General features: G+C 46.1%; 40 protein-coding genes and 1 pseudogene (2 of these 41 cut by a window edge). 23 read left to right on the top strand and 18 right to left on the bottom strand.

The features are described 5' to 3' along the window. Together QT998_RS01960 and QT998_RS01955 are read left to right on the top strand one after the other, a co-directional pair. Positions 1 to 340: the final stretch of a C39 family peptidase gene (locus QT998_RS01960; protein ID WP_333113325.1), read on the top strand. The gene continues 2,315 nt to the left of window position 1, outside the view; the window shows 340 of its 2,655 coding nt (coding positions 2,316-2,655); the start codon falls outside the window, past its left edge; it ends in the stop codon at positions 338 to 340. Positions 341 to 980: 640 nt separating this feature from the next. Continuing rightward, entirely contained in the window at positions 981 to 5,432 is a 4,452-nt protein-coding gene (locus QT998_RS01955) for a DUF4347 domain-containing protein (protein WP_333113328.1), read from the top strand. Between the two features lie 228 nt (positions 5,433 to 5,660). Here the strand turns inward: QT998_RS01955 and QT998_RS01950 are convergent, their stop codons facing one another. The 4 genes from QT998_RS01950 to QT998_RS01935 all read right to left on the bottom strand — a co-directional run bounded on the left by QT998_RS01950 (position 5,661) and on the right by QT998_RS01935 (position 8,419). Next, positions 5,661 to 6,563, bottom strand: a complete 903-nt coding sequence (locus QT998_RS01950; RefSeq protein WP_333113331.1) for an XDD3 family exosortase-dependent surface protein — start codon at positions 6,561 to 6,563, stop codon at positions 5,661 to 5,663. 583 nt (positions 6,564 to 7,146) lie between these two features. Further along, positions 7,147 to 7,584, bottom strand: a complete 438-nt coding sequence (locus QT998_RS01945) for a secondary thiamine-phosphate synthase enzyme YjbQ (RefSeq protein ID WP_333087755.1) — start codon at positions 7,582 to 7,584, stop codon at positions 7,147 to 7,149. A 455-nt stretch (positions 7,585 to 8,039) separates the two neighbouring features. Then, positions 8,040 to 8,168, bottom strand: a complete 129-nt coding sequence (locus QT998_RS01940) for a hypothetical protein (protein ID WP_333087752.1) — start codon at positions 8,166 to 8,168, stop codon at positions 8,040 to 8,042. Between the two features lie 35 nt (positions 8,169 to 8,203). Then, positions 8,204 to 8,419, bottom strand: a complete 216-nt coding sequence (locus tag QT998_RS01935) for a hypothetical protein (RefSeq protein ID WP_194011692.1) — start codon at positions 8,417 to 8,419, stop codon at positions 8,204 to 8,206. A 611-nt stretch (positions 8,420 to 9,030) separates the two neighbouring features. Here QT998_RS01935 and QT998_RS01930 point away from each other — a divergent pair. The 11 genes and pseudogenes from QT998_RS01930 to QT998_RS01880 form a co-directional block, all read left to right on the top strand. After that, positions 9,031 to 10,557: pseudogene (locus QT998_RS01930) on the top strand (ferredoxin--nitrite reductase); the annotation flags it as partial. 33 nt (positions 10,558 to 10,590) lie between these two features. Next, complete coding sequence (locus QT998_RS01925) at positions 10,591 to 10,902, top strand: 2Fe-2S iron-sulfur cluster-binding protein (protein WP_333087891.1); 312 nt, start codon at positions 10,591 to 10,593, stop codon at positions 10,900 to 10,902. 59 nt (positions 10,903 to 10,961) lie between these two features. Continuing rightward, positions 10,962 to 12,284, top strand: coding sequence for a CmpA/NrtA family ABC transporter substrate-binding protein (locus QT998_RS01920; RefSeq protein ID WP_333087750.1), 1,323 nt, complete (start codon positions 10,962 to 10,964; stop codon positions 12,282 to 12,284). 151 nt (positions 12,285 to 12,435) lie between these two features. Beyond that, the gene (gene ntrB / locus QT998_RS01915; RefSeq protein WP_194070878.1) at positions 12,436 to 13,305 is read left to right on the top strand and encodes a nitrate ABC transporter permease; all 870 of its coding nucleotides are present in this window, start codon (positions 12,436 to 12,438) and stop codon (positions 13,303 to 13,305) included. A 161-nt stretch (positions 13,306 to 13,466) separates the two neighbouring features. After that, entirely contained in the window at positions 13,467 to 15,491 is a 2,025-nt protein-coding gene (locus QT998_RS01910) for an ABC transporter ATP-binding/substrate-binding protein (protein ID WP_333087749.1), read from the top strand. A gap of 103 nt (positions 15,492 to 15,594) precedes the next feature. Continuing rightward, on the top strand, positions 15,595 to 17,322 hold the full coding sequence (locus tag QT998_RS01905; RefSeq protein WP_333113339.1) for a nitrate ABC transporter ATP-binding protein: 1,728 nt from the start codon (positions 15,595 to 15,597) through the stop codon (positions 17,320 to 17,322). A gap of 419 nt (positions 17,323 to 17,741) precedes the next feature. Beyond that, positions 17,742 to 19,949, top strand: coding sequence for a molybdopterin oxidoreductase family protein (locus QT998_RS01900; protein WP_333087744.1), 2,208 nt, complete (start codon positions 17,742 to 17,744; stop codon positions 19,947 to 19,949). Positions 19,950 to 20,401: 452 nt separating this feature from the next. Next, entirely contained in the window at positions 20,402 to 20,707 is a 306-nt protein-coding gene (locus QT998_RS01895; protein ID WP_194012852.1) for an RNA recognition motif domain-containing protein, read from the top strand. Positions 20,708 to 21,260: 553 nt separating this feature from the next. Beyond that, complete coding sequence (locus QT998_RS01890; RefSeq protein ID WP_333113342.1) at positions 21,261 to 22,997, top strand: pentapeptide repeat-containing protein; 1,737 nt, start codon at positions 21,261 to 21,263, stop codon at positions 22,995 to 22,997. Positions 22,998 to 23,289: 292 nt separating this feature from the next. Next, positions 23,290 to 23,811 carry a hypothetical protein gene (locus QT998_RS01885; RefSeq protein WP_333087739.1) on the top strand — a complete coding sequence of 174 codons (522 nt, stop codon included), beginning with the start codon at positions 23,290 to 23,292 and terminating at the stop codon, positions 23,809 to 23,811. A gap of 143 nt (positions 23,812 to 23,954) precedes the next feature. Continuing rightward, entirely contained in the window at positions 23,955 to 24,299 is a 345-nt protein-coding gene (locus tag QT998_RS01880) for an NAD(P)H-quinone oxidoreductase subunit M (protein ID WP_333113344.1), read from the top strand. A gap of 187 nt (positions 24,300 to 24,486) precedes the next feature. On the opposite strand, the gene QT998_RS01875 is transcribed toward QT998_RS01880, so the two are convergent. Next, positions 24,487 to 24,789: a hypothetical protein gene (locus QT998_RS01875; protein WP_194011901.1), complete on the bottom strand. Its 303-nt coding sequence runs from the start codon at positions 24,787 to 24,789 to the stop codon at positions 24,487 to 24,489. Between the two features lie 753 nt (positions 24,790 to 25,542). Here QT998_RS01875 and QT998_RS01870 point away from each other — a divergent pair. Then, the gene (locus tag QT998_RS01870; RefSeq protein ID WP_333087738.1) at positions 25,543 to 27,846 is read left to right on the top strand and encodes a PP2C family protein-serine/threonine phosphatase; all 2,304 of its coding nucleotides are present in this window, start codon (positions 25,543 to 25,545) and stop codon (positions 27,844 to 27,846) included. 307 nt (positions 27,847 to 28,153) lie between these two features. Here QT998_RS01870 and QT998_RS01865 read toward each other — a convergent pair whose 3' ends face one another. Continuing rightward, positions 28,154 to 29,548, bottom strand: coding sequence for a DUF4339 domain-containing protein (locus QT998_RS01865; protein ID WP_333113346.1), 1,395 nt, complete (start codon positions 29,546 to 29,548; stop codon positions 28,154 to 28,156). A 722-nt stretch (positions 29,549 to 30,270) separates the two neighbouring features. Between QT998_RS01865 and ribBA the strand changes: the two genes are divergently transcribed. From ribBA to QT998_RS01850, 3 genes are all read left to right on the top strand, one after another. Next, positions 30,271 to 31,986: a bifunctional 3,4-dihydroxy-2-butanone-4-phosphate synthase/GTP cyclohydrolase II gene (ribBA, locus tag QT998_RS01860; protein ID WP_442921931.1), complete on the top strand. Its 1,716-nt coding sequence runs from the start codon at positions 30,271 to 30,273 to the stop codon at positions 31,984 to 31,986. A 29-nt stretch (positions 31,987 to 32,015) separates the two neighbouring features. Further along, the gene (locus tag QT998_RS01855; protein WP_194070757.1) at positions 32,016 to 33,455 is read left to right on the top strand and encodes a pentapeptide repeat-containing protein; all 1,440 of its coding nucleotides are present in this window, start codon (positions 32,016 to 32,018) and stop codon (positions 33,453 to 33,455) included. 434 nt (positions 33,456 to 33,889) lie between these two features. Beyond that, a complete protein-coding gene (locus QT998_RS01850) occupies positions 33,890 to 35,626 on the top strand; it encodes an ATP-binding protein (protein ID WP_333113353.1) in 1,737 nt (578 codons plus the stop codon). Positions 35,627 to 35,702: 76 nt separating this feature from the next. On the opposite strand, the gene QT998_RS01845 is transcribed toward QT998_RS01850, so the two are convergent. Further along, positions 35,703 to 36,383, bottom strand: a complete 681-nt coding sequence (locus QT998_RS01845) for an OmpA family protein (RefSeq protein WP_333113354.1) — start codon at positions 36,381 to 36,383, stop codon at positions 35,703 to 35,705. Positions 36,384 to 36,390: 7 nt separating this feature from the next. After that, positions 36,391 to 37,077 carry a hypothetical protein gene (locus QT998_RS01840; RefSeq protein ID WP_333113356.1) on the bottom strand — a complete coding sequence of 229 codons (687 nt, stop codon included), beginning with the start codon at positions 37,075 to 37,077 and terminating at the stop codon, positions 36,391 to 36,393. An 899-nt stretch (positions 37,078 to 37,976) separates the two neighbouring features. Here QT998_RS01840 and QT998_RS01835 point away from each other — a divergent pair. From QT998_RS01835 to QT998_RS01815, 5 genes are all read left to right on the top strand, one after another. Continuing rightward, positions 37,977 to 38,528 (top strand): heme NO-binding domain-containing protein, encoded by a 552-nt coding sequence (locus QT998_RS01835; RefSeq protein ID WP_194070759.1) that lies wholly within the window; start codon positions 37,977 to 37,979, stop codon positions 38,526 to 38,528. Between the two features lie 222 nt (positions 38,529 to 38,750). Further along, the gene (locus QT998_RS01830; protein WP_333087727.1) at positions 38,751 to 40,154 is read left to right on the top strand and encodes a sensor histidine kinase; all 1,404 of its coding nucleotides are present in this window, start codon (positions 38,751 to 38,753) and stop codon (positions 40,152 to 40,154) included. A gap of 815 nt (positions 40,155 to 40,969) precedes the next feature. Next, positions 40,970 to 41,974, top strand: coding sequence for an RNA polymerase sigma factor, RpoD/SigA family (locus QT998_RS01825; protein ID WP_194070843.1), 1,005 nt, complete (start codon positions 40,970 to 40,972; stop codon positions 41,972 to 41,974). Positions 41,975 to 42,701: 727 nt separating this feature from the next. Then, positions 42,702 to 43,196, top strand: a complete 495-nt coding sequence (locus tag QT998_RS01820; RefSeq protein WP_333217898.1) for a hypothetical protein — start codon at positions 42,702 to 42,704, stop codon at positions 43,194 to 43,196. A gap of 560 nt (positions 43,197 to 43,756) precedes the next feature. Next, positions 43,757 to 46,294, top strand: coding sequence for a sensor histidine kinase (locus QT998_RS01815; RefSeq protein WP_333113362.1), 2,538 nt, complete (start codon positions 43,757 to 43,759; stop codon positions 46,292 to 46,294). Between the two features lie 392 nt (positions 46,295 to 46,686). Here the strand turns inward: QT998_RS01815 and cobO are convergent, their stop codons facing one another. The 9 genes from cobO to QT998_RS01770 all read right to left on the bottom strand — a co-directional run bounded on the left by cobO (position 46,687) and on the right by QT998_RS01770 (position 55,473). Continuing rightward, the gene (cobO, locus tag QT998_RS01810; protein ID WP_194070840.1) at positions 46,687 to 47,322 is read right to left on the bottom strand and encodes a cob(I)yrinic acid a,c-diamide adenosyltransferase; all 636 of its coding nucleotides are present in this window, start codon (positions 47,320 to 47,322) and stop codon (positions 46,687 to 46,689) included. Positions 47,323 to 47,470: 148 nt separating this feature from the next. Continuing rightward, the gene (locus tag QT998_RS01805; protein ID WP_194070839.1) at positions 47,471 to 48,049 is read right to left on the bottom strand and encodes a Uma2 family endonuclease; all 579 of its coding nucleotides are present in this window, start codon (positions 48,047 to 48,049) and stop codon (positions 47,471 to 47,473) included. Positions 48,050 to 48,137: 88 nt separating this feature from the next. After that, on the bottom strand, positions 48,138 to 49,757 hold the full coding sequence (locus QT998_RS01800; RefSeq protein WP_333113364.1) for an alpha-amylase family protein: 1,620 nt from the start codon (positions 49,755 to 49,757) through the stop codon (positions 48,138 to 48,140). A 324-nt stretch (positions 49,758 to 50,081) separates the two neighbouring features. Continuing rightward, on the bottom strand, positions 50,082 to 50,648 hold the full coding sequence (locus tag QT998_RS01795; protein ID WP_333087723.1) for a DUF3611 family protein: 567 nt from the start codon (positions 50,646 to 50,648) through the stop codon (positions 50,082 to 50,084). Positions 50,649 to 51,033: 385 nt separating this feature from the next. Beyond that, positions 51,034 to 51,873 (bottom strand): hypothetical protein, encoded by an 840-nt coding sequence (locus tag QT998_RS01790; protein ID WP_333113366.1) that lies wholly within the window; start codon positions 51,871 to 51,873, stop codon positions 51,034 to 51,036. An 84-nt stretch (positions 51,874 to 51,957) separates the two neighbouring features. Next, positions 51,958 to 52,578, bottom strand: a complete 621-nt coding sequence (locus tag QT998_RS01785) for a hypothetical protein (protein ID WP_333087719.1) — start codon at positions 52,576 to 52,578, stop codon at positions 51,958 to 51,960. A gap of 92 nt (positions 52,579 to 52,670) precedes the next feature. Then, positions 52,671 to 53,711: a hypothetical protein gene (locus tag QT998_RS01780; RefSeq protein WP_333113369.1), complete on the bottom strand. Its 1,041-nt coding sequence runs from the start codon at positions 53,709 to 53,711 to the stop codon at positions 52,671 to 52,673. 235 nt (positions 53,712 to 53,946) lie between these two features. Next, positions 53,947 to 54,561 carry a hypothetical protein gene (locus QT998_RS01775; protein WP_333113371.1) on the bottom strand — a complete coding sequence of 205 codons (615 nt, stop codon included), beginning with the start codon at positions 54,559 to 54,561 and terminating at the stop codon, positions 53,947 to 53,949. Between the two features lie 60 nt (positions 54,562 to 54,621). Further along, positions 54,622 to 55,473 (bottom strand): DUF1206 domain-containing protein, encoded by an 852-nt coding sequence (locus QT998_RS01770; RefSeq protein ID WP_333113372.1) that lies wholly within the window; start codon positions 55,471 to 55,473, stop codon positions 54,622 to 54,624. Between the two features lie 659 nt (positions 55,474 to 56,132). On the opposite strand from QT998_RS01770, the gene QT998_RS01765 reads away from it, so the two are divergent. After that, positions 56,133 to 57,173 carry an AI-2E family transporter gene (locus QT998_RS01765; RefSeq protein WP_333087712.1) on the top strand — a complete coding sequence of 347 codons (1,041 nt, stop codon included), beginning with the start codon at positions 56,133 to 56,135 and terminating at the stop codon, positions 57,171 to 57,173. A gap of 263 nt (positions 57,174 to 57,436) precedes the next feature. Here QT998_RS01765 and QT998_RS01760 read toward each other — a convergent pair whose 3' ends face one another. Beyond that, positions 57,437 to 57,671, bottom strand: partial view of an ion transporter gene (locus tag QT998_RS01760; protein WP_333087711.1) — the final stretch only. It continues 584 nt past the right edge of the window; 235 of the gene's 819 nt are visible here — the last part of the coding sequence; its start codon lies beyond the right edge, outside the window; the stop codon is at positions 57,437 to 57,439.

Below are 57,671 nucleotides of genomic sequence, written 5' to 3'. Positions count from 1 at the left end.
TGCCGGCCAGGGTTCTCAAACCGATCACAACGTGCTGACGGCGCTGATTCAGGCTTACGGGTTTAAGACGAGTTTTAGTACGACTCGTACATGGGCGGATGTGCGATCGGAATTGTTGAATCGGCGGCCGGTAGTTTTAGCGGGAGATTTTACGGCGGCCGGTCACATTATCACTTTAATTGGCTACAATTCCCAGGGTTATATCGTGCAAGATCCTTGGGGAGATGCACTCACGGGCTACAGCAATACTGAGGGAAGAAAGTTGATGTATCCCTACAGTTACGTCAATCAAGTTGCTGGGCCTGATGGGAATGTTTGGGCGCATTTTATCTCTCGATAATCTTTTGATATCAATTCCGGTTGCACTCCTACATGATTGTTGATTGTTGACTGTTGACTTTTGACTGTTGACTGTTGACGAGCGGGTCGAAAAACTGAATGGTTTAGTGTTAACTGTTGACTCGATTTTATTATTCCGATACAACCGGAAACGATATGAGGTGCGATCGAGATTGCGACAGTCGATATGGCTAGGGTTGGCAGTGCATTTGTGTGAATTTAAGACTGAAACCCTCTAGATATATCGTTTGTACCGAAGTCTCGACCGCCCGCAATATTACTTAATATTGCGTTACGCCTTTCCCCATTTGGACAAAAACTTAATTATGGGAGAGGTCCAATCAAAAGTCGATGAGAAGTCGATGAGAACTCACTCAAGTTCTCAAATAGCCACCTGATTTAATAAAAATACGATAGAAAGTGCGATCGACCCGATTTGCATATCCCCTATTCTTTATAGGGGCAATCCCCCTGCGGTTGCCATCGTGGGCGGGGGGAGGCACTCTTGGCACTCCCAAGGTCGATCGAGGGACTATTGATAAATACATCTTTAGCAAATCTTTACAGAGTTTTCTGCAATAAACCGTTATGGTTGAGACTACAAATTTTCACTCTTTTTTAAACCAGGAATAGGTGGTGTGATGCGAAATTTTAATTGTCAAATTTTAGGAAATGCGATCGCCTTTATCGATCGCCTTGTTACAGATTATCAAAGTTTAATTGCCGGGGTAACACCGGGTACGGAAGTAGTGGTTTTGGATGGGGACAGGGATGCGATTGCACAAATTACCGAAATTTTAGCTCTTCGGACAAATATAGACAGCATTCACATTATTTCTCACGGCAGTCCGAGTAGCTTGCAATTGGGAAAAACTAGATTGTGTGCTGACAATCTGGAAGCTTATGCCGAGAAATTGCAGCAGTGGCGGAGTGCTTTAACTGTCGGTGCGGATATTCTGATTTACGGTTGCAATGTCGCATTGACATCCTTCACCTTCATCCAGCGCATCGCCCAACTCACAAATACCAACGTTGCCGCCTCCAAAAACCTCACCGGCAGTGCAGCAAAAGGTGGCGACTGGGAACTAGAAGTAACAACCGGGAAAATTGCAGCCTCTTTAGCATTTCGGCCCGAAGTTCTAGCAACATACAGCCACGTCCTTGCCACCTTCAGTGAAGCCAGAAACTATAGTGTACCAAATGCTGGAGACATTGATACGGGCGACCTTAATGGTGACGGTTTCCTCGACTTAGTAGTGACAGGTAAGCAGGATCGCTTCTTCCCAAGAGATATTTCCATATTGTTGGGGACGGGCACTACGGGCAGCTTTGCTACTCCTATCAGCTTACTTAAGCCAGCAGGTAAGGAGAATCCCACTGGCGTTGCAGTGGGCGACTTTAATGGAGACGGCAAACTCGATTTAGCTGTAGCGAATCGTAAGGATACACAAGGTAACGGCAATTTCGTTTCCATCCGGCTGGGGACAGGTACTGGCAGTTTTGGCGATCCTACCAACTTCGGTGAAAATATAGATCATGCTTCGATCGCAACCGGTGACTTTAATGGAGATGGCAAGTTAGATTTAGCCACAACTCCTGACCGCGATAACTTCATTTCAATACTTTTGGGAGACGGTACTGGTAGCTTTGGCAATCCCGTTAAGATTAACACACAAGCACGCAAGTATAGTGTTGCCACAGCCGACTTTAACGGCGACGGCAAACTCGATTTAGTCACGTCGAACTATGAAAATACTAATAACATCTCCGTTTTCTTAGGAGATGGTAAAGGCAACTTTAACTCCCCCGTTAACCTTAACTCCCCCGTTAACCTTGCCGCAGGGAGTGAGTTTCGCACTGTCGTTACAGGCGACTTTAATGGCGACGGCAAACTCGATATCGCCGCCAATAACAGCTTAGATCGATCTGTCTCTGTCTTTTTGGGAGATGGTACGGGTAATTTTGATACTGCTAACAACTTTAGTGTCACACCTTATCTATTTGGAGGTCCCGAATCTGTGGTTGCAGGGGATTTTAGTGGCGATGGCAAACTCGATTTAGCCACGTCTAACTACGTGCAGCAGGAACTTTCAGTCTTGTCAGGAGATGGTACGGGTAAATTTGGTACTCTCAGCAACTTTACGCTCCCGAAGGCCCCGAACACTGATGGTTATATTACTTTTGCGGTTGCGAGAGATTTTAATGCTGACGGTAAGTTGGATATAGCTACGGCTTCCGGTCAAACTGTCTCGATTCTACTGAATACATCGAATACAGTTAATTTCGGTGCGGCCACTTACAGCGGTGTGGAAGGAACAACAGATACAGTAGTTAATGTTCCCGTCAAAATCGCCGGCGGCACTCCCTTAAACGATGTAGTTGTGCCAATTCTCCTCGATCCCAGCAGCACTGCCACCGAAAATTCAGACTACACCTTTTCCCCTACTTCGATTACCTTCCCCGCAGGTGCAACAGGTGACGAACTCACCAAGAATGTTGCAGTTACTATCAAGCCTGACAATCTCTCTGAAGACCCCGAAACTGTAATTTTCAACTTTGGTACAATTACTGGTGGCATTGCGGGCTCCACAAAAACAACAACACTAACTATTTCAGACCAGGTTTCTGTTGCTTATGCCATTGCCACCGATACTGCCAGCATTGACGAAGGTAATAGCGGCAAAAAACCTCTAACTTTCACTGTGACTCGCAGCAACCTCACTAACGGGGCAAGTAGCGTCAAATATGCGATCGCCGGAACAGCTACCAACGGCAGCGATTATAACAATATCGGCGGCACTTCTGGGGCAAAAACTGCTACAGGCACGATTAATTTTGCGACTGGTGAAATATCAAAAACCATCACTCTGGATGTGTTGGGCGACACCATAGTTGAACCCGATGAAACTATTACCGTCACCCTGTCAGATCCCACAGGTATCGCAGCGGTAACACCGATAATTACCGCTGATACCGCCACCACCACTATTATTAACTACACTGCACCGACGTCAACACCAACACCAGAACCACCAACGCCAACGCCAATTCCAACGCCAATTCCAACGCCAACACCAGAACCACCAACACCACCAACGCCAACACCAGAACCACCAACGCCACCAACACCAGTCACGCCAACGCCAACGCCACCAACACCAGTCACGCCAACGCCAACACCAACGCCACCAACACCACCAACACCACCAACACTACCAACACCAGTCACACCAACGCCAACACCAACGCCACTAACACCACCAACACCACCACAACCACCAACACCACCAACACCGACCAATCGTCCTCCAGACGAGAATATTCGCCTGCGTTCTCGTTACACTCCTTTCGATATGGACATTCCTAACGTCTACATAGACCCGGATGGCGACCTACTCACCTACACACTAACCCTGCCTGATGGAAGCTTATTACAGAGCAATCCGAACAGCAGTTGGCTGGGATTCTCGTTTGACTCTGCCACAAACAGCATTAAGTTCACCGGAACTCCCCCAAGTAACTGGCAATCCTTCAACGCGAAATTAACAGCAATAGACCCTTATGGTGCGAGTTCCAGCCAGATAATCAAAGTAACGAAATCCCGAAACGGCCGGGTTATCGACGGTTACATTGCCGAGGCTACTGTTTTCTTAGATGTCAACAAAAACGGTGTCCTCGATGCCGGCGAACCATCCACTACTACTGACTCTAACGGTGAATTTAATCTCAATCTCCCCTTCGAGACTTTCAACAACAATCAAAACGGGGAAATTGACTCAGGTAAAGGCAATTTAGTTGCCATAGGTGGCACAGACACTGCCACCGGCTTACCCCTAGAAACACCAGTCACCGCACCGCCAGATGCTACTGTTGTCACCCTCTTAACCAGCTTAGTTGCCGACTTGACCGACAAAGGAATTGGACCAGCAGAAGCACAATTTTTAGTCAAAACTGCCCTTTCCATCCCCACTAATATTGACCTGACTAGCTTAGATCCCATAGCTGCCACTAACAACAGCGAACCGGGCGGAGTTGCCACTTTATCCGCAATGGTGAAAGTCCAAAATTTCATCACTCAAACTAGCGCTTTGATTGACGGTGCTTCTAGTGCATTAACTAGCGATATTGTCAAGGCTGTTGTCAGTTCAATTACGAGTCGAGTTCAATCCGGTACTGTTTTAAATCTGAGCAATGCAGCCGATTTAGAACCAATTATTCAGCAAGCAGCCACTAGAATCAAGCAAACTGACTCCAGTTTCAATAGTCAAAATTTTACCCAAATTACCTCGCAAGCTGCGACTGTAATGGCAACAGCCAATCAACGCATTGATGCCGCTGTCTCCAACCCAACAACTTCAATTCCTGAAGCAGTCGCCCGCGTCCAAAAAGTAACCTTGGGCCAAACTACTCAAGATTTCAAAGCTGTTGGTGCTGGAAGTAAGACAATTTCTCAGGTAGTGGCTGAGAATACTGGTGCTGCTTTAGATACCAAAATTGAAACTATAACAACACCTGGTGGGATTGCGACTCCTGTTGTCACCGGCGATGCTGAGTTAGGCAGCAATTCGCCCGACGCAATTATCGGTACAAATGGTGATGATATCCTGACTGGAAGCAGCGGAAATGATGTTTTGATGGGCATGAGGGGCAATGATTATCTCGACGGTACCTCTGGCAATGACTCTCTTTTCGGCGGCAAAGGTAACGATATTATGCTGGGTGGTAGCGGAAATGATGTTTTGTTTGGCAGCCGCGGTGCTGACATTTTGAATGGTGGTGACGGTAACGATATTCTGCTGGGAGGTAAGGGTGATGATTTGCTGACTGGCGGTTTGGGAAGTGATACTTTGACGGGAGGTAATGGCAATGATAAATTCTTGCTTTCTACCAATTCTGGGACTGATATTATTACTGACTTTGAAGTTGGTAAAGACTTATTAATCTTGGGTAACGGGCTAACTTTCTCGCAATTGTCAATTACTCAAGAAAATAGTTCAACTTTCATCCGTTTGTCGGCAACAGGTGAAATTTTAGCCTCTCTGAATGGGGTGACGGCAAGTGCGATTAATGCTGCCAATTTCAATTTAGCTTAGAGCATGAGGTTATACCAAATCCGGGGAAGACAACCCCTCGATTATCCATAACGGCGTAAGGTGCGGATCAACAAACAAATACCGCAGATGGCAAATATTACCCTGCGACGCACCCTACTACTTTCGCCACCAGGAGACCGACTGATTCATCAAAAATATCCAAAACCCGAATTCTGGAAGAACTCGGGGTTCTAAGTGCAATCTTAAGTGTGTTGTAAACTTTTAATTTCAGCTAATCTTGCCCTTAATTTTGCGTTTCGCCGCACCCATACCCAGAATCCCAAATCCGGCAAAAGTACCCAACCAAGTAGCAGGTTCGGGTACGGCTTCAGCAGAGCTTGCTTCAAAGGAGCTTTTAATGGCGATCGCATCATTAGCGCACTCGGCAAAAAAGTTAGCAATATAGCTCCCCGAAGGCATTGAGGATTTGTTAAAACTGAATCCGATTGTTTGAGAACCTACTGCATTAAATTGACCAAAATTCAGACCTAGTGCGGTCAAAGTGGCGGGAGTTAAAAAGTTAATTTCTCCTACTTTTGTACCTGTAGCAATTGAGTTGAGAACTGTCCAGTTTCCTGTTTGTTCAAAATAGGGGTCTGTGGCAGCTAAATCGCCCATTGATGGAGTACCGCCTTGAGATGCAACTACAGTGTTGAATTGATTTAAATTGCTAAAGCCGGAGTTCGTTTGGGTGACGTTTTTAGCGCTGACATTGCTGTAAACGCCTGTTGTCGCAACGCCTGAGTCGTTTCCCTCGGCAAAGCGGATACCAAATAAGCTGCCGTTTGCGTTAGCTGTGTTGAAGTTTTGACCGGAAAAATTGAAGAACAAATCGCCGTAGTTGATGTTGCCTCGGAGAGCAGCGCTGTCTGCATATCCCGCTAAACTTAGATTGGAGTTAATGGCGATGAAAGCTGTATCTGATGTTTCTTTGACAGCGATACCGTAAAATTCAAATTCGCCGCCGCCGATTTGCGGCCCTGTCACGCCGTCGCTGAAGGAATCGATCGCATAATTCCAACCGTTAGATAGCGTTGCTGCTGTAGCTTTTTGTGGCTGTATCGCGATAATTGCACAGAAAACAGCCACTGAGCAAGTGCTGTAAATACTGTTTTTATTAGTAGAATTCATAAAATTCTCCGGGGAATGAGTGATAAAAAATCAAGTCGATCGCTCGGGAGCATCTGTGTTTTGCTTGAATGCGTGGGAGATCCTATCGATCGCTTTTGTTTTAATGCGTGGGAGATTTTATCTATCGCACTCGCACAAAAAAATATTTTTACAAAGCCGGAGATGCTGCCGCCTCGTAGGGACTCTTTAATTTTTAGTAAATCACAGATTCCGGCAAATTTTATTAAAGTTTTGGTAAAGATTTTGTGATAGCAGATCGGTTTTGCATTTATAGTTCGAGCGTCCCCGAAGAGCGAGTACAATACGCGATCTGGGCTTCTCGCACGCTTAATAAAAAAAATGCTTTTTGCAAAACCGCTCTGCTCCCGATTTTGTGGGCGATCGCCTAATATCAACTACATTCACAAAAAACAGCTAATGCCCGTAATTAAACAGCAAAATTTCGCCACTACCAGCACATTGCTACCCAAACGCATCACCTACGCAGAGTTAGTCCATAAAATTGATTGAGGGATTGAGGGATTAATTGGTCAATATTTCATTCACTTGAAAACCGCTAGATGCAATTTAATTACACCACAACTTATTCGCCCATAATTTGAATACTTACACTTCTGTTTCGCGGCCCGTCTAAGTCAAAAAACAAAACAGATTGCCAAGTCCCCAGTGCTAATTTACCTTCTGCAACTGGAATTACTTCGCTGGTACTGAGCGTCATGGCCATCAGGTGAGAGTGAGCGTTGATCGGTTCGTCGGCTGGAACTATTCTTAAATGCAGGTCGTTGTGCAAGTATTTGTCACCGGGAGGCGCTAATTTTTGCAAGTATACTTTAATATCTGCTAGCAATCTTTCTTCATCTTCATTAATTGCCAAAGCTGTAGTAGTGTGTTTGGAAAAAACTATAACTTGTCCATTTTTCACGGCACTGCTATCAAGAAGCTGGACAATTTGAGGAGTGATGTTATAAATATTAAGACCTGATTCTGTGAGTATTTCGATTGTTTGATTGATGATTTTCATAGGTTGCCTATTATCTCTAGCCCAGTTTAATAATTATAATTAGGTTGGTAATGAGGACTTGAGTCCTCAAATTCCTCAAAGGTCGATCGCCCAAAATTATACCATTTATAAAAAATTGTTTCCTCAAGTTAAGAGGGCCCGCACGCACCATCCACCGCCCCTACTGACTGTTGACTGTTGACTGTTGACTGTTGACTGTTGACTGTTGACTGTTGACTGTGAATCGAACAACTGAAAATTGCACCGAGATAGGTGGTGACTTGTAAAAATCATTCATGAATTGCTCTCTGATTTATCACCTGACGATGCAGCCGGAAACGATCTTATATCGCGCCCGCTCGATTAACTGCACGAACCTTTTTTGTGTTATGGCAATCTACCGGAGATGATATTAGGGATTCATCGCTCCTCGACGCACCCTACTAATGATGTAAGTAAATCTAAAAATCTAAAATCTAAAATCTAAAATCTAAAATCGACTGACGGCGAGGAGCGATCGTTTTGAGAAAAGCCAAGAAACTGCCTGCAACATATCCGTAGCGAGCATCGCGGGTTCCTTGAGACTCTGGCGGTAGTTTCTGCACTTGAAGCGCTGCATCAATCAAATTGCTGAATGCTGTTAACCGATCGCCGACAATTCATTAACTATCTTGACTCTTCCCTTAAGCACGTAGCGCAGCAGTCGGTTGAGCGAATATATATCTTGCTCGTCGAGAGAGTCATCCAAAACAGCAGCCATCAAACCGTAGCGATCGGCCAATGTCAAACAGCCTGTATCGGTAACAGAGGCCAGTATTTCAGAAATAGCGCCGGGGATAAGTTGAATAAAAAGCATAAGACCTTCTCTGAATTCGATAGTTATATCATCTATCATTCTCCCAAAATCAACAGTGACGCTGACAGAGTAGAGAATGTGATTTTTTGACGCTAATTGTGCGATCGCGACGCATCTAATTGTGTGACTAGCGGCGTTTTAAGTATGCGATCGGCGTCACAACATTATTTTATTATTTGCCAATTTCCCTCTCTCCCCTCCCAAATCTAAAGATTTACAAAGATTTTTAGGCTCTGTGGGTGTCTTTACCGACTACTCATGTATAAAACGCATTGTCAGTATGCAAAATCTTCATAAAACTCAATATTTTGTAAAAATAGCTACGAATCTTTACGGTGGTGGGTTTTACATTTGTTCGTAACAAAGGCGCATCGAAACGCAGCGATCGAACAATCGGTAGCAACCATAACAACCATAAATAGGTTGGTGGCATTCGAGGCAGCGTCCAAAAAAGCTCAAGTATACAAAAGACCAACCATGCTTAAAAGAAATTCTATCGAGTAACTAAATATACAGTTTTAAATTCATACAGTCACTAAGGTTAGCAGGAAACACACTTTATGCTCCAAGTCAATACTTTTCCCGAACAAGCCAGCCGCGAGGGTAAACCAATGACCCAAACAGTAGAACCAAAAACCAGCCAGAACAAATTTGAAAAACTCAAATCCGAAAAAGATGGCTTAGCAGTCAAAGCCGAACTCGAACACTTCGCCCAAATCGGCTGGGAAGCAATGGACGAAATCGATCGCGACTACCGCCTCAAATGGTTCGGCATCTTCTTTCGGCCAGTAACTCCTGGGAAATTCATGATGCGGATGCGGTTGCCCAACGGCATCATTACCAGCAATCAAACCAGAACCATCGCAGAAATTGTACAGCGGTACGGCGACGACGGCAGCGCCGACATCACCACCAGACAAAACCTGCAACTGCGCGGAATTCGCATAGAAGATGTGCCCGACATCTTCAGCCGCCTCAAAGCAGTGGGGATGACCAGTGTTCAGTCCGGTATGGACAACGTTCGCAACATCACCGGTTCCCCAGTCGCAGGCTTGGATGCCGACGAACTGATAGATACGCGGGAACTGGCGAACCAAGTTCAAGACATGATTACCAACAGCGGCGAAGGCAACCCCGCGTTTTCCAATTTGCCGAGAAAGTTTAATATTGCGATCGCAGGCTGTCGCGACAACTCAGTCCACGCCGAAATCAACGACATCGCCTTCGTACCCGCTTACTTGGACGGCAACATCGGGTTTAATGTTTTAGTCGGCGGATTCTTCTCCGCCAAACGCTGCGAAGCTGCAATTCCCCTCAACGCTTGGGCAAGTCCCAGCGACGTTGTAGATTTGTGCAAAGCAATTTTAACTGTGTTTCGCGATCGAGGCCCGAGAGCAAACCGCCAAAAATCGCGCTTGATGTGGCTGATTGACGAACTCGGCATCGAACAATTCCGCGCCGTCGTCGAACAAGAATTAGGGCGCACATTGCTTCGGGCCGCCCTCAAAGATGAAATCATCTGGGACAAACGCGACCACATCGGCATCTACGACCAAAAACAAGCAGGACTCAAGTATGTAGGGCTGCACGTTCCCGTCGGACGGCTAACTGCATCGGATTTGTTCGATTTAGCCAGAATCGCCGAAGTCTACGGCAGTGGCGAGCTCAGGCTGACTGTCGAAGAAAACGTGATTGTGCCCAACGTTCCCGCATCGCGGATTGAGTCGCTGCTGAAAGAACCGCTGTTGCAGCGTTTTTCCATTGAGCCGGCACCCCTGACGCGAGCCTTACTTTCCTGCACCGGCTCCAAGTTTTGCAACTTCGCCCTCATTGAAACCAAAGCTCGCGCCGTCGCCATGATTGGGGAACTCGAAACCGAACTCTCCATTCCCAAATCGGTCAGAATTCACTGGACTGGTTGCCCCAATTCCTGCGGCCAACCCCAAGTAGCAGACATCGGTTTGATGGGGACAAAGGTTCGCAAGAACGGCAAAACCCTTGAAGGTGTAGACATTTACATGGGAGGGACGGTTGGCAAAGACGCTCATTTGGGTACTTGCGTCCAAAAAAGCATCCCTTGCGAAGACCTTAAACCGGTGCTGCATCAACTTTTAGTCGATAACTTCGGTGCTGTTCCCCATCAAGGAGATGTAGCTTCCCTCAACCGACAACTGCAACTGACGGTTGAGAGAGACGAAACGACACTCGCGGCGACCAAACCTCAGACATCTACTGTTATTTTCGCCCGATCGGGCAAAACAGTTGCTTGCACCGAAGATGAATTTATTCTCGACGTTGCCGAACGGGCAGGAGTCGAACTCGACAGCAGTTGTCGTTCGGGAACCTGCGGCACTTGCAAGCAGAAACTTCTAGAAGGCAAAACAGTTTACGACAGTCAACCAGACGCGGCTGCCGATTTAGAACCAGGGTTCATTTTAGCTTGCAGCGCGCGGGCGATCGGCCAAGTGTCGATCGACGCCTGATCTCACATCTGCCATCTCACATTCCAACGATCTCAAAGTACAACAAGAATTCAAGACAAATGAGCAACCTTTCCCGCAGAAAATTCATCATCACCGCCGGAGTCACAGCCGCCGGCACCCTGCTAGCCCACGGTTGCAGTTCCGGTTCCACCACATCTAGCGCAACTCCCGGCGGAACCTCACCCACCGCTGCCCCAGCAGTCAACATCAACCCCGCCGACGCCCCCGAAGTTACCGCAGCCAAACTCGGATTCATCGCGCTCACCGACGCAGCACCCTTAATCATCGCCCTAGAAAAAGGCTACTTTGCCAAATACGGCATGAAAGACGTGCAAATAACCAAACAAGCATCTTGGCCGGTGACGCGCGATAACCTAGAACTCGGTTCCGACAAAGGCGGCATTGACGGCGCGCACCTCCTATCCCCGATGGCTCACCAGATGACATTAGGCACAATTACCAAAGGCAATCAGCCAGTGCCAATGAACATTCTGGCGCGGTTAAATACTAACGGTCAAGGTATTTCCCTCGGCAAAAAATACCTTGATTTAAAAATAGGTACAGATAGCAAACCTTTTAAAGCAGCCCTCGCCAATCAGAAAGTTCCGATTGCTATGACATTTCCCGGAGGCACCCACGATTTGTGGATACGGTACTGGCTAGCAGCAGGCGGTATCAATCCAGATACAGATGTTTCCGTGATTCCCGTACCGCCGCCCCAGATGGTAGCTAACATGAAATCCGGCAGCATGGAAGCCTTTTGTGTAGGCGAACCTTGGAACGCTCAGCTAATTGCTCAAAAAGTAGGATACAGCGCCTTAATCACTGGAGAACTTTGGAAAGATCACCCAGAAAAAGCTTTAACTTTAAGAGCAGATTGGGTAGCCAAAAATCCCAAAGCTGCTAAAGCACTGACAATGGCTGTTCTCGAATCCCAGCAGTGGTGCGAAAAGCCAGAAAACAAAGAAGAGATGTGTCAAATCATCGGTAAAGATAGATGGTTAAAAGTTCCTGCAGCCGATATTGTCGCTCGCTCTAAAGGTCAAATTGACTACGGTACAGGTCGCGTTGAAGCTGCTAGTCCAGTGGCGATGAAATTCTGGGCTGATAATGCTTCGTATCCCTACAAGAGCCACGATGCTTGGTTCATCACTGAAAATATTCGCTGGGGTTATATGCCGGCTAATACCGATATCAAAGGAACCGTCGATAAAGTTAACCGCGAGGATATTTGGAAAGCCGCCGCCACAGCAATTGGTGTTCCTGCAGCCCAAATTCCTGCTACGACTTCTCGCGGTGTCGAAACATTCTTTGACGGCATCAAGTTTGACCCCGAAAAACCTGAAGAATATCTGAAGAGTCTGGCAATCAAGAAAGCATAATTAGTTGACTGTTGACTGTTGACTGTTGACTGATGACCAATTTTTAACTTTAGTAGTAAAGTTGGCTTTCTTGACTCAAACCACCCAGACACGGCGAACACTTCCAAGTATCTACAAATAATCGATTATTCACTAAGATACACTCAAAGATATGGCAACAAATCTCTCTGTTTCTAAAAGTAAAAATCCGGTAAATTTCGTTTTGGATTTGGTGCAAAAAAATCGCCGAAAAATCCTTCGACCTTTAGTTGCGATCGCAGTTTTGCTCACAATTTGGCAAATCCTTTGCCACGGTGATGGTTCCTCCTTGCCGGGCCCGGTTAAAGTTGTCAAAGAAACTTGGACTTTGATTATCGATCCCTTCTTCGACAACGGCGGTATCGACAAAGGTTTATTTTGGCAAATTTTAGCGAGTTTGCAGCGAGTGGCGATCGGCTTTACTTTATCAGCAATTCTCGGCATAAGTTTAGGGATATTGATCGGCACAAATCCTTTAATGTACGATGCTTTAGACCCGCTGTTTCAAGTATTTAGAACTATCCCGCCTCTAGCTTGGTTGCCGATCGCCCTGGCAGTATTTCAACAGTTCAATCCCTTTGAAGGTATGGGACTGAAAACCAACGAAGTAGCAGCACTTTTTGTAATCTTGGCTACAGCAATTTGGCCGATTATCATCAATACCACAGTAGGCGTTCAACAAATACCCCAAGACTACAGAAACGTCGCCCGCGTCTTGCGCCTACCGAACCGAAAATACTTCTGGAAAATCCTGATTCCATCTTCAGTTCCTTACATCTTCACAGGCTTGAGAATTGGTATCGGTTTGTCTTGGCTGGCGATCGTAGCGGCGGAAATGTTAGTCGGCGGTGTTGGCATCGGTTTCTTCATCTGGGACGCTTACAACAGTTCTAGACTAAGCTCCGTGATTCTAGCAGTGCTTTATGTAGGAATTGTCGGCTTGCTATTAGACAGAATAGTTGGTTTTATCGGTTCTAAAGTGGTTCCCGAAGAAAGCAAATAGGATTTGGTTAACAGTTAACAGTTAACAGTTGGCTGTTGACTGTTGACTAACATAAGGTAAGGTGCGCGACCCGACGCACCCGCAGCGCGAACAGGATCAGGTACAGGCGCACCCACTACATTGACTTAATCTACAAATTACAAACTAACCTAAAAAAAATCATGTCAGTATTTGTTGAAGTAGACCACGTTGACCGCGTATTTGATCTGCCAAATGGAGAGCAATACATCGCTCTTAAAAATATCGAACTTAAAATTAAAAAGGGAGAATTTATCTCCTTAATCGGACACTCTGGCTGCGGCAAATCTACACTGCTAAATATCATCGCTGGTCTCGACAGGGCAAGTCAGGGTGGGATTACTTTAGAAGGGCGTGAAGTCCGCGATCCAGGCCCGGATCGGATGGTGGTGTTTCAAAATTATTCGCTGCTTCCTTGGCTGACTGTTCGCGAAAATATCGCCCTCGCAGTGGATGAAATCTACAGCGGTAACACTCAAGAAGAGCGCGAATTAGTCATAGAACACCATATTAAATTAGTAGGACTCGGACAAGCTGCCAAAAAACGGCCTGGGGAAATTTCTGGGGGGATGAAACAAAGAGTTGCGATCGCCCGCGCCCTCGCGATTCGCCCGAAATTGCTGCTGTTAGACGAACCCTTTGGTGCTCTTGATGCTTTAACTCGTGGCGGTTTGCAAGACCAGTTGATGAAAATTTGCCAGGAAAGCAAAGTCACCAGCGTGATGGTAACTCACGACGTTGATGAGGCTTTGTTGTTGAGCGATCGCATTGTCATGCTTACCAACGGCCCGGAAGCGCAAATCGGACAAATCCTCGAAGTGGACATTCCCCGCCCCCGCAAGCGCATGGAAGTTGTCAACCATCCGAGTTACTACGCGCTACGCAACGAAATTGTTTACTTCCTCAACCAGCAAAAGCGCGTCAAACAACGCCGGGCCCAACAACAACTACCTGCGATCGCCCGCAACGGCCTGGAAAAAGTCAACCTCGACATCGGGTTTATTCCCCTCACCGACTGCGCGCCCTTAGTCGTAGCCAAAGAAAAAGGATTTTTCAAAGCCCACGGCTTAGAAGAAGTTACCCTCGTGCGCGAACCAAGCTGGAAAGCAATTGCTAAAGGCGTAGCCCAAGGACGGCTGGATGCGGCGCAAATGGTCGCAGGAATGCCGATCGCCATGTTGTTGGGATTGGACGGCGAAGCCCCGGTGCCAGTCTGTAGCGCCCTCACTCTGTCTCGCAACGGCAATTCGATTGTTTTGAGCAAACACCTCTACAAACAAGGTATTCGGACATTAGAGGATTTCAAAGCTGCGATCGCCAGCACCCCCGACAAAGCTCACACCTTGGGGACGGTACACTCCGCCTCCATGCACAATCTGCTGTTCCGCTACTGGCTGGCCGCCGGCGGCATCGACCCCGACCTTGACGTGGGCTTGACCGTGATTCCGCCCCCGCAGATGGTATCGAATTTAAAAGCAGGTAACATTGACGGCTACTGCGCCGGCGACCCCTGGAACAACCACGCAGTCAACGACGGTAGTGGTTTTGTCATCGCCCGTTCCCTCGATATTCTGCCCGGACACATCGAAAAAGTTCTCGGTGTTACCGAAGATTGGGCTCAGAAATATCCTCAAACCCACGTCGCCCTCGTCAAAGCGCTTTTGGAAGCCTGCGACTACTGCGACGATCGCCGCAACCGCGAAGAAGTGCTGGGGTTGATTTGTCAAGAACAATACATCGGCGCAGACTCCAAAAACATCCGCCCGGGATTCCTCGATCCGTACAACTGCGGCACCGAGGCGGAACCCCAAATGCTCTACAACTTCAACCAGTTCTACGTTGACCAAACCAATTGTCCAGACCGCCTAGAAATGGTGTGGGTGATGGCGCAGATGGCCCGCTGGGGTCTGATTCCGTTCCCGAAAAACTGGGTGGAAGTGGTCGATCGAGTGTTGCGGCCCGATGTCTTCGGTCAAGCAGTTCGCGAGTTGGGTTTGCCGGATATTTCGAGAGTTCGTCGGACGATCGAGCTATTTGACGGCACTGTCTTTAATCTAGACGACCCGATCGACTATCTCCAGAATGTCAAAATCAAGCGCGGCCTCCGCATTGAAGAAATCTTAATTGAACAAATAGGCAGTCAGTGTTCTATCAAAATCCCTGCATAACCAGTAAATAGGAAGAGGAAATGAGGAGTAAGAAATTAGGAAACAAGACTCCACATTTTCCGATTTCCACAACTCCCAAAATCCCTCTCAATCTAAAAGCTTCATGTCTAATCCTCAAAAAAACAAGCCAATTTCTGAAAATATGCAAACTCTAACAACTCCCGAAACTACTAATTTTCACACAGAAAAACCCGGTTTTTTAACGATAAAAAACGTATCCAAAGTCTACAAAAATCAGAAAGAACCTGACAAACCTTTTGTCATTCTCGACGGTGTAAACCTGACTGTTAATGAAGGCGAATTTATTTGTTTGATCGGTCACTCCGGCTGCGGCAAATCAACTTTGCTGAACATGATTGCGGGATTCAACGGGCCGACCAGCGGAGAAGTTGCTCTGGAAGGTTCGCCGATTACTGAACCCGGCCCCGATCGCATGGTGGTGTTTCAAAACTACTCCCTACTACCTTGGCTGACTGCTACTGAAAACATCCACCTCGGTGTTGAAAGTGTTTATGCTGACAAGTCCGCAGAGGAACACAATGCGATCGTCAAACAAAACTTAGAATTAGTGGGGCTGACCGAAGCTGCTAATAAAAGACCGGGCCAATTGTCCGGGGGGATGAAACAGCGGGTGGCGATCGCCCGAGCTCTAGCAACTCGCCCCAAACTATTGATTTTGGACGAACCTTTCGGAGCTCTAGATCCGATTACGCGGGAAGAATTGCAGGAAGAATTGCTCAAAATCTGGCGCGAGCACAAAATTACCGTCATCATGATCACTCACGATATTGATGAAGCTTTGTTTTTAGCCGATCGCATCGTGATGATGACCAACGGCCCCGCCGCTTCCATCGGCGAAGATATGCACATTCCCTTCAGCCGTCCCCGCAACCGGACTCGGGTAATGGAAGACCCCAGATATTACGAACTGCGGAACTTTGCTTTGGAGTTCCTGTTTTCTCGCTACGCCCACCACGAAGAAGATGAAGCAACGGAATCGGAAACAGAAACCGTCGCGATACCCCTGCCAGTACCTGCTGGCAAAAAGCCTGCAGTTGCTGACAAGCCAAGGCCAGAGGTATCTTTTATGCCTCACGCTACTGAACCCGTAGAAGCTTCACCGCTCAAAGGAGCTATCTTCGCAGTGTCGTGGTTGGCAGCAATGGCTACTTTAGCAGCAGTCAATATGTCTGCGGTTTCCAGTCAGCTAAAGCAAGCGAAACTAGGAGAAACTGCACTGCAAGCGCCGACTGTGGCCGCGGTTGTGAGTTCTCCCCCCAGCCCTGCGCCTGTTGCGGTTAGCCCTGCGCCTGTTGCGGTTAGCCCTGCGCCTGTGGCTGCGAGTCCTGCGCCTGTGGCTGCGAGTCCTGCGCCTGTGGCTGCGAGTCCTGCGCCTGTGGCTGCGAGTCCTGCGCCGATGATTGCGGTTAGCCCCGCGCCGATGATTGGGGTTAGCCCCGCGCCTGTCGCTAGTCCTGCGCCGATTGCTGCAAGCCCTGCGCCTGTTGCTGCGACTAACAGCACCGGATCGGGGATTTCTGACAAAGCGGAACTCGATACGATCGCAAACCAGTTATATGCAAAAATTGACCAAAATTGGAGGACAACTCCGACATTTACCGAAAGTTTGACTTATCGGGTCAAAGTGAAACAAAACGGCGATATCCTACAGTTCGATCCCACAAATCAAGCAGCTAAAGATTTTGTCAAAGAAACGCCTCTGCCGGTTTTGCAAACTCCAGCAGGTGTCGTCGCAGGCGATCGAACAACGGCTGAATTTCAAGTAAATTTTAGCCCCAGCGGCGTATTAGAAGTTAAAACAGCCAAGTAGGCGAAAGCTTCCCGCACGCAGCTCTTAGATTGCTATGAACAACCAAGTTAGTCGATTTTCGCATTCAAGATTTGAGCTTAAAAATTTATTTCACAGATAAATCTGGCAGCTTTAGCGGAAGTGTAAAATTTGGGATATCGAATCAGGACTGTCTGGTTTCCGTTTTTGGTAATTAGTGTATTCGCCCACTGTTTTACAGGGGAGTTATAAACTGTCATAAACTGGCTGCAAATAAGAGCGATCGCGAGTTTTAGTAAGACAGCGGTTAATTTTAAATCAGGGTATTTTCCGCTGCTGTGAAGCGTTTTTTGGGTAATTTTGTAATAATTGATACATTGTTGGGAACAATTTGTTCTGATTATAATGACAAATTACCTATTATCCATGAGCTTTCAAAAATTAGCATCTAAAATCACCAGATGGAAACTATAAAAACTCTTTGCCCTTACTGCGGTGTAGGTTGCGGTCTAGAAGTTGTTCCCGACAAAAAACAAAGTTGGAAAGTTCGAGGCGATCGCAATCACCCATCAAGTCACGGTATGGTTTGTATTAAGGGAGCAACGGTAGCAGAGTCCATTCGGAGCGATCGGCTACTTTATCCGATGATGCGAGACACTCTCGACCAACCCTTCCGCCGCGCTAGTTGGGACGAAGCTCTCGATGCCATTGTTAACCGCATCCAAACAATTCGCAGCACCACTGGCCCCGATGCTTTGTGCGTTTACGGTTCGGGTCAATTCGTAACAGAAGATTATTATGTTGCTCAGAAACTCATGAAAGGTTGTCTGGGTACAAATAATTTTGATGCGAATTCTCGCTTGTGTATGTCTTCAGCAGTTTCGGGATACGTTCAAAGCTTTGGTTCGGACGGGCCGCCTTGCTGTTACGACGATTTAGAATTAACAGATTGTGCTTTTATTGTCGGTAGCAATACAGCGGAATGCCATCCAATTGTGTTCAACCGCTTGGCCAAATATCACAAAAAAAATCCCAATGTCAAGATGATTGTGGTAGATCCGAGGCGGACTCCGACTGCTGAAGCGGCAGATTTGCACTTAGCAATTAAGCCCGGTACGGATATAGATTTGTTCAATGGAATTGCATATTTACTGTTGCGAAAACGGGCAATAGACCCTGAATTTATTCAAGACTGTACGGAAAATTTTTCAGCTTTTGCGGAAGTTATTAGCAGCTACACGCCGGATTTTGTCGCCTCGCGCTGCGGTATTAGTGTTAGCGATTTAGAAACGGCTGCCCGTTATTGGGAACAGTCGCAGCGGGTTTTGTCGCTGTGGTCGATGGGCATCAACCAGTCCTCCGAAGGTACGGCGAAGGTGCGATCGCTAATTAATTTGCACTTGATGACCGGTCAAATCGGCAAACCGGGATGCGGCCCGTTTTCCCTCACTGGCCAGCCAAACGCGATGGGAGGGCGGGAAGCCGGAGGACTCTCTCACCTACTCCCCGGTTACAGATTTGTGAAAAATGCCGAACACAGAACCCAAGTCGAGGAGTTTTGGGGAATTGCACCGGGAAGCATTTCCCCAAATCCCGGCCGCACTGCTTGGGAGATGATTTTGGGATTGGAAACTGGCGATGTTGAGTTGCTGTGGATTGCAGCTACTAATCCGGTAGTGAGTATGCCGGATTTGGAACGGACAAAGGCTGCTTTGCTGCGATCGCCCTTGACGATTTATCAAGAAGCTTATTATCCCACGGAAACCTCAGCCTACGCTCACATCCTGCTGCCGGCAACCCAGTGGAGCGAAAAAACCGGAGTGATGACAAATTCCGAACGCCGCGTTACTCTCGGCCCGGGTTTCGACATTCCTTTAGGGGAAGCGCGCGATGACTGGAGCATTTTTGCAGAAGTCGGCCGCCGCTTGGGTTTTGTCGAACATTTTGCTTTCGACAGCAGCGCTGATGTATATCAAGAGTTTGTGCAGTTGACAAGGGGCAGGCCTTGCGATGTAACTGGCCTGAGTCACGAATATTTGCGCCTCCAAGGCCCCCAGCAGTGGCCCTGTCCCGAAAACGAGCCTCCGCATCCAGCCAATGAAGCGAAACGGCTGTATACTGACAGGCGTTTTCACACCGACGACGGGCGGGCAAAATTTTCGGCTTATCACTCCCGGGGACTCGCTGAACCTCCAGATCCTAACTATCCGTTTGTGTTGACGACGGGGAGACTTTACGGACACTGGCACACGATGACGCGCACGGGTAGAACTGAGAAAATTAATCAATTGCACCCCGATCCGTTTTTGGAAATTCACCCGCGCGATGCTGCGAAATTGCAGATTAATGAGGGGGATTTGTTGGAAGTTCGATCGCGCCGCGGCAAGGCTCGGTTTCCGGCAAAAGTTACTAAGGCGATCGCCCCTGGTACGCTATTTGTACCGATGCACTGGGGTGCTCTGTGGGCCGAAGAAGCTGAAGCCAATGCTATGACTCATTCGGCAAGTTGTCCCGATTCCAAACAGCCAGAGTTAAAAGCTTGCGCGGTGCAATTGGTATTGGTGGGGGCGGAAACAGCAGCGCCGGCTGTGGCAGAAGTTGCCGCAGGGGTTGAGGAATTTAATTGGGCCAAATCCACTGTCGCCGTTACTTCTCTATCTGGCCTCTAACTTTGGGATTTGACATACTCACCTAGCCGGATCGATCTCATTACCTGGGTTTCGTCCCACAGACTCCGGCAAAATCGTAATTTTTTGTTAAGGAACCGGGTTTCAAGGCAGTCAAGTACGGCACAATCCCCGGTTGCTCTATTTTCGTCAAAACTTCTCTCGCCCTAGCAATTGTGACCCAGACGCACCGAAAGAACGGCGTTATCGGGAACTCCTGGCAAACCCGGATAATTCAATTAATTTAGGGTCAGCTTTTCCTGCTAGATTCGCGGTTTTTCGTCTCGCCCAAAAGCTTGCGGCATTCTTTTGGATCGATCGGCTCAAAAAATTGCAGTTTGCAGGTATAGGTGCTATGATTGTTTTCACAAAGCTTTATTTTCGGCAGTACAGTTCGTTCGATCGGCGTTCCTCCGGATTTAAATCTCTACAACCTCGATTCTGGAGAATGTTCAATGTCAATCTATGTCGGCAATTTATCCTACGAAGTAACGCAGGAGCACCTCAGCCAAACTTTTGGTGAGTACGGCACAGTCAAGCGCATTCAAGTGCCTGCTGACCGTGAAACAGGTCGGATGCGCGGTTTCGCTTTCGTAGAAATGTCTACTGAAGCAGAAGAAACTGCCGCCATTGAAGCTCTTGACGGTGCTGAGTGGATGGGTCGCGACCTCAAAGTCAATAAGGCAAAACCCCGCGAAGAACGTGGTTCTTCTAACAGCGGTAACTGGGGCAACAACGACCGCTCCTCTCGTCGCTACTAAACCATTTAGAGCTAAATTTTTAGCTCGATCGTGTGTTTGCCCGATCGAAAACGGAGTCAACAATCATGATTTGTTGAGAATAGATAGTTGATTCTGCGATCGCATCGAGCCTTGAAATCCTCAAAATGTTGCCAAACAACAGCTTGAGGTTTTTTTATGTCAAATTTTTATCCGCGCCTGTAGAAGCTTGTATCTAACTTGAGAGAGGGGGAGAGGGGGAGAGGGGGAAAGAGGGGGAGAGAGGGAGAGGGAGAGGGAGAGAGGGAGAAGATTTTTGAGCGATCGTCGAAATATAGCGGTTATCAAAAAAGCGAGGATAGCCCAATGCCCTGTTTGGCCAATGCCCTGTTTGGCCAATGCCCTGTTTGGCCAATGCCCCATGCCCTGTTTGCCCTGTTTGCCCCATGCCCCATGCCCCATGCCCCATGCCCAATCCCAGATAGTACCTCATCTTTTTGAGAAATGCTATATATCTTCTTAATAAGTCTATTACTTTAACTAATCCCTTAAAATGTGGAAAGCGCTAATTTAAAATATCAGGTAATTATCGAACATGACTATTGAATTAACAAAGGGTGACAGATTTAATCTTTCTAAAGAAGCTCCTGATTTCAAGAAAGTTGCGATCGCCCTGGGTTGGCAAGTCAGCCAGACAGCACAAAACTGCGACATTGACGCATCAGTTTTTATGTTAGTGGCAGATGGTCGCATTCCCGATGAAAAGTATTTTGTATTTTACAACAATCTGACATCGCCGGACGGTGCGGTGCGACATTCAGGAGACAGCAGGAATGGACAAATAGAGGGAGATGACGAGACGGTTTATCTGGATTTGAGTAAAATCAATTCGGCAATTGAGGAAATTTTTTTTGTTGTGACTATTCACGAGGGACAGCAAAAGAATCAAAGTTTTAGTCAAGTTACAAATGCTTTTATCCGGCTTTACAATTCAGAGAATCTTAGCGAATTGGTTCGGTACAATTTAAATCAGATATTTTCTCAAGAAACGGCTTTGGAATTTGGACGTTTGTATAAGAAGAATGGCGAATGGAGGTTTCAGGCCGTAGGACAGGGATATAATGCTGGGTTGCAAAGTTTTGTAGATAAGTATTATGTTGAGAATGCGGTTGAGAAAAGCGCGGATGTTGGTGAGAAAGTTGATGATGCTGAGGTTTTGAGGCGGTTTAGCGATCGGGTGGATCGGTTATTGCGCGAAGAGGCGATCGAGGAGACACCAATTCCAGTATCTAAGGAATCGGTAGAACAGCCGGCTGCTACTCCTGTAAATGCGGATACTGTGGAATCTGATGCTGACAAAATAACTGATAATTCTAGTCGAAAAAGTCAAGAAGCTGCTGTTACTGCTGAGGAATTTTGGAAACGGTATAAAGACGGAGAACGAGATTTTACAGGGATTAACCTAGCGGGAGTGGATCTAAGTGGCAAAACTCTCGACTCTAATGTCAGTCTAAGTCAAGCAAACTTGAGCCATGCCAATCTAGCAAATGCCAAATTGACTGGGGTAAATTTGATCGGAGCTAACTTGCAAGGCGCTAATTTAAACTCAACAAACTTGCTAAATGCTGATTTAATTGAAGTTAATTTAAGTGGGGCTAACTTAACCAAGGTAATATTGTATTCCGCAAGACTAATTCAGGCAAATTTGAGTATAGCTAACTTAAGCCAAGCAAAGTTAGATAGCGCAAACCTGACTACAGCAAACCTCAGTAGAGCTAACTTAACTCAAGCAAATCTACCTAATGTTAACCTGACAGGAGCCGATTTAAGTCAAGCGAAGGTAACTAAAGTCAACCTTAGTGGTGCAAACCTTAGTGGTGTTAACTTAACAGGGGTAAGTTTGACTGGGGTAAACCTTCAAGGAGTTAACCTGAGTGGCATGAATTTGAGTGGGGTAAATTTAACTGGCACAAACTTAAGTTATGCCAAGTTGATTGGGATTAACTTAAGTGGAGCAAGTTTGAGTGGGGCAAACTGTTTAGGCGCTAACTTGGATGGTGCTAACCTCACAGGGGTAAATTTGATTGGGGTAAACTTACAGAGCGTTAATCTGAGCGGGCAAAACTTGAGTGGGTTTAATCTGTCTGGGGTTAACCTACATGGAGCAAACGTAAGTGAAGCAGACTTAACTTCTGCAAACTTGTGTGGGGCAAATTTGAGCTATGCAAACTTAGAAAAAACTAACCTAAAGGAAGCTAAACTGGTTGGAGCAAATCTGGACAATGCACAACTCGCAGGTGCAATTATGCCAGATGGGACAATTCACGAATAAATTCGATCGCCAATATTAAAGAGCCAGGTGGGCAATGTATTGGTGCCAATTTTCCACGATATTTCCCGAAGTCCGGCAGGGGTTTAAACCCCTGCCTCATAGTTAAAGTCCTCTTGCATAGGACTGAATAATTTATCCTAAATCCAGCTTTAATAATTGCTTTATTCTTTAGTCCGCGTAGGCGGACTTTGTTTGTGTAGTAGCGGTTTTAACCGCCTACTGGCAATGCTGGCAATGCCGAGCCTACAAATAGAGTATGATTAGTGTGAAATGTCAAATATATAAATTTTCGATGAATGAATCGGACAAAGAAATTATAGAATCTACCCTCCGATGGATGACGGAGTTTGTCGAGTTACCGCATCCAGTTTTCAGCGATTTACCGATTTGTCCCTTCACTAAAAAAGCACGCTTGGCAAATCAAATTTTATTCAAAATCGAGCGGTTTTCAGCGCTGACTCAGTTTGAGGCAGATTCTACTATCATGAAATCGATTCATGAATTTGCTAATTCCGAATTTGAAATAATGGTAGTAATTAATCCCGATAAAACTGCGATTAGTGCGCCACAAACTCAAGAATTGATGGACAAATTAAACACTCAGATTTATGAGTTGGGATTGCTAGCTTTTCACACTCATCCCGAAGAAGATTTTAATATTGACGGGCTTTATACTAGGAGGATGCCGTATCCGGGCTTCACTGTGCAAGTAAATTCTAAGCTGAAGCCAGCTTCCGATTCTCTAGAGAAAACTGAATATTACAAAAATTGGACGGCCCAACAACTAAAAGATTTCGGGATTCCGAGAAATTGACGATCGCCCCTTTTCCCCCTTTCCCCCTATCTTCCTTCGCGCCCTTTGCGCCTTCGCGGTTCAATCCTCCTCTTCCCCAGTTCCCCGCGTCTCTCCTAGCCATTACAATAAGTTCAGCAAAAAATCTTTACACATCAGAACTCATGCAGCTCAAGTCCACAACCCGCCATATTCGCATTTATACCGCCATCCTCGAAGACAACGAACTCGTACCCAGCAATGACCTTTTGACGATCGACATTGACCCGGACAACGAACTCAACTGGAACGACGAGTCAGTCAAGCAGGTATATGCCAAATTCGACCAACTCGTAGACTCCTACGAGGGCGAAGACTTGACAGAGTACAACCTCCGCCGGATTGGTTCGGAATTGGAGCATTTGGTGCGATCGTTCTTACAGAAAGGCCAAATCAGCTACAACCTCAACAGCCGCGCTGTCAACTACAGCATGGGACTTCCCCGTGTTGATGCCAAAATTCACCTCTAAGGGGAAAGTCGGAGAGGGGGAAAGGGTGCAATAGCGATTGGGGGAGAGGGAAGAGTGGGAGAGAGTCTGATGGGAAAAATCATCCCCATTTCCTCTTCTTTCTCCCCTCCAACCTCAACATTGAGCCGTTAAATTCTTGACAATCCCATTCCCGCACTGCTGCGATTACGCCGAATTTTCCCGATCCTTATTCTTCAGTTCCCTTGGTTTCTGCGTCTTTCCCACTGTCATTCGGATCGATCGCACAATTGGGATCGCGAGCCAAAAACTGCTTTACTGCAAGTTGGCGGTTAGTCATAAACTGACCCCAAGCGCCGGGAAACATCTGATCCAAGGTTTCCACCAGCGCCCAAACTTCAAGATTCATCACTTTGTAATAAAAACCGTGAGAATGCTGAATCCTAGTCAGCATTTCGTCTACCTCAACAGGAGGTAGCAGCTTCGGATCGCGTAAATTATCGCCAAAGGCGCTGGACTCATGTAGGGGCATGGTTAAAAATTTAACAGCTTACTGATTGTCGGTCAGTTGATTTTAGATTTTAGATTTTAGATTTTCGCTTAGAAATTGATTCCACGGATGAATCTGGGCGGGATTGTATGCGTCTCAGGCTCAGGTTAAATTTAACTTGACTTGCCCGCGCTCGGCTACAAGGCACCGATCGCCAGATAGACCAAACCGAGAATATGTGTTTATTTATAGCTAAAAGCTCAGGGTATTTCTACGTATAGCGGTTCGATCGCGTAGTGAGGTATGCCCTGTTTGGCCAATGCCCGGTTTGCCGCATAGTAACTCATATGAGATTTCAAAAGCCTATATCTGCATCCTAGCATCAGAGTTCGTCTAAAATCTCAATTAGCTTGAGGGCTGCGATTGCTTCGTCGGCTGTCAGTCTCAGCAATATCCTGACCTGGGCTGGTGTCGCGCCAGCGTCGATTCCTGAAAGCCGATCGCCAGATTTATCCGGGGGTCAACAAAATGGTAGACTGTTGCTTTGAGTACAAAGCGAAAGTCAAAACTAAAAAATTTTCAGAAAATATCGCCGCGCACACAAAAGTGCAAAAGTGATGAGCCTGGGAACCAAAAAAAACAAGAAATTAGGACTGCAAAGTCTTAAGAATCTCCCTCTGCACAAAAAACGGGAGTGTCATATAATCGCCACATATCAACCTGTCGAGATTCAAGGGCTAAAATAGTTCAGATCGGCACGGCCCAAAGGCGTCAGGAACCCTTATGCAAAACTCTATGCCAAAACACTACCTGTGGGCTGTAGGTGAAGGGATCAAAGCGTGTAAACCAGGCGATCTAATCGGAGGTCGCTATTTGGTCAAGCGCGATCGGCTTCTTGTCGATACTCAACCCGAACAGTTGCCGGAACTGCCCGAAGAGATTCCGAGCGCGATCGTTCCTTATTTGAGATTGTTTGCCTATCAGTTGCACGTACCTCAAGTATACGGGCTGATATCGTCCCAGACGAGCAAACTCTCAGGAGATATCTGGCTGCTGGAAAACGCGCCTATTGTGAAGGTGACGGAATCTTTAATGCCGGAATTGGCGGACTCCTGGAAAGGAGCCTCCGCCATGCGACAGCTCAATTGGCTGTGGCAAATTGCCAAGTTGTGGCAGCCTTGTATGGCTCAGGGCGTGGCTTCCACCCTGCTGACTCCCGAACTGTTGCTGGTGTCGGGCCAGTTAGTCAGGTTTCTGGAATTGCAGCCCGATCGCAAACCGCCTAATTTGTCGCAGTTGGGCAAATTGTGGCAGCAGTGGATCGATGATGCTGACCCCACGATTGCCAATTTTTTGAGGCAACTTTGCCAGCAAATGGTCGCCGGTCAAGTGCGCCAAGGCGAACAACTCATGGGCCAGTTGGATAAAGCTCTGGCAAAATCCGGCCGATTTTACGATCGTCACATTGAGATTGCTACGGGCACTGATGTGGGCCGAGCCCGGGCTCATAACGAAGATGCTTGCTATCCGCCGGATGGTACGGTATTTGCCGGACTCCCCGGCGCGTCGGCTTGCGCGATCGTCTGCGACGGTATCGGCGGACAAGACGGCGGCGAAGTCGCTTCGGAATTGGCGATTGCTGTACTTCAGGAAAAATTGCAGCTTCTTCCCCTGCATCAAGCTAATTGGGACCCGCTGAGCCTGACTTCCAAGCTCGAACGGGCCGCCTGTGCCGCTAACGACAAGATAGCCAGTCGCAACGACAGCGAAAACCGCCAAGGCCGCCAGCGAATGGGCACTACCCTAGTCATGGGTTTAGCTCACATTCACGAAGTCTACGTCGCCCACGTCGGAGACAGTCGGGCTTACTGGATTACCCGCACCGGCTGCTATCAAGTTACTCTCGATGACGATGTAGCTTGTCGTGAGGTGCGTTTGGGTTATTCGCTATACCGCGATGCTTTGGAACAAGTCGCCGCCGGGGCTCTGATTCAAGCTTTGGGCATTACTTCCTCCAACACTCTGCACCCGACAGTGCAGCGATTTCCGGTGGATGAGGATTGCGTTTTTCTGCTGTGCTCCGACGGTTTGAGCGATAAAGACCGGGTTGAGGAATGTTGGGAAGCGGAAATTTTGCCAATTCTCGACGGTAGCATTAATGTGGCGAAGGCGCGCGATCGACTGATCGAGATTGCTAATACCAAAAACGGTCACGATAACGTCACCGTGGCTTTAATTCACTGTCAAGCACATTTGAAGGACAATGGCAATACTTTGACAGAATTGTCTGTCGCACCTTTAGATGTGCCGATCGAACTAATGCCCGATGCCGAAGATATGCCCACCGATTTGACCGGCAGCACAGCCCTGATCGAGGCTAATTCTCAACTAAAAACGCAGTTAATACAGCCGCCAGACAGAGGCAAAAGTCTATTTTCGCTGTTAGTAAAAATAGTTTTTTTGTTAGGTTTGGGAGGTGTATTTGCTTATTTTTTCATTCCTCCGGTGGGTCGGGCGATCGATACTGCCGGGGAGTCGATTTTCGGTAAACGCGGTTTAATTAATGCTAGAAGCGAACCGGAGAAAACTGTTCAACCAGTATCTTCTGAACTCAATTATTTAGAAAAAGGCTCCTTTGTAGAACTCAAAAATTCTGGTAGTGGGGAATTGGGCGCTTCGGGCGATCGCTTGGATTTGCGATCGGCAATCGGTGAGTTGACTGTCAAAGGAACAGTCCCTGCAGGCAGCGTTTTGCAGGTGACAAACAAACAGCTTACGCCTCAAGGCAATTGGCTGGAATTAAAAGTTTGTTCGCTGCCTGCAATAGTGCCGTCGAACTCTCCCAAACCAAAATCAAATAAAGATTTCTCTACTGTTTCCCAACCAACAATCAGTCCATCTCCCGCTGCGGCCAGTCCCTCGCCTTCGCCGGATATTAAGCCAACAGTTGCAGTAGAAATCGCCAAACTGCAAGCGGGAGAAATCGGATGGATTCAGGAAAAAGATGCCGTTTCTAAAGTAGCAATTAACCCAACTCCCAACCCCACTCAACAGGGGAAATGCGCTGTTGGTTATGACTCAAATTCCAATTCTAATTAATTCTCGTCGGTCATCGCTCATTAGTTTTTTTGTTATCCAAGTTTGGTTAATTACTCGCAATCAAGGGTGTTTCTTCAGATTGGTTCGTAGTGCGGACTTTAGTCCAATACGGTTCACTTAACATATTTATGCCCCGGAGATCCCCCTAAATCCCCCTTAAGAAGGGGGACTTTGAGGGTATTCTTGTCCCACCCCCTACTCCCCTTTTTAAGGGGGGTTAGGGGGGATCTTTCTTAAGTGAACCGTATTGGACTTTAGTCCGCGAAATGGAGCGGACTGAAGTCCGCACTACGAACTGTCACGCGCTTTATTTTAGAGTGAGATATGTCGCTAATTCTGGAAGTTCACCCGCGCGCTGCCACTCGGCTGCGCCCAGCCGTACTTTGGTGCGATCGGTAATCTTCTGCACATCTCGCAATTGCTTTTTCGTATAAGGCCCCTCGGCTTTACCGCTGCGGAATACGTACCATTGAGCCTGTTCTGGTTTGGGCTTGTTCGTTGGTGACGATCGCTTTTGAGGTGGTGAAGTTGACTTTCTGACAGGCCTCATCCGAGTATTGCCCAACTCGGCTGCAAGCTGGTTGAGTTCGACTTCAACTGGATCTGGATCGGATAAATTAGCATTGGACGATCGCCTTTTAGCTGAAGTTTTAACTGATGGCTGACCCCTAGCAATTTCTACTTCGCGACGCGAACCCCAGAAATGCCACAGCACAACCCAAACTAGCGCCACGATATATCCTAAAATCTGTTCTTCTGCTTTTAACCATTCTGAAGGTTCTCCAAACATCCGATAACCGATCGCACCAAATACGATCGCGATCAGATTGAAATAAATTAGATAGGTAGCATCATTAGCAGCTAAATGCCAACTCGTTGTATGGCGAACAAAAGATTGACTCGCTGCTGTTTGATTGTGTTTCCAACTTTTTCTAGCTTGAATGTGACTGTATCCGGGAGAGTCAGCGGGCCACCATGTCGCAGCCCAATTAAGCAAATGCGCCGACCAATGATGCCAAACTGCATATCCAACTATACCGCTCCAAAATACGCAAACAACTAACAGAAAAGTTGTCAGCGGCAGTAGCTTTATTGGCACTATTTCGGCCGTGACAATAGTTAGTAAAAAAAATGGAGTACCAGTCAGAATTGGCACAAACAGAATTTCCAATATCTTTAGCAAATAGCTATAGAAAATTCCGAGGAATTTGACCAGAATTTTGATTCGCTTGGCAAAGTGGAAGTGATACAAATAAGTAGATGCGATCGCGCTTCCTAGAATTAAAGCAACAATCTCGCCCGAAGAATTTGCCATCGGCACCATGAAAAGGGCGATCGCCGGAATTCCCATAACAATAGCAGCAGGCAGCGTAGCAAATGCGATAATGCCTTCCCTCCAGTGCAGCCAAGCCGATACTGTTGCTGTCGGCGAGTGACTGTGGCGGCGGATTTCCACCCACTCAGCAAATTTACTTAAGCCCCAATGGTAGAAAGCAAATAACGGTATCTGACACAACCAAGCAAAGGCGATCGCACCTTCAAAATCAGAATTGCTGATGCTGCGCCAGTACGCTGTGTTAAATCTGTAGTAGTAATAATATCTAGGCAGCAGCACCCAAATAATCAGCCAAAAGCCAATGCTTAAGGCAAACCCTTTTGCCCATGATGCAGGATAGGGAAGGAACTTGGGCCAGTTATTCATGATGGCGACAATGGGAACGGATTTCAATATTGTCCCACTACACTTGACCTGCGGCAATTGTATTTATAGCCTTTCTGTGCTCTGGTATGAGTTACTATCCGGGATTGGGCATAGGGCATGGGGAATGGGGCATTGGCCCGCGCAGGGCATACCTCACCACGCGATCGAACCGTTATAGCGTTAAATCTTCCCACCGCTAGGGTTGTGTCGGGAAACATTAGTTTTTTTCCATTCAGTCAAAAACAATCTCAAAATTATCTGTGTTTATCTGCAATTATCTGCGGTTTTCGCATCAAGACAATCGATATTAGATTTGTATTGCATAAGTCCTCGATTAATACATCAAGCGCCGATCAAAGGCAGATTGACCCCGATCGACGCAGAGAATTTTCGATAATTTGTGAGTGAAAAAGGTGTGTTCCAAATTAGGTAATTAAGAGTTGGCAAGTACGGTTTGTCTAAAATCTTCGCGATATTAGTTGACCTGATGAAATACTTGGGTCATTTTTTGATTGACAAATAGCAATGTTTATAGTATGTAAGCGATAAAATGGTGCTAAATTAATTTAGCTCCGGCAACGACCGCGCCGGAAACAAAAGGTTACAATCAAACATACATTCTATTTCGATAACAATACTGTTTATAGCTTGAACTCTCAGTGTCCTACAACAACACCTCAACTCAATTTCAATTTGATTCAATCGACAGCGCCCTCGCAGACATGAAAGCAGGCGGGATGGTGGTAGTAGTCGATGACGAAAATCGCGAAAACGAAGGCGACGTGATTTGTGCCGCCCAATTCGCCACTCCCGACAATATCAATTTTATGGCAGTGAACGCCCGGGGTTTGATTTGTCTGGCCTTGAGTGGCGACAGGCTCGATCGCCTGGAACTGCCCCTGATGGTCAGCAAAAACACGGACAACAATCAAACAGCCTTCACTGTCAGCATCGATGCAGTTAACGGCGTCAGTACCGGCATCTCCGCCGAAGACCGCGCCCGCACCATCCAAGTTGCGATTCACCCGGACACTAAACCTCAAGACTTGCGCCGTCCCGGTCACATTTTCCCGCTGCGGGCGATCGACGGTGGCGTTCTCAAACGCGCCGGCCACACCGAGGCCTCGGTTGACCTCGCCAGACTCGCTGGCCTCTATCCCAGCGGTGTCATCTGCGAAATTCAAAACCCCGACGGTTCGATGGCGAGGTTGCCGGAATTAATCGAGTACGCTAAAACCTACAACCTCAAAATCATCAGCATTGCTGACTTAATTAGCTACCGACTCAAGTACGATCGGTTTGTCCGCCGCGAAACAGTCGCCAAATTGCCCACAGAATTCGGCAATTTCATGATTTATGCCTACCGCGACACTCAAGACGATTCAGAACACGTTGCTATTGTCAAGGGCGACCCCGCAGAATTTAAGGACAAACCCGTGATGGTGCGAGTGCATTCGGAATGTCTGACCGGCGATGCTTTGGGTTCACTGCGCTGCGACTGTCGGATGCAGCTACAAGCAGCGCTGAAAATGATCGAAAATGTTGGTTCTGGTGTCGTAGTTTACTTGCGCCAAGAAGGTAGGGGCATTGGATTGGTCAATAAACTAAAAGCTTACTCGCTGCAAGATTTGGGATACGATACCGTAGAAGCTAACGAGCGGTTGGGCTTTCCTGCCGATCTTCGCAACTACGGCATTGGAGCGCAAATGCTCAACGATTTGGGGGTGCAAAAAATTCGGTTGATTACCAACAACCCACGCAAAATTGCTGGTTTGAAAGGTTACGGCATTGAAGTAGCCGATCGCGTCCCGTTACTGATAGAAGCCACAGATTACAACTCGATTTATTTGGCAACAAAAGCCGAAAAACTCGGTCATATGCTGCTGCAAACTTATTTAGTAACAGTGGCGATTCAGTGGAACGAAGCAAAGGAAGAAAGAAGAGGTTCGAGGGAAGAAGGAAGAAGGAAGAAGGAAGAAGGAAGAGGTTCGAGGGAAGATGGAAAAGAGGAAGATTCTGCCATCCAAAATCGGTACGGACACTTGGAAAAACTGCGGGAATTGGCGGCCAGCCAAGATTTGGTGCTGAAAGAAGAAGCGCGGCCGGTGGGCGTAGCTTTGTTTGGAGAAGGCTCTCTGATAGTTCACCTCGGCTTCGATCAAGCCGGACTCGCAGCCCCGGACTGGTACAAAGACCAAAACCATCCTTATGTCAAGGCGATCGGGCAAATTCTTCAATCCATCAGCAAAGATCCCAATTTGCAAACATTAGAATTCCTGGTTTCCTCCGGTGGAGACCCGCTCAAAACCCTGCAAGTAGGGATCGATCGAGAAACCTTCCCCCTAGCACAAGTCGCGTCCGCCTGCGCCAAGCTTCAACCCCAAACAATTTATAGTTTTTCGGCTATTCCCGATTCATGCCTGGGAATGTCAAGCTAGGTTCAGCATTTAAAGAGAGCGAATTTGAGATGGACATGAACGTTGGTGACTTTCTGCACCGGCTCGACCTCCGGGGACAAGCGCTTAAAGGCACCAACCTTAGCGGTGCGGAATTCCGAGGAGCCAACCTTAGAGGCACTGACCTCCGAGAAACCAACCTCAAAGGCGCTATTCTCAGGTATGCAGACCTGATCGAAGCAGATATGACCGGCGCAAATCTCAGTGGGGCGGATTTAACTGAGTCACTGCTCAATGTAGCCAACCTCACCAAAGCCGATTTGACCGGTGCTGTCCTCCGAGAAGCTACTCTGGTAGGAGCCGAACTCCATCAAGCCAACCTCAAAGGCGCAAGTTTGATCAAGGCCAATTTAGTTGGAGCAAATCTCCTCCAAGCCAACTTAACCAGAACCAACCTCAGCGGAGCCGATTTGCGCGGTGCTCAGATGACCGGCGCGATTTTAGACAAAGCCGTATACAACAACCGGACAATTTTTCCTGACGATATCAATCCAGCCGCAATGGGAGCATTTTTGCTGGCTCCCAATGCGTCGCTCCCAGGATTAAATCTGATTATGGTAGATTTGACTGAAGCGGATTTAAAGGGAGCCGATTTGCGGCGGACAAACTTATACAAAGCTATTTTATTTGGAGCAAAGCTCGATCGGGCAAACTTAGCAGGAGCCAACCTCAGCGGAGCAGATTTGAGGGAAGCCAGTTTGATCTCTACCATTTTAGAAAAAGCTGTTTACAGCAACCAAACATTGTTTTCAGAAGGAATTGACCTCCGTCTCGGCGGAGCTTATTTAATTGCTCCCAATGTATCGCTGCAAGGGGTAAACTTAACCGGAGCCGACTTAAACGGATCGGATTTAAGCGGAGCTAATTTGAGCAATTCTAACTTAAGTTCGGTCAATCTCAAAAATACAGACCTTAGCAGAGCTAGCTTAAAAAAAGCTTACCTCAAAGGTGCCAACTTGGAGGGAACAGATTTAAGAGGAGCCGATTTAAGCAGCGCCATTTTGCACCAAGTAAACTTGAGTTCTGCAGACCTCCGGGGTGTAGACTTAACAAGGGCCGACCTCAGCGGCGCTAATTTAAGCGATGCCGATTTGAGGGAGACAGATTTCACCGGAGCTACTTTGCTGTTCGCTAATTTGAGCGGGGCAGACTTGAGAGGTGTAGACTTAACAAAAGCCGACCTCAGCGGCGCTAAGTTAAACGAAGCAGACCTCAGAAAAGCAGATTTGATGAGAGTAAATTTGGAGGGAGCAGATTTAACTGAGGTAGACTTGAGCGACGCTCATTTATTCCGAGTTAATCTCAGAGGTGCTAACCTGAAAGGTGCTAACCTGAAAGGTGCACATTTGAAGGGCGTATCTTTGACCGACGCTTATTTGAGCGAAACAGATTTGACCGATGTAGAGCTGAGTCCGAGTTGTTTTGAACCGTCATTAGAATCGGAATGGTAATTAGTCAGTTGGCAGTTGGCAGTTGGCAGTTGGCAGTTGGCAGTTGTTATTTGTTAGTTGTTATTTGACCCGAAAGCATTTGACCCGAAAGCATTGGGTATTTGACAGGAAAGCCTTTGAGAAAAAAGCAGTGGACATTTGGCATTCATAACTAACCAACTGCTAACTACCAACTAACAATTAACAACTAAGAGGGCGGGCACGGGGACACCGCCCCTACCAACTAACAACTAACAACCCCCAACTAACAACTAACAACTAACAACTAACAACTAACAACTAAGAGGGCGGGCACGGGGGTACCGCCCCTACCAACTAACAACTAACAACCCCCAACTGCCAACTGCCAACTACCAACTGCCAACTGCCAACTAACAACTGCCAACTAACAACTGCCAACTAACAACTGCCAACTAACAACTGACAACTGACCAATGACTAATGACAAACCGTTAGGATCTGTGATTCAAGGTTCCCTCAGTAAGGGATTAGAAGTGCGATTGCACGCTGATGTTTCGGTGGAAGATATGAGGGTGGGGAAATTTTTAGTAGTGCGGGGGGTGCGATCGCACTTTTTCTGTATGCTAACTGACGTGTCTCTGGGAACATCCAGCGGACGCATTTTATCCAACCCTCCCAACCCCAACGACGATTTTTTGATCGCAGTGCTCGCAGGTAGCAGCACCTACGGTACGATCGAGCTTTCGCCGATGTTAATGCTGAGTGCAGAAAAAGAAAAATCTCAAGCAATCTTCGATCCCAAAAGCAAGGGATTCCCTGAAAAGGCGACGGCGTTAGGCAATTTGGGTTCTTTTGAGGCGCAAAGCGGGGCAGATATGGAACTGTTGCCGGTCAAAACTATTCCCAGCCACTTTTCCCAGGTGTTTGATGCTAAAGAAAGCGATTTTAGAGCGGTTTTTGGCTGGGAAGATGACCCGTACCGTCGCAATTTTGCGATCGGCAAACCGATTGATATGGACGTTCCTGTGTGCTTGGATTTAGACCGATTTGTGGAACGCAGCAACGGAGTTTTTGGGAAGTCGGGAACGGGTAAATCTTTTCTGACGCGCTTGGTTTTGTCGGGAATTATTCGCAAGCAAGCTGCTGTCAATCTAATTTTTGATATGCACTCGGAGTACGGGTGGGAAGCGGTTTCCGAAGGAAAACAATTTAGCACTGTTAAAGGTTTGCGGCAGTTGTTTCCCGATAAAATTCAGATTTATACGCTAGATCCAGAATCGACAAAACGTCGGGGAGTTCGTGATGCTCAAGAGTTGTTTTTGAGTTTCGATCAAATTGAAGTGGAAGATATCTCGCTGGTGCAGCGGGAGTTGAATTTGTCGGAAGCTAGTATCGAAAATGCAATTATTTTGCGTAACGAATTGGGAAGCGGCTGGATAAATAAGTTGTTGGATATGACGAATGAAGACATCCAAATGTTTTGCGAAGAAAAGCGGGGGAATAAATCTTCGATTATGGCTTTGCAGCGCAAATTAGAACGTTTGAATGATTTGAAATACATTCGCCAACGCTGTCCAAAAAATTATGTGACAGAAGTTTTGCAGTGTTTGGATAGTGGGAAAAATGTAGTAATTGAGTTTGGTTCGCACTCGGATTTGCTGTCGTATATGTTGGCGGCAAATGTGATTACTCGGCGCATTCACGCATCTTACGTGAAGAAAGCAGAGAAGTTTTTGCAGAGTAAGAATCCGTGCGATCGCCCGCAACCATTAGTAATTACCATTGAGGAAGCCCACCGCTTTCTCGATCCGGCGATCGTGCGATCGACTATTTTCGGTACGATCGCCCGCGAAATGCGAAAATACTTCGTAACTTTGCTAATTGTAGACCAGCGTCCCTCCGGTATCGACGGCGAGGTGATGTCGCAAGTCGGCACCCGGATCACTGCTTTGCTAAACGACGATAAGGACATTGATGCTATCTTTACCGGCGTTTCAGGAGGCCAAAGTTTGCGATCGGTTTTGTCGAAACTAGACTCGAAACAGCAAGCATTAGTTTTGGGGCACGCCGTACCGATGCCGGTAGTCGTGCAGACTCGTCCCTACGACGAGCAATTCTACAGGGAAATCGGGGATATTGACTGGCAAGAAATGCCCGACGAACAAGTATTTGCCGAGGCAGAAGCTGCTAAAATGGATTTGGGATTTTAACAACAGATTAAACCATTATAAATTCCCTCTTTATCAGCGTTAATTTGCGTGCATCTGCGGTAAAAAAATCTAATTGCTATGTTTTAATAATTAATTCAACGCGGCGGTTTTTCTCCCTCCCCACCGGGTTGTCTGAGCCGTCTAAACGATTATTAGGAGTAATCGGTTTAGTTTGGCCGTACCCTTTAGTTTGCATTCGGGTATTCTGCACCTTAAAAACGTTGATAAAATAATATTTTACCGCTGCGGCTCGCTTCTGGGAAAGTTCGAGATTATAGGAATCTGCCCCGTGGTTGTCGGTGTGTCCGTTGATTAAAATTTGGGCGTTTTTGTAATGTCTCAGCAGCAGATTGATCTTGGCGAGAGTGGGTTTAGCTTTGGCACGGACGTTATATTTGTCAAAATCAAATAAAATAGTTTCTGGTACATTAATTCTGATGCCTTCAGATACTTTTTCGGCCTTCAACTCTGTTTCAATCTTTTTGACAGTCTCGGTTGTTATTTGAGTTGGTAGCTGCTCCTCTGTCGCAGTTAGATTCGCGGTGATATTCTCAACTTTTACTGTAGTCTGAGCAATAATTTCAACTTTTATTGTAGTTGGAGCAATTGGTATTACTTCTAAGGTTGTAACTGCTGTTGATTCTGATTCAACAGTATCGACTTTTGCGGGTTTACTGGCAGCCAAATGAGAGGATGAGGTCGCGAAAAGCAATGATGAGATTATCGTAGTATTAATCAAGCTAATTAGCTTTTTCATTTATCAATTACCTCTTAATTGGAATATTGAAGCTGATACCTGAACATTGTTGAATTTCTTTTCCATTTTTTCCCTCAGAAGAGCAAGGGAAACTTGACTTTAGCGACAGGTGAGTAGCTCCGGGTGCTAACCAACCTACGAATACAAACTGCCCTTTGAGCGTAGTGCCTGGTTTAATCATAATTTCGGTATTATTAGAGGGAGGTAATAAATTATATCGGACGTTATAGGATGTGTTGTCTTCGAGATATATACCATCTTTAACGTTAAGCCTGACAACTTCCTGACGACCATTTGTAATCGCCATAGTCACTATAATGCTATTTTCACCAAAGGTAATTTTTGTCAGCCGTCCCCATAGTTGGTTAGTTATAACCCGGAGGTCGTAAGTTTGCGTAGGTGGCAGGAAATTTGTAGGTTTTTGGGCAACCTCTAAACTCGTTTGAGTCGGACTTGGTTTTGGAGATTGAGTCTGAATTGGCGTAGGAGTTGGAGTATTGGGTGCGGGCGATGCGGCGGGTTCTTGTGCTATTGGTGTTTGAGTAGGCGGTGAAATGGGTGGAGTCTGAATTGGCGCAGAAGTTGGGGTATTGGGTGCGGACGACGCGGCGGGTGCTTGTGCCAAGGGGTTTTGCACGCAGGCGACACACACCAGCGATAGTAATGCTAATTGTGGGAAATTTTTAGCTTTCATTGCAGCACCCGATCGAGATTTTGCGCTATTTTAATATAGAGTGGTAGCTTGTGTTGCGGGTTTAATCTAGCCTTGAGAATTAGATGAGCTACAAAGTGCGATCGCCTTTAAAATCTCTAACTATCGACTATCAAAAAAATTAGTCATGTTTTTGTGTAAAAAGTCCCCTTCCCTCACCCTCTCGCCCCTCATCGTAAATCTATAAAAATTTGGAGCGAGTTAAGTATCGTTAAGCCGATCGGCATAATTGCTTGTTACCAGGCTCTGGTAACGTAGATAGGCTCTGCTCTGCCTCCTTTTGTCTCGCAACTTACAGGAGAGAGGACTGTAGGAGGTGCTTGAGTTATTAAGTTTTCGATCCTAAGTGAACCATATTGGGCTTGGCATAAGAGATTCCGACAGGGAAAATCCCTGAAAAAAAACACTCTTATTTTGCTTCGTACTTCGCAATGACAATCTTAACCCAAGCCTATTGAATTCTCAATTAAAAGGTGCGGCGATCGACAGTTAAATAACATTAGCCCTCATCTAGGAAGCCCGTATCTACACCCCTCCTATCCTCGAACCTCAATTTCCACAACTTAAGATAGATAAAATTTAGGCATTTAAACGCAAGTTCTAAGGATTTGAACATTTTTTAGCAGCTAGGATTAGGAAAGAGCGATCGTCTCTAACTTTAGGAAAACCCCCAATCAGAGTTTAAGTTATATTAATTGCTTGTGACATTCTCGGCTGTCACAATCGATTGTCAGGGAATTTTGCAACATTCCATATATTTTTTGATACAATATAGGGTGGCTTTGCGGCGCGATCGCTAGTTTGAAAGTCCCAAATATTAAAATTCCCGTCTGTTGAATTCCAGTATAAACAAACACAACTATAATAAACAGGAGCAGTGTATGTACGGTTTAGTTAACAAAGCGATCGAAGAAATGGTTTGTTCTCGCTTCGGAGAAGAGACTTGGGAAACCATCAAAGAGAAAGCAGATGTAGACATTGACTTTTTCATGACAATGGAAGCTTATCCAGACGATTTGACTCACCGGCTAGTAGACTCCGCCAGCGAAGTGCTAGGAATGAGCCCAGACGAGATTTTACAGGCTTTCGGGGAATATTGGGTAATTTATACCGCTTCCGAAGGCTACGCCCAAATCCTCGATCTGGCGGGAGATAACCTGCGGGAGTTTCTGGCAAACCTCGACAACCTCCACGCCCGCGTAGGGTTGAATTTTCCCCAGCTTCAACCGCCTTCGTTTCAGTGTACTGACAACTCCGAAAATAGTATGGAACTTCACTATTACTCTCACCGGCAAGGGTTGGCACCAATGGTGAAGGGGCTGTTGAAAGGCTTGGCGTGCCGATTCCAAACAGAGGTAGAAATTGAGCAAACAAGCGATCGCACTCAGGGTGCAGATAACGACGTGTTCTCCATCCACTACAAATCTAACTGAAGCTATAGCCTCGATCGCAAACATGAGCTATTCATCAATTAATTAATAATTGCTAAATTTAATACCATTTTTCTAAAGATATGCTATGGATTAAGTATTAGCCCCCCCAAAGCATCGGGGGGATTGGGGGGGTAATATCTAGCGCTACTTTATGAAATTGCTATAAAATCTAAACTCTAAACTCTAAACTCGTACCTCATCTTTTTATCGAAAAGCTATATTATGGTTCCCCCTGCATTTAGTTCTCCTCCTTTGATATTTGCAAAGGCTTTTCCATTTCATTTAGCATTTCGGAGACGGGAGACTGAAATTATCCATTTGGGAGATGTTTTAGCTCGAATTTGCCCAGAATTATCTTTAGGAAGTTCCCTGAAGGAACATTTTCGGATCGAACGCCCCAAGATTTCCGTAGAATTTGACGTGATTCGAGAAAAGTCTGACTCGATGTTTTTGATCGAATACTTGCACAGCAAAATCTTACTTAAAGGGCAGATGGTGCCGGCGGAAAATCCAGAAATCATCTTTTTCCTCGGTTCTCCTTGGATCGAAGACTTAGCCGATCTCACTCCGCTGGGACTGACAATTAACGATTTTGCTCTTCACGATCGGGTAGTGGATTTGCTTTTATTGTTGCAAGGAAAGAAAACTGCCTTAGCGGATGCTAAAAAACTCACTGATAAATTAACTAAACAGCGAGCTCAATTGCGATCGGCATTACAGGAAGCAGAACAGGCGGCGAATGCTATGGCTCAAACTCAACAACTCAAAAAAACTCTCCAAGAATTGCAGCAAACCCAAGCGCAACTGATCCAAAGTGCTAAAATGTCTAGCTTGGGTGAACTTGTGGCTGGTGTAGCTCATGAAATTAACAATCCCATCAACTTTATTGTCGGTAATCTCGACTACGCTAGCGATCGCATTCAAGAATTGTTGCAACTGATCAAGCTGTATCAAAAATACAATCCCGATCCTGCACCGGAAATTGAAGCTTATGCAGATGAAATTGAATTGGATTTTTTAGATGAAGACTTGCCTAAACTTTGTTCTTCCATGCGGGTGGGTGGTGACAGAATTCACAATATCGTGCTGTCGCTGCGTAATTTTTCTCGCCTAGACGAAGCGGAAATGAAGTTTGTCGATATTCACGAAGGGCTAGATAGTACCCTGCTAATACTGCAACATCGCCTCAAGGCAAATAATGGCCGCTCGGAAATTGAAGTGATTAAAGAATATGGCCCTCTGCCACTTATAGAATGTTATCCAGGACAGCTCAATCAGGTGTTTGTCAATCTACTTGGCAATGCGGTAGATGCTTTAGAAAGCCACAAGCAGGAGGGCGGTCAGATTCGGATTCGCACGGAACTTTTGTCGGCGGACGATCGCGCCAGAGTGTTAATTTCCGATAACGGGCCGGGATTTAGTAAAGAAGTTGGCGATCGAATGTTTGACCCATTTTTTACCACAAAACCTGTAGGTCAGGGTACAGGCTTGGGGCTCTCGATCAGTTACCAGATTATTGTTTTGAAACATCAGGGGTTGATTCGCCCTGTTGGTGTACCGGGAGAGGGAGCGGAGTTTTGCATTGAAATTCCCTTGAAGCAAAAAAATAGGGCTGGTGGGATCTAAGCCAGCTTTTAAGCTGCGATCGCCCTCAAGAATTATGTGCCTATGAGGGGGAGAGGGGGAGATTGGGAGAGGGGGAGAGGGGGAGAGGGGGAGATTGGGAAAGGGGGAGAGGGGGAGATTGGGAGAGGGGGAGATTGGGAGAGGGGGAGAGGGGGAGAGGGGAATATGGCATTGAAATTTACAATTTGAATGCCCAACAGCCACTTTTTCTAGTCGGAGTCATGTCACACATCTTACTCGCTCACAGCATAATTTGCATATCATGCTTTATAACAAATGTCAAGAAATATTTTAAATGGTAAGTGCAGCGAATACGGCGATCGGGTTCGGTTATCTCGCATCCCAGCATCTAGGCAGGGAGAAAAATTCAAGCGATGATAGAACAGAGAGCAAAAAAAGCCCTCGAATTGCATGAGTCTGTTTGTATGAGTAGGTTTGCATGAGTATTGTGAAGTTGAGTTGCAGTTAAAACTAGCAAGGAATTGAAAACCTTAAGGAAAAATGTAGAATCTTGACCTTAAGACAGAGGTTTTTACCCTTTACGACTCTCAAAATTTGGAATAATATTGAGTAAAGTAAACTTAAATTCACTTCGCCGGAACAAGCTGTTAAAGCTAGCAATTTACGGAAAATCGACGGGGATTACTAGACAATCAAGCACAAAATTAATCCCAAACAACAAGCTTCTACCGATCGTCACCGATAAACAGGAGGGGGTAATATCCCCTCTGTAGCAGTCTCGATCCCACTTACAAGAGTGGGACAGGGTATCACCAACTTTTTATCTGTTGTTACAAGGAGTGCAAAACTCACCCATGTCCACTACAACCCCTAAAACCAAAACAGTGAAAGCCGATCGCACAAGCAGTCGGCCATACTCCTCAACGGATACGGTTCGTACCTATCTGCACGAGATCGGTCGAGTACCCCTGCTAACCCGAGAAGAAGAGATTATTTTCGGCAAGCAGGTACAGCAAATGATGAAATTAATCGAAGCCAAACAAGCACTGGCTAAAGAATGGCAGCGGGAACTCACTCAGCAAGAGTGGGCTGCCGAAATGGAGTTGACAGAAGCTGAACTGAACAGGATCTTGCAGTCGGGGCGGCGCGCCAAGAAAAAGATGATTGAAGCGAATTTGCGCTTAGTAGTGGCGATCGCCAAAAAATACCAGAAACGCAACATGGAATTCTTGGATTTAATTCAAGAAGGCACCCTCGGTTTAGAACGAGGAGTAGAAAAATTTGACCCGATGCGGGGATACAAATTTTCTACCTACGCCTACTGGTGGATTCGCCAAGCAATCACCCGCGCGATCGCCCAACACGCCCGCACCATTCGATTACCAATTCACATCACCGAAAAACTCAACAAAATTAAAAAAGTGCAGCGGGAACTCACCCAGCAGTTGGGTCGTTCTCCCTCCCCTGCAGAAATTGCCTCCGCCTTGGAACTGCACCCTTCCCAAATTCGGGAATACCTGCTGATGGCAAGACATCCAGTCTCTTTGGACTTGCGGGTTGGAGACAACCAAGATACAGAACTGCAAGAACTATTAGAAGACGAAACTGCATCTCCAGACAACTACATTACCTCGGAATTGCTGCGGCAAGACCTGAATACTTTGATCTCAGAACTTACCCCGCAGCAGCGAGATGTGATCGTTCTGCGCTTCGGTTTGGAAGACGGCACCGAAATGTCGCTGGCGAAAGTGGGAGAACGGCTCAATCTCAGCCGGGAACGGGTGCGGCAGCTAGAACATCAAGCCCTCGCCCACCTGCGACGGCGCCAATCTCAAGTCAGAGAATATTTGGCTAGTTAGTGACTTAAAGAGTTGAGATTTTTACCAAAATCTCAACTCTTTTTTCGTATTGGTGTTGCTGGTAATGATGTTTTTATTTGAAAGGTCGATCGCCCGATCGGGCGCGATCGCAAACAAAATTTATTAAAACTAATTTTAGATGAGAGTTCAGGAACCGGGCGGGCGATCGAGACTTCAATTGAATAGTCAGCTTTGAGTCAAATACCCAGTTTCTTTACGAGCTTTTTGAAACTGGTACAAGAGTTGATTCGAGGCAGCTATGTGACATACCCGACACTCATTTTGTAAACAAATAGAGTGCAAGCTTCCTCTTTCAACGGGAGAGCCTTATTAGAGCCATCTCTAAGCTGGTCTTATCCTCCCTCCGTAGGTTTTACTTACCCGAAGGTGGTACTTACTAGCAAGATAATTACTTATCTTCGAGGCAGACTCCCTGTGTCCCAAGGAGTAGAATTGTTGATTTTTTCACCCATCCATCAGCTCTTTTACGGCCTAGCGGGATATTGGGGCTATCAGTCAGAAACTGATAGGTGGTGTCTAGCCTTTATACAACGGAAAATTCGCCCACCACGGCTACTCTTATCATCCCCGCTTAGTTCGATCCTATCATGGATTCGCTATCGCTCAATTTGTTGGCTGCTCGTTTTCATCCCGTCACTCATCCTGTAAACGGATAGAGTGTGGGACTTCCCACTCGTATTAGTTAAAATTTTGGGGTAGAAGAGTGGTGTTAAATTATTTGATATTAACAAGCAGTGTAGAAGCTATTGCGATCGCCCTGGCCCTCTCGCCCGGTAACTTCAGCATCGGATTCGCCCTGCGCGAATTCCGACACTGGGAAATCAAATCCGGCGTTTCCATCTCGCAATCCCCCGCCAATCCCCACCCAGATACAGCATTCACAGGTTTAGCAGACGGTGTTTACCTCTACGGCCAGTCCAACAAGCCAGATGAAATTAAAAAAGAATATTTTGTCTTTGAAATGAGACAGAGTAAAGTAATTGGGGCTTTTTACCTGCCTCAGTCTGATTTTTACTGTTTTTACGGCAATGTAGACCGAACTCGGTTAAATTTAACAGTAGTGGACAGTTACGACGGCACTAGCTCTCCCTACTCCGTCAACCTGCAACATTATCAGCAACTTTCCGCCCCTAGCGACAACGACCGGCGAATTTTGGGTATTTGCAAGAAAGCTCACAAACAGCAAGTGTGGGGAAAATAATACTATTTTTCTAAAGATTTGGATCGCGGTATCGATTTGTTGCATTGTTTGAGGAAGTGCTATTAAAACTAGGGCGAAGCACCAATCTGCCTGCAGCAAAAACAATCTCGAAACCCAGTTTATTCCTAAATGCTTCGCGATCGAACCTGTTATTTTTGTCAGAAATCAGGCTTATTTAACGAATCCAAGCGCAATTTTTTTGCTCCATTGACTACAGCGAAGCGAAATAAGGCGCATTTTTTGAAGGCCAGAACCTAAACCCAACCTTTTTTCTGAGAATATTTTCCCGTTTGGCTAAGATATTGTTTCGCGACAAACCAGGCTCGATCGCCATGCCGGAAGTCAGCGGATGTTAGCTGTATACTGCTTAAGAAGGCATTGCTAGGGTGCGTCAGACAAAAAACAGGAAATACCGGAGAAAATGTAGGCCTCTGACGCACAGTCAAACTACAACACTCTCGGACGGCAGACTGCGCCACGCCATCCGTCAGGGTTCAGGAAACAGCAAGAAAATTGCTCCCGAACCCTGAATTTTAGACAGACACCACACACTCGGCAAGATGAAACTGCGTCGAAAAACACTATCAATAGTTGGCATTACCATCGCTGGGCTGACTAGCATTCTATATGCCGCCTCCTCAAGCATCCTTTTGAGCAGCCTTGTCAAAGCAGAAGAACAAGAAGCCACACAAGTTGTCAAGGGAGCGCTCAACGTGTTCGGCCAAACCGCCGATGATTTCAACTTGCGCTTTGCCGACTGGTCAGCCTGGGACGACAACTACGCTTTCATCCAAAACGGTAACAAAGAATTTATCGCCTCCAATTTGATTCCCGAAGGACTGGCTAATGTGAGAGTTAATATAGCCCTATTTGTCAATACTTCGGGCAAAATAGTTTACGGTACGGGTTTCGACAGCCAGAAGGTGAAACTAACCCCTGTTCCAGAAGCATTAAAAAAGCGCATTTCTCTCAGCGACCCGCTGTTGCAGCACCCCAACATCAAAAGCAGCCTCGCTGGTATTCTGCTGCTACCGTCAGGGCCGATACTGATTGCTTCCCGACCCATTGTCACTACAAAAAACACTGGCCCGATTCGAGGCACGCTGATATTCGGGCGCAATTTGGATGCTGCGGCAATTGCCAGGATTTCTAAAATTACTCGCTTGCCTCTGATTGTACGCACCGTTAATGAGGCTCAGTTACCTGCTGACTTTGTGGAAGCGCGGGAGAAACTGTCGGGGAAAAAACCGATTTTGGTGCGCCGTGTCAGCGAAGATTTGATGGCAGGTTACGCCCTGATCCGGGATATTTACGATCGACCCGCACTGCTGCTGCGAGTTGATATACCCAGAGAAATCTACCGCCAAGGTCAAATTAGTTTGCTGTACCTGCTGGTGTCTGTAACGTTAGCGGGCATTGGGTTTGTCGGCTGCACTCTGCTGTTGCTAGAGTATTTGGTGCTGTCTCCCTTGAGCGGTTTGGCTTCATCAGTGAACCGTGTCAGCAGCAGCCAAGACCTCTCGATGCGGCTGCAGGTGACGGGCGAAGACGAGTTGTCCGACCTTGCCCATACTATCAATGGAATGCTCGGGGCGATCGCCAGTGCCGAAAACGAACAACTAGAAGAAAAAGCCCGCTACCGAGCCGTAGTCGAGCAAGCTACAGATTGTATTTTCCTGTGGGACGCTCAAACCAAACGGCTTTTAGAAGCCAATACAGCATTTAGAAACTTGCTAGATTACAGCCTGGAAGCAATATCGCAACTGACTATTTACGATATCACCGCCTACTCCCAAGACCTAATTGACAGCAATATCGAGTCCCTGCTGACCGACAAAAAATTCAAAATGGGCGAAGTTCTCTACCAGCGCCGAGACGGTTCCTGCGTGGACGTAGAAGTGAGTGCCAGCGTGATTTCCTACGGAGGCCGCGAGATTATTTGCACTGTTGTCCGCGACATTACCGAGCGCAAACAAGCCGAAGCCGAACTGCGAGCCTCCGAAGAACGCTACAAACTTTTGTTTAAGCACAACCCCCATCCCATGTGGGTTTACGACTTAGAAACCCTCGAATTTATAGCCGTCAATCAAGCAGCTATCCACCACTACGGCTACACTCGCGAAGAATTTCTAGACATGACCGTTGCCGACATTTATCCTCCCCAAGAACTGCCAAGATGGCTACAAAATATATCCCAAGTAGATGCCGATATTGACTTTACCAGCCTGTGGCAGCACCAGAAAAAAGACGGCAGAATTATTGACGTAGAAATTACTTCTTATGCCTTGATATTTGATAGCAAAAATGCTGAATTAGTCATGGCTCACGACGTGACCGACCGCTTGCAAGCCGAGGCAGAACTGTACAAGGCCAAGGAAGCAGCAGAAGCAGCTAATTTGGCGAAAAGTCAGTTTTTAGCTAACATGAGCCACGAACTGCGAACTCCTCTAAATGCAATTATCGGCTACAGCGAAATTTTGCAAGAAGAGGCTTTAGATTTGGGCGAAGAAAATTTTATTTCTGACTTAACAAGAATTCATAATGCAGGCAATCATTTACTGGGATTGATTAATGATATTCTGGATTTATCGAAAATAGAAGCCGGTCACGCGGAACTTGAATTGACAACTTTTGACCTGTTCGACGCAGTTCAAGATATCGCCAAAACTGTTCAACCGCTATTTTTACGAAACACTAATCGTTTGAATATTGAGTGCCCTAATGATATTGGCGAATTGCATTCTGATAAAATTAAATTTACTCAAATTTTGTTTAACTTGCTCAGCAACGCCACTAAGTTTACCGAAAAAGGGACAATTACACTCAGCGTCGAAAAAATTAAAAATGATGAGAATAGTTGGGATGCTGAACGGTTTATTTTTAAGTGTACGGATACGGGAATTGGGATAACTCCCGAACAGCTACAAAAGTTATTTCAACCTTTTACACAAGCTGATGCTTCGACTACTCGCAAGTACGGAGGTACGGGTTTGGGTTTGGCAATAGCACAGAAATACTCTGAGATGTTGGGGGGAGAAATTACGGTGAATAGCGAGTTGGGCAAGGGTTCAACTTTTACTCTCATGTTGCCGGCATAGGATATATTTGATATTTGATATGAATTCCGGTTATACCGGAATGACTGTTGACTGTTGACTGTTGACTAGGGGGCGAAAAACTGAATGGTTGAGTGTTCTTTTGTTGCGGACACTAAGGAATAAAAATTTAATAACTTAAGCGATTGCTCGTTATATCGTTTCCGCTTGGATCGGAATGATTTAACCGGTGCTAGAACACAGAGTACACAGAGTCCGAGAATATATATCTGAATCATTCCGATGAAGAGAGGATTTGATATTACCAGGAAGAGCCTGGTAATGCAGATAGGCGAGGAAAAGCCTCCTTTGAGGAAGGCAACTTACAGGAGAGAGGACTGTAGGAGTTGTTTAAGTTATTAAGTTTTCGATCCTAAGACGCACTACGAACCATATTAATATTCAATACCTGCTTGAGCTTTAATCCCTTGTTCCCGAAATGGATGCTTGATTAAAGTCATTTCAGTAACCAAATCTGCCCGTTCAATTAATTCTGGGGGCGCGCCTCTACCTGTTAAAATAACATGAGTTTCTTCGGGTTTTTGTTCTAAGCCGGAGAGAACTTGCTCTACTTGCAAATAACCCAGTTTTAATGCTATATTAACTTCATCTAGCAGCACTAATTTAAATTCGCGATTGCAGATAAAAGTTAAGGCTTTATCCCAGGCTTTTTGAGCTGTTGCGATATCTCGATCGCGGTCTTGCGTGTCCCAGGTAAAACCTTCACCCATTGCATGAAATTCTAGCTGTTTTTCCCACATTTCAAAAACGGCTTTTTCTGCAGGTTCCCAAGCTCCTTTGATAAATTGTACTATGGCGACGCGGTATCCGTGACCGAGCGATCGCACAACCATGCCCAAAGCAGCCGTAGTTTTGCCTTTACCGTTGCCGGTATTGACAATTATCAAACCTTTGTCTTTAGCAGCGTTGGCAATTCGCTGCGCCTGCACTTCTTGGCGGCGCTGCATTTTCTGTTTGTGCTGTTCGGCTGTTAAACCAGTGGTTGTAGTTGTTTCTGTATTGGTTTCCATGAGATTGCTTTTTAACCGCAGATTAACGCAAATAAACGCTGATAGATTCAGGATGTCTAGTTATACCATTTTTCCTGAACATACAAATTTAGGGAATCTTCAAACTATTATCCAGTAAATCATCCCCGATCTAAAATCTAAAATCGTATTACGCCCAGATTGTTTGCAAGTTTAGCACGAAACCGGGCAAAATATCTTCTCCTGAAAGCTCTGCGGGACTTTCCAAAACTTCTGTTGCTTGTCCTTGGCGGTAGATTTCTACTCGGCGGGTTTTACGGTTGATTAACCAGCCTAATTTTACTTGATTTTTCATGTATTCTTGCATTTTGTCTTGAGTATCCTTGAGACTGTCAGTCGGGGACATTAACTCTAAGACAAAATCTGGGGCGATAGGAGGAAATTTTTGTTTTTGTTCGGGAGTCAGTGCATCCCATCTTTCTTTTTTTATCCAAGAGACATCGGGAGAACGATTTGCACCGCTGGGGAGTTTGAAACAAGTTGAAGAATCGAAACAAACTCCCAGTTTAGTTTGTCGGTTCCAAATCACAAAATCTGCATTAATTTCTGAATTGCTGTTTCCGGTTTCTCCTCCTGTGGGTGACATGACGATTATTTCTCCTTTGGCGTTGCGTTCAAATTTGACATCGGGGTTTTCGCGACACAGTTGATAAAATTGGTCGTCGGTGATTTGGGCGATCGCATCAAAATTAATGGTAACTGCTAGCATGGTATTATCTGTTGGTAAATCGGGTGGCATCAGCCGGGAAAATCCGCAAACTAATCCGAATATTGAACAATCAGGATTTGTCTAAGATTTAATTGACTCGGAACCAGCGATAGCCGTAAGCTTGTAAGGGAATACAGGGCGATCCGTCATCGAGAGATTCGTACAGGCGATCGCCAAATAAATCAATAAGATTGGTGTATTCGTTAGATTTGAGAGTAACCGTGCAAGGTTTGTCGGCTAGATTGTGGACGACAAGTAATGTCCTGCCTTCCCAGTGACAGCAGTGGGCAAAAACCCAAGAACAGTCGGTTTCCAAAATTTGCCATTTTCCCCTACCGAACTCAGGACATTGCTTGCGGATGCGGATTGCACGTTCGACCCAGTTAATTAATGAGTTAGGATCGCGCTGCGCTGCGGCGACATTGACTTGTTTATAACTGTATTCTCCGCTGGCGATCGCAGGTTTGGCAAGAGCATCAGTTGCAGCAGTCGAGAAGCCACCATTTGGAGAATCTGACCATTGCATCGCCGTGCGGACGCTGTTTCGACCTTCCAACGAAAGGTCATCTCCCATGCCAATTTCTTCGCCGTAGCGCAGCATTGGTGTACCGGGCAAAGTAAACAGCAAGCTGTAGATTAGTTCGATCCGGCAGCGGTCATTTCCCATCATCGGCGGTAAGCGGCGGCGAATCCCGCGCCCGAAAATTTGCATCCTTTCATCGGGGGCGAATGCGGCAAAAATTTCCTCTCGTTCGGATGAAGAAATGCGGTCTAGTGTCAGTTCATCGTGGTGGCGCACAAAATTCAGCCACTGACAAATATCAGGAATGTCCGGTAAGATTTTTAGTCCATCGCGCAGGGCTGTGGATTCTTGACGCGCTAGGGCCAAAAACAGATATTGGTTCAGCAAAAAGTTGAACAGGACGTGCATTCTGTCGCCCTTATCAAAGTAGACGTGAATGCGATCGGGCGCGACATTTGCTTCTGCCAGCAAAACTGCATCACTCTGACGTGATGACACAAATTCTCTCATTTCTTCCAAGAAACATCGCAGGTCTTCGGTGCTTGTACCTTCGGTGCCAGTTTCTTTAATTAAAAAGGGAACAGCATCAATGCGAAATCCAGACACGCCCAGTTCTAGCCAGAAACCCATAATTTTGCAGATTTCTTCTCGTACCGCCGAATTGGTAATATTCAAATCTGGCTGTTCTTTATAGAAGTGATGCAAATAGTAAGCGTTTGCTTGTTCGTCGTACTCCCAAATACTGTCCTCAGCATCGGGAAACACCAGCAACTCTGGATCAGTTTTGGGTGGATTTTCTGACCACACGTAGTAATTGCGATACTTGGAGTTTTTATCGCTTTTGGATGCCACAAACCAAGGATGCTGATGGGACGTATGATTTACTACTAGATCGATCAGCACGCGAATCCCTCGTTCCTTTGCTTGGTGCATGAACTCGACAAAATCTCCCAGGGTTCCCAGTCGCGGGTCAATGTTGTAGTAATCCATCACATCGTAACCGTTGTCGCGGTTAGGCGAAGGATAAAATGGCAACAACCACAAACAAGTAATTCCCAGTCCTGATAAATAATCTAGCTTGTTGGTAAGTCCCTGAAAGTCCCCTACACCATCCCCGTTCGAGTCCAGGAAGGTTTCAACATCAAGGGAGTAGACAATTGCGTCTTTATACCAGAGGTCTTTCATATTAGTTAGTTAAATTGAGATATTGCGCCTGTGGCAAAAACCGGGTTTTTGAACCAAAAATTAGCATCAAAACCTATATTTATGGTTCAAAAACCCGGTTATAAGTTTATTGAGAATGGTGCAAGATGTCCTATCCTGTCCGCTCGATTAATCATAGTAAGATTCGATCGCGCGTGCGGAATGCGAGTCGTTTGCATTTTACGGACTCCCATTCCGCACGCGCGAACCGTTTTGGTTGTGGTAATCGAGGGGACACGGTCTCAGTTGAATATACCACCATTTGTAAGTCCTGACGGCATAGGAGTTGTGTTTTTTGCTGCCCAACTACTCTTCTACCCAATTGAGTAACCCAAGAGAAGTAACAGCTCCAAAAAAGTGAGCGCCAATCATATTGACGTTTGACATCGTTACAAAAATATCTAGGGAACGAATCACATTTTCTGGCGTATTAGTTGCGAGCGCTTGTGGTTGAGCGAGCGTTTTTGCTAAAACTACACCCACTGTTGCTTCCGAAGCGAGAAACGCGAGCAGTAGCCCTACCAAACTAGAATTTAATCCAATTCGTAAGGCTTGAGTAATATCTTCTTTGCTGGGATAGAACTCGATATCGCCTCCTTGTAAACGTCTGCCTAAAAGTCGATATCTAAAATCCCAAAATATTCTAAAAGCAAGCAATACCACACCAACTATCGCTAAAACTATGCCGAACCCAATACCTGGATTATTGGGTTGCTCGCTCAGGTTGCGGCTCAACATGGCAAGTATTAAAGTAATACCGGAAACCGCACCAAACAATAACTGTACCCAGAAGCTAAATCGACTGAACCAACGAAAATTCTCGACGAATTTGCTTTGGAGCAGTGGTGGCGATACGGATTCTGATTGATTCATGATATACACCTTATTGCTGAATTGATAATTATCACAAACGAAACAAGGAAGAGGTTCTTTCGGTCGGTAGTCCGGGTGCAAGCCATCGCTCCTGGACGCATCAATGCCTTCAAGCCTTAGTTTTTTACTTAATCTTCGGGTAACAACCAATAATTTTAGTGCATCAAACCCGGTTTCTCATCATCCCGGAGTGATATCATGTCCGATCTATTACCCTCACAAAAAAGGTTCGTAGTGCGGACTGAAGTCAACACTACGAACCCGAGCGATCGGGCTTAATTGATCGCACACGATATGAGTCCTCTATTAGACTTCTCTTCTAAAATCCTCTAAAGAACAGGCTCAAATAGCCTGTTCCACAAGAGTTATTTGAGAGGTCTATTCATCAGTCAGGAATGGCTGAGGGATACACGCCTGTAGCAACTAGCACGGGTTTGTTGGTATACTCGGCTTCTAGCTTCTGCTTTAAGGTCAAATCCCATTGCAAATCGTATTCGCGATCGAGATCAGCGACAACAAACTGACGGAGCACACCGGTTACGGCAACTTTCTCGCCTTCTTTCACGCTTGGTTGTGGAACGGTGTGTATCACTAACAAATCTTCTCCGCCAATTAATTTGTCTTCATCCAAGGTGAACGAGTTTGGACTTTTGATGTCTTCGACTTCACCGCTTACCGCCAGGGTTTTGCCGTAGTATTTTTTGGGGTCTGAGGTGAGTTCCCCCGGTGTGGGGGCTAGCGCCATCGATTGTGCAACGATGGCAGGTTTACTTTCGTAATCGGCGTACAGGTTTGGCTCTAAGCCTAATTTGTACTCGCGCTCAATATCTGCAAGCACAAAGTTGCGAACAGTTCCCGTTACTTGAACTTCTTGACCTGATTCAGCCGGCAGCACAAAAGGCTTGCCGGTGGCATTGACAACCAAAATCGGTTCGCTGCCAAAAAACTCCTGATCGCTAACTGTAAAGGTCGATGGCCCCAATTTTTTGACTGGTTCGCTTCTGATGGTCACAGTTTTGCCAAGCAGTTGTGCTGTGTTATCAACCACATTCTCGGTTGTCGTGGCAACCGAACCGGGTGTTCCAGGTGCAGGTACAGGTGCCGTTGCTTGCCGCTGTGGGGTAGTACAACCCGGAAGCAGCATAGCTGCTAGTGCGAGTGCGATCGCACTTCGCCAAGCATTCGATAGTTTTTGAGTAGAATTGTTTAAACGATTATTAACCATTGAAAAACCTCCTAAATTTTTTTTGTTTATTTTGTTGATCAAGCTACAGAGTTTTTGCTCTTCAAAACCGGGTCTTTTGATTGGCTAATTCAAAAACACTTGACCGTCAGGTTGAATTCTTAAAACTCCTTGATTGCCATCAAAGTTACTCGTTTCATCTATTGAAACTTCTAGCATCCCTTTTTCAGAACTAGACATGGGTATAACTTTCAGCAGCCCTCCATCTGCGCGCACCATTGTGACTGTCACAGGCGTTGGTAGATTTTGCAGGATAATTTCTGCTCCGCGCGCTAGCATTCGGGATTCAGTATGCCCGATCGCCTGATAGGAAATCGAGGCATTTGTGCTGTTTGTTAATTTCACGCTCACCTCACCTGCTATTGGCATGACAGTGGCAATGGGAGTCTGTCTTGTTTCTGGCAAAGGTGGTTGCGTAACATTTGTTGGCCTCGCGGGAGGAACCATATTTTGACCCAACTCTTGCTGGTTCAATCTTTGACTTGCAGCATTCGACTGACATCCCTGGGGAACCCGAACATTACTGTTGTAAGGTTCTTCATAATAAATGCCAGGACAAGATTTGAGTGTAGAAAGAGGAGTTGCTGATGCAGCCAGAGGGATGATTGGCAGACCGATTAATAAAGTTCCAGAGATGAATTTTTGTAATATCCCTGGTGTTTTTTCCCAGCGATTGAGTTTATTCATCGATACCTCCTGATGGAATTTTTAAAATTTAGTCAGAGTTTGCCAGTTTTTTAGCGAGCAAATAGTCGCTGCAAATAGTCGCTGGTAACTGCTCAATTTTGAAACAGTACCAAAGTTTCTTCACTGGTGCGATCGCCGCTGTTAGAACTGAGGTTCACTTCGTATCTGGTTCCTGGTAGAGCAATGGTCGGATTAAAAGCAAAACTGAAGTTACCTTGTTCGTCCGCTTTAATTATGCGTTCGAGGATGTTTCGTTTAAACCCAAACAAACCTGCTACAGAAGAATTCGCCTGAACCTCGACATTAACTGTTGCATTTGGTGCGCTGCGGCCTTCTACTTTAACCGTCCCGCTGACGCGAGCATTTTCTTCGGGAGTGATAATTTCTAGAGGGATTTCGGCAGTCTCAACACTGGTATCATCGCCAGCAACTAGCTCTCGATCTAAACGGGAACGAATAACTTGATTCCCCGACTGCAAACTAGCAGTAACCGCTGCACCCGCAGGGGGGAAATAATCTTGCCTGCGGATCGTATATTCCCCTGTGTAAACGCCGTTGGATTCTTCCCGCATGGGGATGTTATAAGCAACTCCTTCAATGGAGAAATTAGCTGTAGCGTTAGGAGTGCCGAGCAATTTGAAACTGAGCGTGGTTCCCGGATCTAACTGCTGTACTGGTTGAGCACTGAACCGGTTAATAGACAAAGATTGAAAGCCACGATCGCTATAACCCGCAATTAGAGGTTGTTGCAAGCGGGTGCTACTGATGCGATCGCCTTGTTGCAAATTTGCCCGCACAACTGTATTTTCGGAAATTCGATCGCCCTCGCGAATCATGTAGCTTGCCTCGTAAACTCCCGGTTGAACCTCCCGCATCGGCAGATTTTGCACTGCATTTGGGATAGTCAACGTAGCTCTAGAATACGGGGCTCCTCGCAGCACGAAAAAGAGTTCTGTTCCCGGATCTAATCGCTGTACTGGATACGCGGTAAAACTGTCGATATCAGAGCCGACTACTCTTCGTTGAGCTACTTGGATCGAGGGTTTGGGACTAGCTTGGGCAATTTCCGGTAAATAAAGGGTTGAACCCAACATAACCAGTCCAATTGCCGTTGAAAATGATTTTATTTTCATAAAATCCTCCTAAATCGCAACAACCAACCTCTTGCAGTAACGTGAAAATTTAAATTAATTATTAAAAATTGACTTTGGCTAAAGGTCGATTGTCTGTGTTCTACATTCTCTCAAAACTTGTTGATCTCTCTACATTTAATCTCAACTCTCCAAAGCTTGCCATCTGTCGGAGGCAATAAGAAAATATCTATCTGATGAAAGATGATTGAAGAAAAAATGATGAATTTGCTTTGAGTTAAGTGCGATCGCTCGGACTATTGCCGATAGATGCTTGATTCCCCACTGTCGCGCTGGGGCGCATCCATTCTTGCAACGTCCATAAGCTAGTTAGGGCAGCTATTGCAGCTCCCACACTATCCATAATCAAATCAATAATCGTATCATTCAGACTCTCAATCACTTCGGTTGAGAGAACAATACCAGCCGTCCATTCGGCAACTTCCCACAAAGCACCAATCGCAATCCCAAAACTGGTTATTGTTAGCAAGTACAGCAGTTTATGGGTGCGAAAAATAGTCAGCATTGAACTGTATGCTAAAAAACTCAATGCTAAAGTCACGGCAAAAGTCGTGAAAGCATGAACAATTTCATCATAAGGTCCCGGTTGATAAAACAGCCCCAAAACCCAGCCTCCGGCGTTGAGTAAAGCAGCAAGCACAAACAGGAAATCAAACAGCGTTGGCAAATGATCTTCCCTCACCACAAACGCCAGGGATGCTACCAAGAATAAGGCTAACCCCAAGGCATTTTGCCATTTTCCCTGACTCAGAGCAGCTATTACTGCTATTGTTAATAACGCCTGTCCTACCCAAGCTGCAACTCGATACCCACGCCAGTTTGTAATTATCATGACTATCTTTCCGTCTTAACAGAAAAAAATTTATTAATTTTGTTGGGAGCGAACAGTTTATCAGTGCAGAATTTGTCGGTAACGAGCTTGAACTAATGAGTAGATGCCATAGGAAATCAAACCCAAAGCCACTAAACCGAGAATCCACGGGCCAAACGGATGTTGTTCCAGGGATGCCAGCACCTCACTAAATCCTTTAGCTTGACTGGCATCTGATTGCTTCGCAGCTTGAATCAAGAAAAAGCCGATGATAGTGAAGACAATGCCACGAGCCGCAATCCCCAGTCTACCCAGTCGCACGGCCCAAGTTTGCTCGTTGTTACTCATTTGAGTGAGCTTGAATTGCTGGCGGAATTTTCCCTTAAATGCTTTATAAAGGTAAGAGAAACCCACACCGATCGTCATTGCTCCCCCCAGCCCTACCAGCCATTGACCAAAAGGTTGAGATAAAAACCAAGCTGTCCAATCTTGAGTTGAATTGCCGCTGCTACCACCACCAGAACCGATAATTAATTTGACAGCAGTCACGGCCAAACCTGCATAAGCTAACCCACTAAAAGCGTAGCCAATGCGCGTCGCAATTCGCTTGGCATCCATTTTTTCGCCAGCGTGTTCTGGATCGAGAACGGTTTGAGCAATCCGCAAAAGGACGTACCCAATAATACCAATTGTCACCAAAAATAGCAGGAATTTTCCGAAGGGTTGGGAGACAATTGTTGCTAATGCACCTTTAGTATCGGTTGTTTTGCCACCAGATCCAAAAGCAGCTTGTGCGGCAAGAAAACCGATGATAAAGTAAACTAAGCCTTTGGCGGCATATCCGAGTCTTGCCAGTCGCTCGAACCAGGGATGAGAACTTGCGCGTCGGACAGGTTCTGTGATGCTATCGGTGGGTGAGTTGCGCCGTGTCATATTTTTCTACAATTTGGAATTAGTTGGGTATTCGAGCCGCCTATTCATAAATTTAGTGCGATCGCGCAGCGTGCCGGAGGCAGTTCGCTCGCCTGTGTTTGGTTGGTAAGAGGACAAGCAAAAAAGGGAAATTCTGAGTAAAAAAGGTTTTTTTGAAGGCAGATATAGTATTTGTATTTATTCCACTATGATTTTCTCCTGCTCAGAGAGTTTTGGCATCCCTCCAGGTAGGTAAATCAGTCAGGGCGATCGCCATCAAATAGCCTCTGTGGAAGATTAGCCCAGGATGGGACTGGCTCGGTACCGGCGATCGCCCCGTGCTTTTTAGTTAGTCGAATTATGCGCGCGATCTATCTGAGGTACGAGAATTTTTAAATTGAATGTAGGGGGAATATATCTTAAGTAAGATTTGAGGAAATCTGCTGGAATTCTGCACAATCTTTCCCATAGGTAGGTATGCTGTAGAAAATAGATTTCTCCAAAAAATATTTTCCAAGACAGACGGGACGGCTATCCCATAAGAGTTATCAGAGAAGTTTCATGAAAATTGCGCTGTCCAACTTGAGAACCTGGTTAAGCCCGATCGCGATCGCAGTTGTCTTTGGTTTAATCTCAGATATTGCACCGTTCCTGTATAACCGGTAGGAGGGGTTTATGTTATGGGTTTAGGAGAGTGGATCGGTTTTTTGGCTTTGATAGTCTCGCTCTATATTTTGTGGAAAATTAGAGCGGTCATTTTATTGTTTTTTACTGCCGTAATTTTAGCGATCGCTCTCAACCGTTTAGTGCGAAGATTGCAGCAGTCTGGTGCTAGGCGCGAACTGGCGATCGCTTTAACAGTTGGCATTGTACTGGTGATCTCATCTGTTTTTATTTTCCTGATATTCACGCGCCTCAGTTCTCAATTTGAACAGCTAACTAAACTTATCCCGCTAGGGATAGAAAAACTGCGATTGTGGATCGACTGGTTGCAAGCAAAAGTGCCGGAACCGGCCTTAAATAATATTCCCAATCTTGATAATTTGAGCCAACAACTCCAAACCCTTTCTCAGTGGATAATTTCCCATATCTATCTATTTTTATCCAACTCCCTCAGTTTAGTAATTAATTTCTTGTTAATTACCGTTTTGACAATTATGCTTGTGGTAAATCCCGTGCCGTACCGCCAAGTAATAATCAGGCTGTTTCCCGCTTTTTACCGCCAGCGAGTCGATGAAATTCTGACTGAATGTGAAAAAAATTTAATGGGCTGGTTGGCGGGAATTGCATTCAGCATGAGTTTTATTGGGATTGCGAGCACTGTGGGTCTGTTTCTCTTGCAAGTGCAACTGCCTTTTGTTAACGGATTTTTAGCATTTTTATTAGCTTTAATTCCTTATGTTGGCGCGATTTTGAGTGTCGTTCCACCCATGTTGCTAGCTTTGTTAGATTCTCCAGGAAAAGCAGGTGCCGTATTGTTACTTTATTTGGTAATTCAACAAATAGAAGGCAATTTTATTACACCTATAATCATGGAAAAGCAAGTGTCCCTGCTCCCGGCATACACCTTAGCTTTGTTGGGAGCATTTGGTTCTTTATTGGGGTTTTTAGGATTATTGCTAGCGCTTCCAATCCTAATTGTTGCTCAAACTTGGGTTAAAGAAGTTGTAATCAAAGATATATTAGATCGCTGGGAAACCGCTCCCTCGCGGAAACCATGAAATGATGTTATATTATACAAAATTTGGGTTTTGGAGATTCTTTGCGAAGCAGTAGGTTCAGGCCGAAATCGTTTTTTTAGATGCGGTTGCAACCGCCCAATCATCTTGAAAGTCCTGATTGTAATTATCCGGTTTCCTACACCCTCTTGATATGTATAGCAATCCTAAATCATTTGTGAATTTCTTACTCCTTCCCTTAATAAGGCGAGGGTTGGGGTGGGGTGAAAAACTTTACGATTCCTGCAAGGACTGCTATATCTGATTCAAGAATTTGAGTTCTGATGCAGTAATTGCTGAATATCCGTCCGCAAGGCAGCAATTTCAGCGCTCAGGGCTGCAATTGACTTTGCTCCTGCTAATTCGGCTTCCTCATCCTCTGCATCGCGACCGATAAAAAATGTGGCGATTGTCGCAGTTACATAACCAAAAACTGCAAAAGCATAAAGTGCCAAAACAAGGCAAAGTATGCGGCCTTCAGGCGTTTTTGGCCAATATTCC

Origin of the sequence: Microcoleus sp. S1D4, from assembly GCF_036700765.1 — a bacterium.
Classification (GTDB): Bacteria; Cyanobacteriota; Cyanobacteriia; order Cyanobacteriales; family Microcoleaceae; genus Microcoleus.
This window is presented reverse-complemented; position numbering and strand designations above follow the sequence as displayed.

Bases quoted from the DNA above. Each gene is read 5' to 3' on its own strand.
- QT998_RS01780 (WP_333113369.1), bottom strand. From the start codon at position 53,711: ATGAAAATAAAATCATTTTCAACGGCAATTGGACTGGTTATGTTGGGT.
- QT998_RS01800 (WP_333113364.1), bottom strand. From the start codon at position 49,757: ATGAAAGACCTCTGGTATAAAGACGCAATTGTCTACTCCCTTGATGTT.
- QT998_RS01850 (WP_333113353.1), top strand. From the start codon at position 33,890: ATGACTAATGACAAACCGTTAGGATCTGTGATTCAAGGTTCCCTCAGT.
- QT998_RS01945 (WP_333087755.1), bottom strand. From the start codon at position 7,584: ATGAAAATCATCAATCAAACAATCGAAATACTCACAGAATCAGGTCTT.
- ntrB (WP_194070878.1), top strand. From the start codon at position 12,436: ATGGCAACAAATCTCTCTGTTTCTAAAAGTAAAAATCCGGTAAATTTC.
- QT998_RS01920 (WP_333087750.1), top strand. From the start codon at position 10,962: ATGAGCAACCTTTCCCGCAGAAAATTCATCATCACCGCCGGAGTCACA.
- QT998_RS01775 (WP_333113371.1), bottom strand. From the start codon at position 54,561: ATGATAATTACAAACTGGCGTGGGTATCGAGTTGCAGCTTGGGTAGGA.
- QT998_RS01805 (WP_194070839.1), bottom strand. From the start codon at position 48,049: ATGCTAGCAGTTACCATTAATTTTGATGCGATCGCCCAAATCACCGAC.
- QT998_RS01785 (WP_333087719.1), bottom strand. From the start codon at position 52,578: ATGAATAAACTCAATCGCTGGGAAAAAACACCAGGGATATTACAAAAA.
- QT998_RS01895 (WP_194012852.1), top strand. From the start codon at position 20,402: ATGTCAATCTATGTCGGCAATTTATCCTACGAAGTAACGCAGGAGCAC.
- QT998_RS01935 (WP_194011692.1), bottom strand. From the start codon at position 8,419: ATGCTTTTTATTCAACTTATCCCCGGCGCTATTTCTGAAATACTGGCC.
- QT998_RS01855 (WP_194070757.1), top strand. From the start codon at position 32,016: ATGGACATGAACGTTGGTGACTTTCTGCACCGGCTCGACCTCCGGGGA.
- QT998_RS01910 (WP_333087749.1), top strand. From the start codon at position 13,467: ATGTCAGTATTTGTTGAAGTAGACCACGTTGACCGCGTATTTGATCTG.
- QT998_RS01830 (WP_333087727.1), top strand. From the start codon at position 38,751: ATGGTTCCCCCTGCATTTAGTTCTCCTCCTTTGATATTTGCAAAGGCT.
- QT998_RS01885 (WP_333087739.1), top strand. From the start codon at position 23,290: ATGAATGAATCGGACAAAGAAATTATAGAATCTACCCTCCGATGGATG.
- QT998_RS01875 (WP_194011901.1), bottom strand. From the start codon at position 24,789: ATGCCCCTACATGAGTCCAGCGCCTTTGGCGATAATTTACGCGATCCG.
- QT998_RS01790 (WP_333113366.1), bottom strand. From the start codon at position 51,873: ATGGTTAATAATCGTTTAAACAATTCTACTCAAAAACTATCGAATGCT.
- QT998_RS01815 (WP_333113362.1), top strand. From the start codon at position 43,757: ATGAAACTGCGTCGAAAAACACTATCAATAGTTGGCATTACCATCGCT.
- QT998_RS01870 (WP_333087738.1), top strand. From the start codon at position 25,543: ATGCCAAAACACTACCTGTGGGCTGTAGGTGAAGGGATCAAAGCGTGT.
- QT998_RS01840 (WP_333113356.1), bottom strand. From the start codon at position 37,077: ATGAAAGCTAAAAATTTCCCACAATTAGCATTACTATCGCTGGTGTGT.
- QT998_RS01880 (WP_333113344.1), top strand. From the start codon at position 23,955: ATGCAGCTCAAGTCCACAACCCGCCATATTCGCATTTATACCGCCATC.
- QT998_RS01950 (WP_333113331.1), bottom strand. From the start codon at position 6,563: ATGAATTCTACTAATAAAAACAGTATTTACAGCACTTGCTCAGTGGCT.
- ribBA (WP_442921931.1), top strand. From the start codon at position 30,271: ATGAAAGCAGGCGGGATGGTGGTAGTAGTCGATGACGAAAATCGCGAA.
- QT998_RS01770 (WP_333113372.1), bottom strand. From the start codon at position 55,473: ATGACACGGCGCAACTCACCCACCGATAGCATCACAGAACCTGTCCGA.
- QT998_RS01845 (WP_333113354.1), bottom strand. From the start codon at position 36,383: ATGAAAAAGCTAATTAGCTTGATTAATACTACGATAATCTCATCATTG.
- QT998_RS01955 (WP_333113328.1), top strand. From the start codon at position 981: ATGCGAAATTTTAATTGTCAAATTTTAGGAAATGCGATCGCCTTTATC.
- QT998_RS01795 (WP_333087723.1), bottom strand. From the start codon at position 50,648: ATGAATCAATCAGAATCCGTATCGCCACCACTGCTCCAAAGCAAATTC.
- QT998_RS01835 (WP_194070759.1), top strand. From the start codon at position 37,977: ATGTACGGTTTAGTTAACAAAGCGATCGAAGAAATGGTTTGTTCTCGC.
- QT998_RS01865 (WP_333113346.1), bottom strand. From the start codon at position 29,548: ATGAATAACTGGCCCAAGTTCCTTCCCTATCCTGCATCATGGGCAAAA.
- QT998_RS01890 (WP_333113342.1), top strand. From the start codon at position 21,261: ATGACTATTGAATTAACAAAGGGTGACAGATTTAATCTTTCTAAAGAA.
- cobO (WP_194070840.1), bottom strand. From the start codon at position 47,322: ATGGAAACCAATACAGAAACAACTACAACCACTGGTTTAACAGCCGAA.
- QT998_RS01905 (WP_333113339.1), top strand. From the start codon at position 15,595: ATGTCTAATCCTCAAAAAAACAAGCCAATTTCTGAAAATATGCAAACT.
- QT998_RS01825 (WP_194070843.1), top strand. From the start codon at position 40,970: ATGTCCACTACAACCCCTAAAACCAAAACAGTGAAAGCCGATCGCACA.
- QT998_RS01765 (WP_333087712.1), top strand. From the start codon at position 56,133: ATGGGTTTAGGAGAGTGGATCGGTTTTTTGGCTTTGATAGTCTCGCTC.
- QT998_RS01900 (WP_333087744.1), top strand. From the start codon at position 17,742: ATGGAAACTATAAAAACTCTTTGCCCTTACTGCGGTGTAGGTTGCGGT.